Source organism: Rhizobium sp. CB2179 (assembly GCF_057653455.1).
This window is the reverse complement of the sequence record NZ_CM172781.1, coordinates 4580001-4637671: the sequence shown is the minus strand read 5'-3', so window position 1 is coordinate 4637671 and position 57671 is coordinate 4580001. Positions and strand designations below refer to the sequence as shown.

General features: G+C 60.3%; 41 protein-coding genes, 1 tRNA gene and 2 rRNA genes (2 of these 44 cut by a window edge). 21 read left to right on the top strand and 23 right to left on the bottom strand.

Going from position 1 to position 57671, the window contains the following annotated elements; genetic code table 11:
• From aroA to rpsA, 3 genes are all read left to right on the top strand, one after another.
• Positions 1-839 carry the 3' portion of a 3-phosphoshikimate 1-carboxyvinyltransferase gene (gene aroA, locus AC244Q_RS22665; protein WP_128405682.1) on the top strand. It extends 520 nt beyond the left edge of the window, so only the last 839 of its 1359 coding nucleotides appear in the window; its start codon lies off the left edge, out of view; its stop codon occupies positions 837-839.
• 69 nt (positions 840-908) lie between these two features.
• The gene (gene cmk / locus AC244Q_RS22660) at positions 909-1556 is read left to right on the top strand and encodes a (d)CMP kinase (protein ID WP_113546623.1); all 648 of its coding nucleotides are present in this window, start codon (positions 909-911) and stop codon (positions 1554-1556) included.
• 176 nt (positions 1557-1732) lie between these two features.
• The gene (gene rpsA / locus AC244Q_RS22655; RefSeq protein WP_003544285.1) at positions 1733-3436 is read left to right on the top strand and encodes a 30S ribosomal protein S1; all 1704 of its coding nucleotides are present in this window, start codon (positions 1733-1735) and stop codon (positions 3434-3436) included.
• Between the two features lie 76 nt (positions 3437-3512).
• On the opposite strand, the gene AC244Q_RS22650 is transcribed toward rpsA, so the two are convergent.
• The 3 genes from AC244Q_RS22650 to AC244Q_RS22640 form a co-directional block, all read right to left on the bottom strand.
• Positions 3513-5072, bottom strand: a complete 1560-nt coding sequence (locus AC244Q_RS22650) for a hypothetical protein (protein WP_113546624.1) — start codon at positions 5070-5072, stop codon at positions 3513-3515.
• Positions 5073-5303: 231 nt separating this feature from the next.
• Positions 5304-5930, bottom strand: a complete 627-nt coding sequence (locus AC244Q_RS22645) for a ribonuclease D (protein ID WP_017995638.1) — start codon at positions 5928-5930, stop codon at positions 5304-5306.
• 254 nt (positions 5931-6184) lie between these two features.
• Positions 6185-6994 (bottom strand): MerR family transcriptional regulator, encoded by an 810-nt coding sequence (locus AC244Q_RS22640; RefSeq protein ID WP_113546625.1) that lies wholly within the window; start codon positions 6992-6994, stop codon positions 6185-6187.
• 169 nt (positions 6995-7163) lie between these two features.
• Here AC244Q_RS22640 and AC244Q_RS22635 point away from each other — a divergent pair, with 169 nt between their 5' ends.
• Both AC244Q_RS22635 and AC244Q_RS22630 read left to right on the top strand, forming a co-directional pair.
• Complete coding sequence (locus tag AC244Q_RS22635) at positions 7164-8444, top strand: 4-aminobutyrate--2-oxoglutarate transaminase (protein WP_128405681.1); 1281 nt, start codon at positions 7164-7166, stop codon at positions 8442-8444.
• 66 nt (positions 8445-8510) lie between these two features.
• The gene (locus AC244Q_RS22630; RefSeq protein WP_113546626.1) at positions 8511-9992 is read left to right on the top strand and encodes an NAD-dependent succinate-semialdehyde dehydrogenase; all 1482 of its coding nucleotides are present in this window, start codon (positions 8511-8513) and stop codon (positions 9990-9992) included.
• Positions 9993-10038: 46 nt separating this feature from the next.
• On the opposite strand, the gene AC244Q_RS22625 is transcribed toward AC244Q_RS22630, so the two are convergent.
• Positions 10039-10248, bottom strand: a complete 210-nt coding sequence (locus AC244Q_RS22625) for a SlyX family protein (protein ID WP_012759624.1) — start codon at positions 10246-10248, stop codon at positions 10039-10041.
• Positions 10249-10427: 179 nt separating this feature from the next.
• Between AC244Q_RS22625 and uxaC the strand changes: the two genes are divergently transcribed.
• Together uxaC and AC244Q_RS22615 are read left to right on the top strand one after the other, a co-directional pair.
• On the top strand, positions 10428-11843 hold the full coding sequence (uxaC, locus tag AC244Q_RS22620) for a glucuronate isomerase (protein ID WP_113546627.1): 1416 nt from the start codon (positions 10428-10430) through the stop codon (positions 11841-11843).
• Positions 11840-13294 (top strand): mannitol dehydrogenase family protein, encoded by a 1455-nt coding sequence (locus AC244Q_RS22615; RefSeq protein ID WP_113546628.1) that lies wholly within the window; start codon positions 11840-11842, stop codon positions 13292-13294. Before uxaC ends, AC244Q_RS22615 begins: the two co-directional genes overlap by 4 nt.
• A gap of 368 nt (positions 13295-13662) precedes the next feature.
• Here the strand turns inward: AC244Q_RS22615 and AC244Q_RS22610 are convergent, their stop codons facing one another.
• The 7 genes from AC244Q_RS22610 to AC244Q_RS22580 form a co-directional block, all read right to left on the bottom strand.
• A complete protein-coding gene (locus AC244Q_RS22610; RefSeq protein WP_113546629.1) occupies positions 13663-16113 on the bottom strand; it encodes a GcvT family protein in 2451 nt (816 codons plus the stop codon).
• Positions 16114-16989 (bottom strand): phosphotransferase, encoded by an 876-nt coding sequence (locus tag AC244Q_RS22605; RefSeq protein ID WP_113546630.1) that lies wholly within the window; start codon positions 16987-16989, stop codon positions 16114-16116.
• Between the two features lie 174 nt (positions 16990-17163).
• Entirely contained in the window at positions 17164-18240 is a 1077-nt protein-coding gene (locus AC244Q_RS22600) for an ABC transporter ATP-binding protein (protein ID WP_017995630.1), read from the bottom strand.
• A 31-nt stretch (positions 18241-18271) separates the two neighbouring features.
• Positions 18272-19369: a Gfo/Idh/MocA family protein gene (locus AC244Q_RS22595; RefSeq protein ID WP_197727425.1), complete on the bottom strand. Its 1098-nt coding sequence runs from the start codon at positions 19367-19369 to the stop codon at positions 18272-18274.
• Positions 19369-20256 carry a carbohydrate ABC transporter permease gene (locus tag AC244Q_RS22590; RefSeq protein ID WP_026157525.1) on the bottom strand — a complete coding sequence of 296 codons (888 nt, stop codon included), beginning with the start codon at positions 20254-20256 and terminating at the stop codon, positions 19369-19371. The genes AC244Q_RS22595 and AC244Q_RS22590 overlap by 1 nt, the downstream gene beginning before the upstream one ends.
• On the bottom strand, positions 20249-21208 hold the full coding sequence (locus AC244Q_RS22585; RefSeq protein WP_003555743.1) for a carbohydrate ABC transporter permease: 960 nt from the start codon (positions 21206-21208) through the stop codon (positions 20249-20251). Before AC244Q_RS22585 ends, AC244Q_RS22590 begins: the two co-directional genes overlap by 8 nt.
• Positions 21209-21214: 6 nt before the next feature.
• Positions 21215-22501, bottom strand: a complete 1287-nt coding sequence (locus AC244Q_RS22580; RefSeq protein WP_012759617.1) for an ABC transporter substrate-binding protein — start codon at positions 22499-22501, stop codon at positions 21215-21217.
• A 199-nt stretch (positions 22502-22700) separates the two neighbouring features.
• On the opposite strand from AC244Q_RS22580, the gene AC244Q_RS22575 reads away from it, so the two are divergent.
• The 5 genes from AC244Q_RS22575 (at position 22701) to AC244Q_RS22555 (ending at position 28325) form a co-directional block, all read left to right on the top strand.
• Positions 22701-23378 (top strand): TetR/AcrR family transcriptional regulator, encoded by a 678-nt coding sequence (locus AC244Q_RS22575; RefSeq protein WP_012759616.1) that lies wholly within the window; start codon positions 22701-22703, stop codon positions 23376-23378.
• Positions 23379-23722: 344 nt separating this feature from the next.
• Positions 23723-24871: a Gfo/Idh/MocA family protein gene (locus tag AC244Q_RS22570; RefSeq protein ID WP_113547949.1), complete on the top strand. Its 1149-nt coding sequence runs from the start codon at positions 23723-23725 to the stop codon at positions 24869-24871.
• Positions 24872-24874: 3 nt separating this feature from the next.
• Positions 24875-26038: a dihydrodipicolinate synthase family protein gene (locus AC244Q_RS22565; protein ID WP_012759614.1), complete on the top strand. Its 1164-nt coding sequence runs from the start codon at positions 24875-24877 to the stop codon at positions 26036-26038.
• Between the two features lie 137 nt (positions 26039-26175).
• Positions 26176-27006, top strand: a complete 831-nt coding sequence (locus AC244Q_RS22560) for a sugar phosphate isomerase/epimerase family protein (RefSeq protein ID WP_012759613.1) — start codon at positions 26176-26178, stop codon at positions 27004-27006.
• 41 nt (positions 27007-27047) lie between these two features.
• Positions 27048-28325, top strand: a complete 1278-nt coding sequence (locus AC244Q_RS22555) for a Gfo/Idh/MocA family protein (protein ID WP_017995628.1) — start codon at positions 27048-27050, stop codon at positions 28323-28325.
• 21 nt (positions 28326-28346) lie between these two features.
• Here AC244Q_RS22555 and AC244Q_RS22550 read toward each other — a convergent pair whose 3' ends face one another.
• The 3 genes from AC244Q_RS22550 to AC244Q_RS22540 all read right to left on the bottom strand — a co-directional run bounded on the left by AC244Q_RS22550 (position 28347) and on the right by AC244Q_RS22540 (position 32358).
• On the bottom strand, positions 28347-29357 hold the full coding sequence (locus tag AC244Q_RS22550) for a hydroxyacid dehydrogenase (protein ID WP_012759611.1): 1011 nt from the start codon (positions 29355-29357) through the stop codon (positions 28347-28349).
• On the bottom strand, positions 29354-31210 hold the full coding sequence (locus tag AC244Q_RS22545) for a DUF2264 domain-containing protein (RefSeq protein ID WP_128405680.1): 1857 nt from the start codon (positions 31208-31210) through the stop codon (positions 29354-29356). The genes AC244Q_RS22550 and AC244Q_RS22545 overlap by 4 nt, the downstream gene beginning before the upstream one ends.
• A gap of 128 nt (positions 31211-31338) precedes the next feature.
• Positions 31339-32358, bottom strand: coding sequence for a LacI family DNA-binding transcriptional regulator (locus AC244Q_RS22540; protein WP_128405679.1), 1020 nt, complete (start codon positions 32356-32358; stop codon positions 31339-31341).
• 145 nt (positions 32359-32503) lie between these two features.
• On the opposite strand from AC244Q_RS22540, the gene AC244Q_RS22535 reads away from it, so the two are divergent.
• On the top strand, positions 32504-33790 hold the full coding sequence (locus tag AC244Q_RS22535; RefSeq protein ID WP_128405678.1) for an ABC transporter substrate-binding protein: 1287 nt from the start codon (positions 32504-32506) through the stop codon (positions 33788-33790).
• 78 nt (positions 33791-33868) lie between these two features.
• Here AC244Q_RS22535 and AC244Q_RS22530 read toward each other — a convergent pair whose 3' ends face one another.
• Genes AC244Q_RS22530 through AC244Q_RS22510 form a run of 5 tightly spaced genes read right to left on the bottom strand, consistent with a single transcriptional unit; the run spans position 33869 to position 39273 of the window.
• Positions 33869-34837: a glycoside hydrolase family 26 protein gene (locus AC244Q_RS22530; RefSeq protein WP_012759607.1), complete on the bottom strand. Its 969-nt coding sequence runs from the start codon at positions 34835-34837 to the stop codon at positions 33869-33871.
• A 3-nt stretch (positions 34838-34840) separates the two neighbouring features.
• On the bottom strand, positions 34841-35362 hold the full coding sequence (locus tag AC244Q_RS22525) for a DUF995 domain-containing protein (protein WP_113547945.1): 522 nt from the start codon (positions 35360-35362) through the stop codon (positions 34841-34843).
• 38 nt (positions 35363-35400) lie between these two features.
• Positions 35401-37269 (bottom strand): glycosyltransferase family 2 protein, encoded by a 1869-nt coding sequence (locus AC244Q_RS22520; protein WP_017995626.1) that lies wholly within the window; start codon positions 37267-37269, stop codon positions 35401-35403.
• Positions 37266-38249, bottom strand: coding sequence for a UDP-glucose 4-epimerase GalE (galE, locus tag AC244Q_RS22515; protein ID WP_128405677.1), 984 nt, complete (start codon positions 38247-38249; stop codon positions 37266-37268). The genes AC244Q_RS22520 and galE overlap by 4 nt, the downstream gene beginning before the upstream one ends.
• Position 38250: 1 nt before the next feature.
• Positions 38251-39273 carry a UDP-glucuronic acid decarboxylase family protein gene (locus AC244Q_RS22510; RefSeq protein ID WP_017995624.1) on the bottom strand — a complete coding sequence of 341 codons (1023 nt, stop codon included), beginning with the start codon at positions 39271-39273 and terminating at the stop codon, positions 38251-38253.
• Positions 39274-39664: 391 nt separating this feature from the next.
• Between AC244Q_RS22510 and AC244Q_RS22505 the strand changes: the two genes are divergently transcribed.
• Entirely contained in the window at positions 39665-39985 is a 321-nt protein-coding gene (locus AC244Q_RS22505) for a hypothetical protein (protein ID WP_012759602.1), read from the top strand.
• A gap of 19 nt (positions 39986-40004) precedes the next feature.
• On the opposite strand, the gene AC244Q_RS22500 is transcribed toward AC244Q_RS22505, so the two are convergent.
• Positions 40005-40787, bottom strand: a complete 783-nt coding sequence (locus tag AC244Q_RS22500; RefSeq protein ID WP_012759601.1) for a helix-turn-helix transcriptional regulator — start codon at positions 40785-40787, stop codon at positions 40005-40007.
• A gap of 842 nt (positions 40788-41629) precedes the next feature.
• On the opposite strand from AC244Q_RS22500, the gene AC244Q_RS22495 reads away from it, so the two are divergent.
• The 7 genes from AC244Q_RS22495 to AC244Q_RS22465 all read left to right on the top strand — a co-directional run bounded on the left by AC244Q_RS22495 (position 41630) and on the right by AC244Q_RS22465 (position 54481).
• Positions 41630-42586, top strand: a complete 957-nt coding sequence (locus AC244Q_RS22495; protein WP_128405676.1) for a fibrinogen-binding protein — start codon at positions 41630-41632, stop codon at positions 42584-42586.
• Positions 42587-42728: 142 nt separating this feature from the next.
• A complete protein-coding gene (locus AC244Q_RS22490) occupies positions 42729-44756 on the top strand; it encodes a hypothetical protein (RefSeq protein WP_128405675.1) in 2028 nt (675 codons plus the stop codon).
• 25 nt (positions 44757-44781) lie between these two features.
• A complete protein-coding gene (locus AC244Q_RS22485) occupies positions 44782-47079 on the top strand; it encodes a type I secretion system permease/ATPase (protein WP_442154793.1) in 2298 nt (765 codons plus the stop codon).
• A 5-nt stretch (positions 47080-47084) separates the two neighbouring features.
• Complete coding sequence (locus AC244Q_RS22480) at positions 47085-48434, top strand: HlyD family type I secretion periplasmic adaptor subunit (RefSeq protein WP_113547941.1); 1350 nt, start codon at positions 47085-47087, stop codon at positions 48432-48434.
• Between the two features lie 119 nt (positions 48435-48553).
• Positions 48554-49045: a hypothetical protein gene (locus AC244Q_RS22475; RefSeq protein ID WP_012759596.1), complete on the top strand. Its 492-nt coding sequence runs from the start codon at positions 48554-48556 to the stop codon at positions 49043-49045.
• A gap of 269 nt (positions 49046-49314) precedes the next feature.
• Positions 49315-50967: a GNAT family N-acetyltransferase gene (locus AC244Q_RS22470; RefSeq protein WP_017995620.1), complete on the top strand. Its 1653-nt coding sequence runs from the start codon at positions 49315-49317 to the stop codon at positions 50965-50967.
• Between the two features lie 133 nt (positions 50968-51100).
• Complete coding sequence (locus AC244Q_RS22465) at positions 51101-54481, top strand: DEAD/DEAH box helicase (protein WP_128405673.1); 3381 nt, start codon at positions 51101-51103, stop codon at positions 54479-54481.
• Between the two features lie 437 nt (positions 54482-54918).
• Here AC244Q_RS22465 and AC244Q_RS22460 read toward each other — a convergent pair.
• The 3 genes from AC244Q_RS22460 to AC244Q_RS22450 form a co-directional block, all read right to left on the bottom strand.
• Positions 54919-54995 (bottom strand) — tRNA-Met (locus AC244Q_RS22460).
• A gap of 131 nt (positions 54996-55126) precedes the next feature.
• A 5S ribosomal RNA gene (rrf, locus tag AC244Q_RS22455) occupies positions 55127-55241 on the bottom strand.
• 229 nt (positions 55242-55470) lie between these two features.
• A 23S ribosomal RNA gene (locus AC244Q_RS22450) occupies positions 55471-57671 on the bottom strand; it runs 703 nt beyond the window's last position.

The following is a 57671-nucleotide window of genomic DNA, read 5'->3' as shown; positions in this document are numbered from 1 at the left end:
CCCAGGTGAAATCGGCCGTGCTGCTTGCCGGCCTCAATACGCCGGGTATCACCACGGTCATCGAGCCGGTGATGACGCGCGACCATACCGAAAAGATGCTGCAGGGTTTTGGTGCTGCCCTTTCCGTCGAGACCGATAGCGAGGGTGTGCGCACAATCCGGCTCGAAGGGCGCGGCAAGCTGGCGGGCCAGGTGATCGACGTTCCGGGCGACCCCTCCTCCACCGCCTTCCCGCTGGTTGCGGCGCTGCTTGTTCCCGGCTCCGACATCACCATCGTCAACGTGCTGATGAACCCGACCCGCACCGGGCTGATCCTGACGCTGCAGGAGATGGGGGCCGATATCGAGGTGGCGAATGCGCGTCTTGCCGGCGGCGAGGACGTGGCGGATCTGCGCGTGCGCCACTCCGAACTCAAGGGCGTCACCGTTCCCGAAGAACGTGCGCCGTCGATGATCGATGAATATCCTATCCTCGCCGTCGCTGCCTGTTTCGCCGAGGGCGCGACTATCATGAAGGGGCTGGAGGAACTGCGCGTCAAGGAGTCCGACCGTCTTTCCGCCGTCGCCGATGGCCTCAAACTCAATGGCGTCGACTGCGACGAAGGCGAGGATTTTCTCATCGTGCGCGGCCGGCCAGACGGCAAGGGCCTCGGCAATGCTGCCGACGGCAGGGTCAGCACACATCTCGACCATCGCATCGCCATGAGTTTCCTTGTCATGGGGCTTGCCTCGGAGCATCCTGTCACGATCGACGACGCGGCGATGATCGCGACCAGTTTTCCGGAATTCATGCAGCTGATGACCGGCCTTGGAGCGAAGATCGCGGAGGTGCCGGAATGATCTACCGGCCGCGGCAATCCGCGAAGACAAACTCATTCGCCGTTTCGGCGCTGCCGCAGGATTGATCGTATGACGAACGAGACCTTCACCATCGCCATCGATGGCCCGGCGGCGGCGGGCAAGGGCACTCTCTCGCGCCTCATCGCAGAGCGCTACGGATATCACCATCTTGATACCGGCCTGACCTATCGCGCCACAGCCAAGGCGCTGCTCGATGCCGGCCTGCCTCTCGACGACGAGGCGGTGGCGGAAAAGATCGCAAGAGAGGTTGAACTCGCCGGATTGGATCGCGATATACTTTCCAAACATGAGATCGGCGAAGCCGCCTCGAAGATTGCCGTCATGCCGGCGGTGCGCCGGGCGCTGGTCGAGGCGCAGCGACGGTTTTCGACGAAAGCGCCGGGAACGGTGCTCGATGGGCGCGATATCGGCACGGTCGTCTGCCCGAATGCGGCGGTGAAATTCTATGTGACGGCGTCGCCGGAAGTCCGCGCAAGACGCCGTTATGACGAGATCCTCGGCAAAGGCCTGACTGTGGATTTCGATGCGATCTTCGAGGACGTCAAGCGGCGCGACGAACGCGACATGGGACGGGCCGACAGCCCTTTGAAACCAGCTGATGATGTGCACTTGCTTGATACGTCGGAAATGAGTATAGAGGCCGCGTTTCAAGCTGCTCAATCGATCATCGATGCGGTCTTGAGCCGAAATGCCTAAATTCAAGCGATTTTGCGTGCTCTGAGCATGGATCGCTTCTAATACAGCAAGCCTGAAATTCCGTCCAAGCGCCGGATTGCCTTCGTCAGAGAGGGCGGACTGGGTTCAGGCCCGTTCAACGCAAACCAACCGGCGCATACGTGTCCGCTTCCGTTTCAGGACACGCAGGAGATTTTATGTCAGTAGCTACCCCCTCCCGCGAGGATTTCGCGGCTCTTCTCGAAGAGTCCTTTGCCAAGAACGACCTGGCCGAAGGCTATGTCACCAAGGGCATCGTCACGGGCATCGAGAAGGACGTCGCCGTTGTCGACGTCGGCCTGAAGGTTGAAGGCCGCATCGCGCTCAAGGAATTCGGCGCGCGCGCCAAGGACGGCCTGTTGAAGGTCGGCGACGAAGTCGAAGTTTATGTCGAGCGCATCGAAAACGCGCTTGGCGAAGCCGTTCTGTCGCGCGAGAAGGCTCGCCGCGAAGAAAGCTGGGTCAAGCTCGAAGCCAAGTTCGAAGCTGGCGAGCGCGTCGAAGGCGTGATCTTCAACCAGGTCAAGGGCGGCTTCACGGTCGACCTCGACGGTGCGATCGCCTTCCTGCCGCGTTCTCAGGTCGATATTCGCCCGATCCGCGACGTGACCCCGCTGATGCACAACCCGCAGCCCTTCGAAATCCTCAAGATGGACAAGCGCCGCGGCAACATCGTGGTTTCGCGCCGTACGGTTCTGGAAGAATCCCGTGCCGAGCAGCGTTCTGAAATCGTTCAGAACCTCGAAGAAGGCCAGGTTGTTGACGGCGTCGTCAAGAACATCACCGATTACGGTGCGTTCGTTGACCTCGGCGGCATCGACGGCCTGCTGCACGTCACCGACATGGCATGGCGCCGTGTGAACCATCCGTCGGAAATCCTGAACATCGGCCAGCAGGTCAAGGTTCAGATCATCCGCATCAACCAGGAAACCCACCGTATCTCGCTCGGCATGAAGCAGCTCGAGAGCGATCCGTGGGATGGCATCCAGGCCAAGTATCCGGAAGGCAAGAAGATTTCCGGTACCGTCACGAACATCACCGATTACGGTGCATTCGTCGAGCTGGAGCCGGGCATCGAAGGCCTGATCCACATCTCGGAAATGTCCTGGACCAAGAAGAACGTTCACCCCGGCAAGATCCTGTCCACGAGCCAGGAAGTCGAAGTCGTCGTTCTCGAAGTCGATCCGTCCAAGCGCCGTATCTCGCTCGGCCTCAAGCAGACGCTGGAAAACCCGTGGGCAGCATTCGCCCGCAGCCATCCGGCCGGCACTGAAGTCGAAGGCGAAGTCAAGAACAAGACCGAATTTGGCCTGTTCATCGGCCTCGACGGCGATGTCGACGGCATGGTGCACCTCTCCGACCTCGACTGGAACCGTCCAGGCGAACAGGTCATCGAGGAGTTCAACAAGGGTGACGTCGTCAAGGCCGTCGTTCTCGACGTCGATGTCGAGAAGGAACGCATCTCGCTCGGCATCAAGCAGCTCGGCAAGGATGCAGTCGGCGACGCCGCTGCTTCTGGCGACCTGCGCAAGAATGCAGTCGTTTCCTGCGAAGTGATCGCGGTCAACGACGGCGGCGTCGAAGTGAAGCTCGTCAACCACGAGGACATCACTTCCTTCATCCGTCGCGCCGACCTCGCCCGCGACCGCGACGAGCAGCGTCCTGAGCGCTTCTCGGTCGGCCAGGTGTTCGACGCCCGCGTCACCAACTTCTCCAAGAAGGACCGCAAGATCATGCTGTCCATCAAGGCTCTGGAGATTGCGGAAGAGAAGGAAGCCGTTGCCCAATTCGGTTCGTCCGACAGTGGCGCTTCGCTCGGCGACATCCTGGGCGCAGCCCTGAAGAACCGCGGCGGCGAATAAGCCTCGCATCCGCCTTTGAATTGAAGAACCCGCCGGAGCGATCCGGCGGGTTCTTCATTTTTAGGCGATGAGAATGTTATTCCCAGCCGACCATGCGCTGATAGAGCGCGTAGACCGGGTCATCGTCCGGGCGGCCTGGCTGATAAGCCGACGGTTCGGCATCAATCATCCTCGGCGTCCTGCGCTCGGGTGCCGCATCGGTCGTTTCGGCATCGGGCTCGGCATCCTCGCCACCGGACTGTGCCTGTTGCTGATCCTCGGACCCATCGTCGCGCTGGTGCTGATGCTGGTGGTGCGTTTCGCCTGCCTTCTCGTTCGACGGTGTATCCTTGGCGAATTGGTAGGGCAGCTGGCTGTAGGCAAATCCCTCCGGCATCCTTGCCGCCAGCGGCAGATAGGAAGCCTCGGCCGTCTCGGGTATCGGCATCATCTGCGGTTGCGCGGAGATTTCTTTCGGCTGACGGGCTGCCGCCGCCGCGGCCTCATCCATCTGCGGTGGGCGGAGTGCTGCTGATTGGCGGGGATCGGGTGCGGTGAATTCGACCGGCTGCCTGGTCAAGGTCTCGGTCGCATCGCTGATGACGGCGTCGTCGAGGATAGTGTCGATCTCCACTGCCGCCTCGACGGGAACATCCTCCAGCACGGTTTCGATGTCCTGCTCGCGGATGATGGTGGCGATCATCTCGGAGACTTCTTCGGTCATGGAGGCGACAATTCCTGCCCAGTTCCTGGGAATGACAGGATCAACCTTTTCCGACATCGCGCTGGTTTGGATGGCAGCCGGCTCCGGCGTTGCCTGCGTATCGTCGGCCGCTGCGGCTTCCATCGGCAGCGGTTGCCCGGCTTCGATCTCCTGCGGCGCAGATTTTTCCGGGGCGATCTCTCTTGCCGTCGCCGGGGCGGATTGAGCCCGGTTCTCAGCCTTCGGCGCTTCGGGATCGGCAGCTTCCGCGGCTTCGGCGATGACCGCTTCCTCGGTCGTCGCCAAAGCTGCGGCCTCGATCAGCGAATCGGCTGACGCGGGCGTCGTGTCAGCCGACTGACGCATGGCGGCAGGCAGCCTGTCCTCATGCAGTCTTATCTCGGGCAGCCGGATCTCGGGGCGAGCTTCGGCGCGCATCGGCGATGCATCGTTCTGGCCATAGGAGCGGACGACGGCGCGGGCGGCGAGATCGCGATCCTTGTAGCGGACGATCTCCAGATAGGCGACTATGCGGGCGGCTTCAGGGCCTGTCGGGTTCTTCAGAGCCTCGGCGATCGTCCGGAGCGGCACGCTATGCCCCTGCTCGGTGAGCTGGCGCTCAACCTCGTCGATCCTGGCGGCCGGCAGCTGCCGGATGGCATCGGCGAGCCGAGAGGCGAAGGCAAGATTGCTCTCGTCCTCGCCACGATCCAGCGAGAGCGAGTGGCCTGCCGCGTCGATGACATCGAAAAGGGCTTCGACCATGCGTTCGCGCGCCGCAAGAAGCAGAATATTGAGCTTGCCGGCAATGGCGGAATTGAGGTCGGCGGCTTCGACGGCGTTGACAGGCGCGGGGGCAATCACCGATTGGCCGAGACCACTGGCGACGATCGCCGCTGTCTGACCCTGGGACGAAAAGCTTGCATTGGACGCTGCACGAACGGGAGTCAACATGGCATGCTCCTTTCGTAAAGTGACGATGAAAGCAGGCTCTAGAAAAGGACCGCGCTCATCCGGTCCCCTTGCATCCCAGCAGATCCTCCTGTCCGCATGACGCAGTTCCGGCGTCATCGAAATGCATAAAAATTAACAGGAATATTAATAAACAGGCGTTAACGAATCGCTAACGGCCGCGGGCAAGCCTGCCGCACGGCTATTAACAAGCGCAGAATGAAGGCAATTCGCTCAGCTATGAGCGAATATATCGGCCTCTTCCCAGCCGAGCAGGTCGAGCTTGGCGCGGGTCGGCAGGAATTCAAAGCAGGCCGTCGCATGATCGTAGCGGCCGTCGCGGATCAGCCGTTCCGTCAGCTTATCGCGCAACGCATGCAGATAAAGCACGTCGGAGGCGGCATATTCGAGCTGGGCCGGGGACAGCGTCTCGGCCGCCCAATCGGAAGATTGCTGCGCCTTGGAGACGTCGACGTCGAGCATCTCCTTGAGATTATCCTTGAGGCCGTGGCGATCCGTATACGTCCGGATCAGGCGGGAGGCGATCTTGGTGCAGAAAACCCGGGTCGTCGTGACACCGAAGGTATGGAAGAGCACGGCAATATCGAAGCGGCCGTAATGAAAGATCTTCTGATGGGTGGGGTCTTCGAGCAGGGCGACGAGATTGGGCGCCTCTTTCTGACCGGCGGCGATCCGGATGATATCGGCGGTGCCGTCACCCGGCGAAAGCTGGACGACGCAGAGCCGATCGCGGCGCGGCACAAGGCCGAGCGTTTCGGTGTCGATTGCAATCGCGCCGGTGTAGCGGGCGGCATCGGCCGCGGAAATATCGCCTTCGTGATAACGTATGGTCGCTGCCATGAGACTGTCTTTCGTTCGAATGCATTCCCTACAGCGCTGCGCGTCTTTTCGAGAGCCGCAAAGGACGCTGCAGGACTTTGAATGGCTGCATAATTTTATCCTTAAATCGATTCCGATTTCAGGAATTATGCAGCAGCGCTATAGCGCAAAGGCGCAGAGTGCGAAACCGCTTTCCTGCCGCTGGAGCGCCGTGCGTACTCTTGGACGCACAAAGGACGCTCTACCTAATTTAGTCTCCGCATCGTGTTAGCCGTTCAGAATGTCGGCGGCGTGTTGATCCAGAGAAGCACGGTTTCGCCATCATGGCGATTGCGCCAGGAATGGTCGCGGCGGCTTTCGAAATAGAGTGAATCGCCGGGGCCGAGATCGAAGAACTGATCGCCGTCGAGCACCAGTTCGAGCCGGCCGGACATAACATGCATGAATTCCTCGCCCTCGTGGCGATAGGCGCCCTCGCTGGCAGCACCCGGCGCCAACACGAAACGATGGCAATCCATCATCCGGCGACCTTCGGCGAGGAGCTGCACCGCGACACCCGGCGTCGTTTCCGGCCAGGCGCGCCATTCGCCGGCGCGCACATGCGCCGATACCTCCCCGCTTTCCTCACCGGAGAGGCGGGAGACGGTGGTGCCGTAATATTCGGCGAGATCATGCAGCGTCTTGAAGCTGACGCCCTGCGAGGTGCGCTCCAGCGTCGAGAGCGTCGACGAGGTGACGCCGATGTCGCCGGCCACCTGATCGAGCGTCTTGCCGCTCGCATGCCGCAGGCTGCGCAGCTTGCGGCCGAGGCCGGTATCCTGGCTTGCCTCGGCGCCATCGGCGGAAGGTTCCTCGCTCTCCAACGCCTCGCGGATTGCCGCGGGATTGAGCCCGCGCTCGACACGATACCAGGAGATGCGCTTCAACCGCGCCACATCGTCGGCGCTGTATTGCCGATGGCCGGTTTCGGAACGGCCGGGAACCACCAGACCCTGGCTTTCCCAGAGGCGCAGCGTCGAGGCCGACACGCCCGCCAGCCGCGCGGCTTCCGCCACCTTGTAGCGCACAGGCCCGTTATCGTTCATCCGCCAATATCCCTGATTCCAATCGCTCCAAAGCTTTCATCAAAAAACGTGATGTTTGAAGCAAAAAATGCCGCTTGTTTTCTTGCAGGAAAAATGTAGGTGTTTTGTATACATCTTGCAGCAAATATGCAAGATAGTTTTCAACCCCTTTTAAGCGGAGGAGCCATCGATGAACGCGACAAGCCTTACGGACCGGAAGAACGCCGCTATTTCACGTGGCGTCGGCATGACGACACAGATTTATGCGGATCGTGCAGAGAATGCGGAGATCTGGGACAAGGAGGGCCGCCGCTACATCGATTTCGCCGCCGGCATCGCCGTTCTCAACACCGGCCACCGCCATCCCCGGGTCATCGCAGCGGTCAAGGACCAGCTCGACCGCTTCACCCATACCTGCCATCAGGTAGTTCCCTATGAGAGCTACGTACACCTTGCCGAACGGCTGAACGCGCTGCTGCCTGGTGATTTCGAGAAGAAGACGATCTTCGTCACGACGGGCGCCGAAGCGGTTGAGAACGCCGTCAAGATTGCGCGCGCCGCAACCGGCCGCTCGGCCGTCATCGCCCTTGGCGGCGGCTTCCATGGCCGCACCTTCATGGGCATGGCGCTGACCGGCAAGGTCGTGCCCTACAAGGTCGGCTTCGGCGCGATGCCTGGCGACGTGTTCCATATTCCTTTCCCGGTCGAGCTGCACGGCGTCACCGCCGATCAGTCGCTGGCGGCATTGAAGAAACTCTTCGCCGCCGATGTCGATCCGCAGCGCGTCGCCGCCATCATCATCGAGCCGGTACAGGGGGAAGGTGGCTTCTACTCCGCACCCGTCGCCTTCATGAAGGCGCTGCGCGAGCTCTGCGACCAGCACGGCATCCTGCTGATTGCCGACGAGGTGCAGACCGGTTTTGCCCGCACCGGCAGGATGTTCGCGATGGATCATCACGAGGTGGCGCCCGACCTGACGACGATGGCAAAGAGCCTGGCCGGCGGCTTTCCGCTCGCCGCCGTCACCGGCCGCGCCGAAATCATGGATGCGCCGGGACCGGGCGGGCTCGGCGGCACCTATGGCGGCAATCCGCTCGGGATCGCCGCCGCCCATGCCGTGCTCGACGTCATTGTCGATGAGAATCTCTGCAATCGCGCCAACCAGCTTGGCGGACGGCTGAAGCAGCGGCTGGAATCGTTGCGCGAGACGGTGCCCGAGATCGTCGATATTCGCGGACCGGGCTTCATGAATGCGGTTGAATTCAACGACCGGACGACGGGACTGCCGAGCGCGGAATTCGCCAACCAGGTGCGGCTGATCGCGCTCGATAAGGGCCTGATCCTGCTCACCTGCGGCGTCCACGGAAATGTCATCCGCTTCCTCGCGCCGATCACCATCCAGGACGAGATCTTCGGCGAAGCGCTCGATATTCTCGAGGCCTCCATGCTGCAAGCAAGCGCGGCCAAGTGATCGCACCCGAACTGGATTTCAATGGCTGCCGGCAACCGGCAACCGCACTCCCAAGGTGGATATGACATGGCTTTCACCAGCGCACTGACCAAGCACGTTCCCTTCTCCTCGCCCCTGCTGCGCGATGCCGGCTATATCGACGGCGTCTGGACATCAGGCGATGCCACTCGGACTTTCGACGTGCTGAACCCGGCAACCGGCGAGTTGCTCGCCTCACTGCCCGATATGGGCGCGGCCGAGACGCGGACGGCAATCGATGCGGCCCATGCCGCCCAGCCGGGCTGGGCGGCCCGTCCGGCCAAGGAGCGCAGCACGATCCTGCGCAAATGGTTCGACCTGATGGTCGCCAATGCCGACGAACTCGCGGCGATCCTGACCGCCGAAATGGGCAAGCCGTTCCCGGAAGCGCGCGGCGAGATCCTTTATGCCGCGGCCTATATCGAATGGTATGCGGAAGAGGCCAAACGCATCTATGGCGAGACGATCCCCGCGCCTTCCGACGATAAACGGATGATCGTCATCCGGCAGCCAGTCGGCGTCGTCGGTACGATCACGCCGTGGAACTTCCCGGCGGCGATGATCACCCGCAAGATCGCCCCGGCGCTTGCCGTCGGCTGCACCGTGGTCTCGAAGCCGGCCGAACAGACGCCGCTGACGGCGATCGCGCTTGCCGTGCTCGCCGAGCAGGCCGGCATTCCGGCCGGCGTCTTCAACGTCATCGTCGGCGTGGATGGCCCGGCGATCGGCCGCGAACTCTGCGGCAATGAAAAGGTGCGCAAGATCAGCTTCACCGGCTCGACCGAGGTCGGCCGTATCCTGATGCGGCAGTGCGCCGACCAGATCAAGAAGGTGAGCCTGGAGCTCGGCGGCAACGCGCCCTTCATCGTCTTCGACGATGCCGATCTCGACGCTGCCGTCGAAGGCGCGATCGCCTCCAAATACCGCAATGCCGGCCAGACCTGCGTCTGCGCCAACCGCCTCTACGTCCAGTCGAACGTCTATGACGCCTTCGCCGCCAAGCTTGCCGCCAAGGTCGCCGAGATGTCGGTCGGCGACGGCTTCAAGCCGGGTGTCGTGATCGGGCCGCTGATCGACGAGCAAGGCCTTGCCAAGGTGGAGGACCATGTCAGCGACGCGCTTGCCAAGGGCGCCAAGGTACTGACCGGCGGCAGGCGCATCGACGGCGCCGGCACCTTCTTCACGCCGACGGTCCTGACAGGCGTTGCGCGCGGCATGAAGGTAGCGCGCGAGGAGACCTTCGGGCCGGTGGCGCCGCTCTTTCGCTTCGAGACGGTCGAGGATGTCATCGCCCAAGCCAATGATACGGAATTCGGCCTCGCCGCCTATTTCTACGCCGGCGACCTGAAGAAGGTCTGGCGGGTGGCGGAAGCGCTGGAATACGGCATGATCGGCATCAATACCGGCCTGATGTCATCCGAGACGGCGCCCTTCGGCGGTATCAAGCAATCCGGCCTTGGCCGCGAAGGCTCGCGGCACGGCGCCGACGACTATCTGGAAATGAAATATCTCTGCATCGGCGGCGTCTAATTGATCATCCTAACGAGACGGGCACGCGGCATTGCGCCGCGTGCCGTCAATAATGCGGCGGGCGGGTGATGCCAGGCGCTTCCAATGACTGTTCTTCCAGCGACAGGAAGCGTTCGGTGAGCCGGTCGAGCTTGGTGCGCATCTGCTCGACCGTCTTCCATTGCTCGGCGAGCTGATCGGAAAGCTCTTCGATGGTCTTTGCCTGGTGGGCCAGCATTTCTTCCAGCTGGGTGATGCGGTTCGTCTCGTCGGACATCGATCCTCCTTTGCCGAAACCGGCAGAACAGATGGTTCTGCAAAGCGGAAATAGGCCGCCGCGTCAATGCTTTCCATGCCCGGCGCGGCCATGCGCAAAACTGTACCGTTTGGTTACTAATAGACCTTGCCGCGCCTGATGTTGTGGGGTAGGCCGTTATCCATCAGGGAGGAATACTGATGGATGCAGGAAACGGCTTTCTTCATCCGGACCGGCTTTTTCCGGCTGATCCGGCAACACGGACCATCGCGCGAGACCTCTACGAGACGGTGCGCAATCTGCCGATCGTCAGCCCGCACGGGCATACCGAACCGTCCTGGTTCGCCGACGACAAGCCCTTTGAAGATGCGGCCTCGCTGCTGGTCATTCCCGATCACTATCTCTTCCGCATGCTGCACAGCGTCGGCGTCACCTTGGACGAGCTCGGCGTGCCGCGGCTCGACGGCAAGCCGGTGGCTGAGGGACGGGCGATCTGGCGGACCTTTGCCGCGCATTATCACCTTTTCCGCGGGACGCCTTCGAGCCTTTGGGTCGACCACGCCATGTCGGCCGTACTCGGCTGCACCGAGCCGCTGACATCTGACAATGCCGATGCGCTCTACGACCATATCAATGCCCAGCTTGCCCTTCCCGAATTCCGCCCGCGGGCGCTGCATCAGCGATTCGGCATCGAAACGATCGCGACGACGGATGGGGCGCTCGATCCTCTGGCGCATCACCAGAAGATGGCGGCCGACGGCTGGATCGGCAAGGTGCGCACCACCTACAGGCCAGACGGCGTCACCGATCCCGACGCCGTCGGCTTCCGCGACAATCTCGTCAAGCTCGGAGAGATCACCGGCACTGAGGTAACGCGCTGGGACGGCCTGATCGAGGCGCATCGGCGCCGGCGCGCCTATTTCCGCCAGTTCGGCGCCACCGCGACCGATCACGGCGTGCCCACAGCCTTCACCGCCGACTTGCCGCTCGCCGAAAAACAGGCGCTGCTCGAGAAGGCGCTGAAGGGCCCGCTTTCGGCCGGGGAGGCCGAGCTCTTCCGCGGCCAGATGATGACCGAGATGGCCGGGCTTTCGGCCGAGGATGGCATGGTGATGCAGATCCATGCCGGCTCCAGACGCAATACCGACCGCGGACTTTTCTCGACCCGGGGTCCCAATATGGGCGCCGATATCCCGACAAGCAGCGACTGGGTCGGCGGCCTGAATGCGCTGCTTTCCAGATACGGCCATGCGCCGGGGCTGCGCGTGCTGCTCTTCACGCTCGACGAGACGACCTATGCGCGCGAGATGGCGCCAATGGTCGGCCATTGGCCCTGCCTGATGATCGGACCGCCCTGGTGGTTCCACGACAGCCCGAACGGCATCCGCCGCTACCTCGACCAAGTCGTCGAGACGGCGGGCTTTGCCAATATGGCGGGTTTCAACGACGATACGCGGGCGCTGCTTTCGATCCCCGCGCGGCATGACGTCTGGCGCCGCGAAGTCTGCCGCTTCCTTGCCCAGCTTGCCGCCGAGCACCGGATTTCCAAGCGGGAAGCCGAGATCGTCGCGGGCGAGCTCTCCTATGGCAATGCAAAGAAGGCCTACAAGCTGTGACCGAACGACTGCAGACCCTTTCCGGCCTCGCCTCGACGGCGAAGCTTCCCGCCTATGACCGCGACCAGCTGAAAAGCGGCATCCTGCATCTTGGGCCAGGCGCCTTTTTCCGCGCGCATTTCGCGCCGTTTACCGATGCCGCACTTGCCGCAGTGGGCGGAGACTGGGGCATCGAGGTGGCAAGTCTGCGCACTGCTGATGTCGCCGATCACCTGAACGAACAGAACGGCCTCTATACGATGCTGATCCGCGATACGTCGGGCACGGTGGCGCAGGTGATCGGCCCCATTTTGCGGGCACATGTGGCGACACGCGATCCGTCAGGACTGCTGGATCGTCTGGAAGATCCGACCATCCGCATCGTCAGCCTGACGGTGACGGAAAAAGCCTATGGCATGGATACCGCGACGGGAGGGCTCGATCTCAACCATGCCGATGTGGCGGCCGACCTTGCCAACCGCCATGCGCCGCGCGGCGTCATCGGCTATCTGGTCGAGGGACTGTCCCGGCGCCGGGCGAAGGGCATCGCCCCCTTCACACCGCTCAGCTGTGACAATCTTCCGAGCAACGGCGCCGTCCTGAAGCGGCTGGTTCTCGATTTTGCCGAACGCGTCGACCCCTCGCTTCGTCAATGGATCGAGGCAAATGTGCCCTTCCCCTCGACCATGGTCGATCGCATCACGCCGGCCAGCACCGAGGCGACTTACCAGGATGCCGAACGGCTGACCGGACGGCAGGATCTGGCGGCGATCGAGACCGAACCCTTCACGCAATGGGTGATCGAGGATGATTTCGCCAATGGCCGGCCGGCCTGGGACAAGGCCGGCGCGCTGATGGTCACCGATGTTTCGGCTTACGAGAAGATGAAGCTCCGGATGCTGAACGGCGCGCATTCACTGCTCGCCTATCTCGGTTATATCGGCGGCTATGAATTCATCCGCGACGTGATGGATGATGCCGGCCTGGCGGCCCTTGCCTACCGCCACATGCATGCGGCGGCGAGAACGCTCGATGCGGTTCCCGGCATCGACCTCGATGACTATGCCAGCGAATTGATAGCGCGCTTTGCAAACAAGGCCATCGCGCATCGCACCTATCAGATCGCCATGGACGGCACGCAGAAACTGCCGCAGCGGCTGCTGGAACCGGCAAGCGAGGCACTGGCGCATGGCGACAAGGCGGAGACCTATGCGATCGCCGTCGCGGCATGGATGCGTTATGCGATCGGCGAGCATGGCAATGGCGAGCGCTATGAACTGCGCGATCCCCGTGCGGCGGAAATTGCCGCTCTGATCGCCGATGTCCCGCGCACCGGCCTTGCGATTTCGGCAGCTCTTTTCACCCTTCCTGGACTTTTCCCGGCAGCTTTGACAGGAAATCGGGCGTGGACGCAGGATGTCTCCGACAAGCTGGAGATCCTGATTCAAGACGACCGGCTGCCGCTGTTCTGAGGCTTGGAGCCTCTGGCTCAGGCTCTTCTTTAGCCCAGGAGAGTCGTTTTCCGCAAATATAGTAGGTCACGCCAACGCGGGGTGGCTGGGTTCTTGTAATGAGAGGGCGTGCCGTGGTCGCCCCCCTCTGCCCTGCCGGGCATCTCCCCCACAGGTGGGGAGATTGGCTGGGCGCGACGGCTTCCCCAAACAACTGGTGTCACAGCAGGGCGAAACGGTAGATGGGCACGAAGGTTTAGCCACTTGTGATCTCCCCACCTGTGGGGGAGATGCCTGGCAGGGCAGAGGGGGCTCACACGGCGTGCCCTCTCCTCGTCATCTCTGTTCAAAGCTTCGCTCGAAAGCAAAGAATGAGAGAGTTCCGATCGTCAGGCCTTCACCCGCGCCATATCGGGATCGTAGAGCGGCGATAGCGACACCTTGCAGGGGATGCGCTCCCGCGCGACGTCAAGCTCATAGGTGCCGGAGAGGACGAAATCCTCGGTCAGGCCGTCGGGATTGCGGACGTAGCCGTAGCCGATTGGCTTGCCCAGCGTATAACCGAAGCCGCCGCTCGACAGCCAGCCGACGCGCTTGCCGTCGCGATAGATCGTTTCACGGCCGAGCAGCACGGCATCGGCATCCTCGGGAATGAAGCAGGCTAGGCGCTTCTTGACGCCTTCCGAAAGCTGCTGCTCGATCGCCTCACGGCCGCGGAACGGAATATTCTTCCGCATCTTCACTGCCCAGCCGAGACCGGCTTCAACAGGCGTATGGTCGGGACCGATATCCGAACCCCAGGCGCGATAGCCCTTTTCCAGGCGGCAGCTCTCGATGGCGCGGTAGCCGGCATTGACGAGGCCGAGCTCGCCGCCTGATGCCATCAGCACGTCATAGACCGTGGTCGCATATTCAATGGGAATATGCAGTTCGTAGCCGAGCTCGCCGACATAGGTGATGCGCAGGGCCCGCACGGGGCAGCCTGCAATGCCGACGGTCCTGACCTTGCCGAAGGGGAAGGCTGCATTCGAGACGTCGCTGCCCGTCACCTTTTCCAGCACGGCGCGGGAATTCGGTCCCATCAGCGACAGCACGGAATAGGCAGATGTGACGTCGACCAGCTCGGCCTGCATCGCCGCCGGGATATTGCGTGCGATCCAGTCGAAGTCATGGGTGGCGAAACCGGTACCGGTGACGATGTAATATTCGTTCTCGGCGATGCGGGCGACCGTCACGTCGCATTCGATGCCGCCCTTGTCGTTCAGCATCTGCGTGTAGATGAGCGAGCCGACCGGCCTTGCGACATCGTTGGAGGCGATCCAGGACAGCGCTGCCTCAGCATCCCTGCCCTTCAGCACGAATTTGGCAAAGGACGTCTGGTCGAAGATGACGGCCGCTTCACGCACCGCCTTGTGCTCGCGGCCGACCGCGTCGAACCAATTCTGCCGGGTGTAGCTGTAGACATCCTTCGGCTCCTCGTTGGCGAAGAGGTCGGCAAACCAGTTCGGCCGCTCCCAGCCGAGCTTTTCGCCAAAACAGGCGCCCTGCGCCTTCAGCCGGTCATAGAGCGGCGATTTGCGGCAGGGGCGGCCGCTCGAATGTTCCTCGAACGGCCAGGCCATGGTGTAATGTTTGCCGTAGGCTTCGAGCGTGCGTGTCCGCACCCAGTCGGTATCGAAATGCGGACGTCCGAAACGGCGGATATCGACCGGCCAGAGATCATAGGGCGGTTCGCCCTTCGTCACCCATTCGGCAAGCGCCATGCCGGCGCCGCCGGCCGAAGCGATGCCGAAGGCGTTGAAACCGGCGCCGACAAAGAAATTCTTCAGCTCCGGCGCTTCGCCGAGAATGAAGTTGCCATCCGGCGTGAAGCTTTCCGGGCCGTTTAACAGCTGCTTGACGCCGACATTTTCCAACGCCGGAACGCGGCCGAGCGCCTGTTCCATGATCTGCTCGAAATGATCGAAATTACTGTCCAGAAGGCTGTAGTGGAAACCGTCCGGGATACCGTTTTTCGCCCAGGGAATGGGGTTCGGCTCGTAGCCACCCATGACGATGCCGCCGACCTCTTCCTTATAGTAGGTCAGGCGATCAGGATCGCGCAGCGTCGGCAGGTTGGAGGGCACGCCGAAGGATTCGGTGATGATGTATTGATGCTCGACGGAGACCAGCGGCACGTTGACGCCGAAGCGGGCGGCGAAGGCACGCGTCCATTGACCGGCACAGACGACGACGCGCTCGCATTCGATGCGCCCTTGCGCCGTGATCACGGCGCGGATCTTTCCCTTGTCGATTTCAAGGTCGAGGACTTCGGTATCCTCGAAGATCGAAACGCCCGACATGCGGGCGCCTTTTGCCAGCGCCTGGGTGATGTCGGAGGGATTGGCCTGACCGTCGGTCGGGAGGAAGGCGGCACCGACGAGATCGTCGACCGTCATCAGCGGCCAGAGATCGAAGGCTTCCTGCGGCGTCAGCAATTGCATTTCGAGGCCGAAGGACTGCGCGGTGGTCGCTTGGCGCCTGACCTCGGTCCAGCGTTCCTCGTTGCAGGCAAGGCGCAGGCCGCCATTCATCTTCCAGCCGGTGCCGAGGCCCGTTTCCTCTTCCAGCCGCTTGTAGAGATCGACGGAATAGCCGAGAAGCTGGGTGATGTTGGCGCTCGTGCGCAACTGGCCGACGAGGCCGGCGGCGTGGAAGGTGGTGCCCGAGGTAAGCTTCTTGCACTCCAGCAGCACGGTATCGGTCCAGCCGAGCTTGCCGAGATGGTAGGCCGTCGAGCAGCCGATGATGCCGCCGCCGATGACCACGGCTTTCGCCGTCTTCGGTAATTCCTTCGTCATTTATTGTTCCTGTTCAAAGGCTTGATAGGCGCGCTCGAAGCGCGCGAGATTTTCGGCCGTATAGCCGGCGTAATCGAAATCGATGCTGGAATGGATTTCCGAAATCATGCTCCAGAGCGTCTCGCGCAGCAGCGAGGCGCATTTCATCGCGGCGTAGCGCCTGTTGAGATCATCGGTCAGCGGCCGGTCGAAATAGGTCTCCAGCATCGTGCGCTCAGCCGCTTGCGAGAACTCGTTGTTGGAGGCCAATCCGCCGAGATCGAAGAGCGGCGTGTTGAAACCGGCATAGTCCCAGTCGATCAGCCAGAGCCGCTTGCCGTCATCGAGAAAGTTGGCGGCCAGCAGGTCGTTGTGGCCGAAGGCGATCTCGAAAGGCCCTGCCGCTTCTTCCAGGGCCTCAGCCCTGCCGACGAGCCCCGGCAGCAGAGGAAGATAGCTGCTCGCCGACGCCTTCAGATTGGCGGCGTAATCTCGGATGACGTGGAAGACCCAGAAGATCATCGCCTGGCCGCGGAAATGCCGGGCGATGTCGCGATGGCAGGCGCGCACCAGCGGCAAGACCCGGGCGAGCATTTGCGGCGTCCTGATATCCTCCGGCGAAAGCGCCCGCGCCTCGATATATTCGAGCACCAGGACGCCCGGCGAATGGTGGATGACCGCCGGTGAAATGCCGGCTGCATGGGCGGCACGACTTGCGGCAAGCTCATTCTGCCTGTTGATGTGATGGATGGGAATATCGGTGCCGAGCCTGACCACGCAGCGCGCGACGGCATCGCTGACCAGATAGTTTCTGTTGGTGATGCCGCCTGCTATCGGCGAGATTGCGATCGGCCCCTGCCAGATGCCAAGCGCATGAATCCTATCTTCAGGCGTCATGCTCAACCCCCTTGCGGCCCCTTGTGAAATGATGGGCCAGAGGAGGATCGGCTGTCAAGCAGCCGCTACAGCGCCGCGCGTCTTTTCAGACGCGCAATGGACGCTGTAACAGCTTTAAATTACTGCATAATTTATCCTTAAATCGATTCCGATTTAAGGAATTATGCCGTGGGGTCAGATCGTCTTGCCGGCCGCGTCGAAGACGTGACAGCGGGCCGGATCGAAGGAAGCCTTCACATTGGCGCCGCGCTCCACCTTCTGCTGGCCGTCAAGCGCGACGGTCAGGAGCTGGTTATCCGGCGTGGTGGTGTAGAGCATGGTGGCACCGCCAAGATTTTCGACGAGATCGACATTGACGGTCGAGAGCGTGATGGCGCCTTCGGCCAGCGAAAGATGCTCGGGGCGAATGCCGAAGGTGACCTCCTCTCCTGCCCCGCCTTTCAGCCGGCGCGGCAGGCGGACGGAATTGCCGCAGACATGGATGCTGGTTTCGGTCTCGCCGACCTGCTCGATGCGGGCCTTCAAAAAATTCATCTTCGGGCTGCCGATGAAACCGGCAACGAAGCGGTTGGCCGGGTTGTTATAGAGATCGAGCGGCGCGCCGACCTGCTCGATACGGCCGGAATTCAACACTACGATCTTGTCTGCCATCGTCATGGCTTCGACCTGGTCATGGGTGACATAGATCATCGTATTACCGAGGCTGCGATGCAGGCGGGAGATCTCGACGCGCATCTGCACACGCAGTTCGGCATCGAGGTTCGACAGCGGCTCGTCGAACAGGAAGATCCGCGGCTCGCGCACGATGGCGCGGCCGATGGCGACACGCTGGCGCTGGCCGCCGGAGAGCGCCTTCGGCTTGCGCTCCAGCAGCTTCTCGATCTGCAGGATCTCGGCGGCGCGCTTCACCTTCGGCTGAATATCGGCCTTCTTGTAACCCGCCGTCTCCAGGCCGAAGGCGAGGTTCTTGTAGACCGACATATGGGGATAGAGCGCATAGGACTGGAAGACCATGGCGATGCCGCGCTTTGCGGGCGCGACCTCGTTCATGCGTTCGTTGTCGAGCAGCAGCCCGCCGCCGGTGATCTCCTCGAGACCGGCGATCATGCGCAGAAGGGTCGATTTTCCGCAGCCCGAGGGGCCGACAAAAACGACGAATTCGCCGGGATCGATCGTCAGATCGATGCCATGGATCACATCCAGCGAGCCGTAGCGCTTCTCGACCTTCTGAAGAACGACACTGGTTGCCATCTTCTCAAACCCTCTCTTCTTATTTTACCGGTTACTTCGTTCTTGCGCGCCAATCGGCGTATTTCGGACTGTCGGGACCGACCGGCAGCGGCACGTCAGCGCCGCTGTCGGAAGACTGGTAGATGGCGGTGACGAGTTCCAGCGCGCGGCGAGCGTCCTTTGTCGTCACCGGCAGCGGCGCATGGCCGCTCAGGAAAGCGTGGAACTGGCCCATCTGCGTGGTGAAACGCGGCGCGACCGGCTGCCAGTCGCCAACCACTCGTTCGATCTGCTCCCGCACATCGTCATTCGCGGCGATGATCTTCCAGGGGTCCTTGCCGGGGGTATAGGGCTCGTGGCTGCTTTCGAAAGTGACATTCTCGAAGTGCAGCCTGAGCCGGCTAATCTGTTCCTGCGAACCAAGCGTACAGGACAGCGAGACAAAGGCGCCGTTTTCCATCAGCAGGCTGGCGGAGGCACAATCCTCGACCTCGATATCGTTGACGCGGGTGGCGACGCGGCCGAAGACCCTGGCCGCCGGACCCATCAGATGCATCAGCATGTCGTGCAGATGCAGGGCATGGGTGACGAGCACGCCGCCAAGCTCCGTCGCCCATTTGCCACGCCAAGGCACGGCGTAATATTCCGGCTTGCGCAGCCAGAAGGTTTCGACCGAAGCGGTATAGGGCTTGCCGGCAATACCGGCGTCGATGATCCGCTTGGCCTTCTGAATGCCGTCGCCGTAACGGTACTGGAAGATCGGCATGAGCACGCCCTTGGCGGTCTTTTCCGCTTCCATGATGGTATCGACGGCGGCAAGCGAGCCCGTCAGCGGCTTTTCGCAGACGACATGTTTACCGGCAGCCAGGGCCGCGACAACCTGTTCCAGATGGATGCCGGGAGGGGTGCAGATATCGATGATGTCGATCGTGTCGTCGGCCAGCAGTTCCGCAAAAGAGGTGGTGCGCCGTTCGATGCCGAACTCGTCGCCGACCGCCGCCATGCGCTGCTCGTTCAGGTCGCAGATCGCCACGACCCTGAACTTATCGGAATGCGGCAGGTAACCTTCGACGATGTGGGAGCGGCCGATACCGCAACCAACGATCGCCACCGTCCTGATGCTCATGTCGCTCTTTCCCGTTATCGCCATCAACGCTTCATACCCGTCGTGGCGATGCCCTCGATCAGCAGGCGCTGGAAGAACAGGAAGAAGAAGAACACCGGCACGAGCGTCAGCGTCGACATGGCGAACAAACCGCCCCAATCCGATGCACTGGTGGAATCGACGAAAGTGCGCAGGCCGAGCTGGATCGTATAAGTGTTCATATCGTTCAGGTAGATCAGCGGACCGAAGAAATCGTCCCAGGTCCAGATGAAGGAGAAGATCGCAGCCGTTGCCATCACCGGCAGCGACAGTGGCAGCATGATCTTCCAGTAGATGCGCCAAGCGCTGCAGCCATCCATCATCGCCGCCTCATCGAGTTCGCGCGGGATGCCGCGGAAGAACTGCACCATCAGGAAGATGAAGAAGGCATCGCTTGCCAGGAACTTCGGCACGACAAGCGGCAGGATGGTGTTGACCCAGCCGAGATCGAGAAAGAGCACATATTGCGGGATCAGCGTCACGTGATAGGGGATCATCAACGTGCCGAGCATGATCGCGAACCAGAAGTTCCGGCCGACAAAACGCAGCCGCGCAAAGGCGAAGGCTGTCAGCGAACAAGCGATGACATTGCCTGTCACCACCAGCAGCGAGATGACCAGCGAATTCCAGAAGAACCGGCCGAAGCTGACATCGAGGCCGACCCAACCGCGCGCATAGGAGGAGAAATCGATCGACGACGGGATGAGCGAGGTCGACGAGAAGATCTCGTTTTCCGGCCTGACCGATGCCGAAACCATCCACAACAGCGGATAAAGCATCAACAGTGAAGCAGCGATCAGCAGGGCGTGGATGATCAGCGACGCCGGCAGGCTGCGTTTGGTGATGTCGGATGGCGGCCTGGCCGCAGTGACGGAAGCGGTCATCTCAGTCATCGTAGTGCACCCAATAACGCGAGGTCAGGAAGGAGAAGGCGGTGAAGATCGCGATGATCACCACCAGGATCCAGGCGAGCGCCGAGGCGTAGCCCATGCGGAAATTGCCGAAGGCTTCCTGATAGAGGTAGAGCGTGTAGAACAGCGTCGAGTTGATCGGACCGCCGGTGCCGCCTGATATGATGAAGGCCGGCGTGAAGGCCTTGAAAGCATCAATCGTCTGAACGACGGCATTGAAAAAGATCACCGGCGTCAGAAGCGGCAGCGTGATCTTGTAGAATTGCCGGAACTTGGAGGCGCCATCGAGGCTCGCGGCCTCATACATATCCTGCGGGATCTGGCGCAGGCCGGCCAGGAAAATAATCATCGGCGAGCCGAACTGCCAGACGGAAAGAGCCACCAGCGTGTAGATCGAATAGTTCGGATGCGAGATCCAGCTTGGACCTTCGATACCGAAATATGAAAGCGCGGCATTGACGAGGCCATCGCTGGCGAAAAGCTGACGCCAGAGCACGGCGATCGCCACGCTACCGCCCAGCAGTGACGGCAGATAGAAGATGGCACGATAGACCGACAGCCCACGCAAGCCGCGGTTCAGCGCCATGGCGACCAGCAATGCGAAGGTCAGCTTGAACGGCACCGAGAAGACGACATAGGTCAGGGTGACATGCATGGCGGCCGAGAATTTCGGGTCCGCCGTGGCGATGCGCACGTAATTCGCCATTCCCACCCACCGCGGCGACTGAAGCATGTCGAAGTCGGTGAAGGAAAGGTAGAGCGAAATCAGGGCCGGCCCGAGCGTCAGCCCGAAAAAGCCGATGAGCCATGGAAGAAGGAAGAGATAGCCGGGAGCATTGGCATTCCAGAGACGCCTGAAGCGTCCTTCGGCCACGGCCCCCTGATATCTTTCCACATTGATGGCCCCTGCGGGCGTGCGCATCGCATTGCTCATACGGGATCAGCCTCGTGCGAGAATCTGCGTGATTTCAGCGACAAGCTGTTTGCCGCCGTCGGAGGGAGACAGCTGTCCGAAGCCGACCTGTTCGGCGATGTTGCGTAACATCAACTCACCTTCACCGGCGCCGGCAGGCGGCGGCGGCGGCAATTTGCCGGCGAGATCGCCCAGGCCGCTGACATAGGCCAGCGCAACCTTGCCGTTCTCATCAAGCTTCGCCGCGACGACCTCACGCATGGCGCTCGATTCCGGAATGCCGCGTTCGACATCCAGAAGCAGCGCTGCCTCGGGGTTCTTGACGAAGAAATTGACGTAGTCCACGGCCAGGTCCACGGCTTTCGACTGGGCGGAGACCGAGAAGAACATCGAAGGCTTGCGATAGTGGCCGCCCTTCGATTCCGGCTTAATGCGCATGTAGTTGGTCAGCGCCAGCTTGTCCTTGTTCATTGCCTGATAGGCGACGAACTGGTTGGAATGGGCAAAACCGGCGGCCGACTTGCCGAGCGAAACCGTGTTGGTGTCGATATCGTTCTTGTCGAGAGCCTGGACATCGGCAGGAACGCAGGCGCCGGCCGCACGGAACTTGGCCCACATGTCGTACCATTCGGAGGCATCGTCCACGTCGAAGGCGATCTTGCCGTCGGCGGTATAAAGCGCCTTGCCGCGCTGACGCAGCCAGTTTTCGAACAGCGGTTCGCCGCCGCTGCCGTCGGCCAAGCCGAACATGCCCTTGCGTTTGCCTGCCTTGGTGATCTCCGCACCCATGCGGGCGAACTCTTCCCAGGTGGTCGCCTGGGTCGGCAGATCGACGCCGGCCTCCTTGAAGGCGGTGGTGTTCAGGACCGTGGCGGCCGAATTCGCCCCGAGGCTGACGCCGTAGAGATGGCCGTCGACGCTGCCGCCTTCGATCTGCGCCTTGTCGAAATCGTCGAGGTTGAGTTTGGCCGGCATATAGGATTCGAGCGGGGCGAGCGCGCCGCGCCGCGCATACTGGACGATATAGCGATAATCCATCTGGATGACGTCGGGCGCGTTGCGGCCGGCGACCTGGGTCGCAAGGCGCGGCCAGTAGTCGCCCCAGCCGAGGAATTCGCCGGTCACCGAGGTGCCTGGCTTCTTCGACTGATAGAGCTGCGACACCTTGTTGGTGCGATCCGCACGCGGCTGCGAGCCCCACCACAGGAGACGCAAGCGCGTTTCCTGTGCCAAAGCGCTGGTTCCCAGCGCCGAGAGCGAAAGAAGCGTCGCTCCTCCCGCAACGAAATTACGTCTGCTTACACGGAATGTCATTTCTTTTCCTCCTCCAAAGGGAAGCGCCTCCACACGCTTCCGGACCTAGTTACCCTTGCATAAATAACTAATTGGTTACAAGCTACGGGCAAAGCGGCGAGCGTGTCAAGCGGTGTCGCTCGCGGGCTTTTCAAATTCGGTTTTTACAATTTCGCACCGAAGGCTTATGAGCGCAACATGGGAAGGCGGAGGTGGAGAAATGAACGACAGCGGCGAGAACGGGGAAAAGAAAAGGTCTCGGCGCCCACCTGCCGAACGAACGGCCCAACGCGATCCGGAGCGGACGCGCGCCGCGATCCTTGACGCGGCAACCCGGGAATTTGCCGAAAACGGCATGGGCGGGGCTCGCGTCGACGCCATCGCCGAGCGCGCCGGCACCAACAAGCGCATGCTCTATCATTATTTCGGCGACAAGGAGCAGCTCTACCTCAGAGTGCTCGAAGAGGCCTATGTCGGCATCCGGACCGCCGAACGCGCGCTGCATATCGGCGACCGCAGCCCCGAGGAAGGCATCGGCGAACTGGCGCTCTTCACCTGGCGTTACTTCCTCCAGCATCCGGAATTCCTCAGCCTGCTCGGCACGGAAAATCTGCATCGGGCCCGCTGGCTGCGCCAGTCCGTCCGGCTCAAGGAATTGCATTCGCATTTGATCGGCGAGCTTTCGGACGTGCTCGAGCGGGGAAAGAAGCAGGGCGTCTTCATCGAGACCGCCGATCCCTTGCATGTCTACCTGACGATCGCGTCGCTCGGTTATTTCTACCTGTCCAACCAGTACACGCTTTCGACGATCTTCGGCCGCGATCTGATCGAGCCGACCCATCTCAATGCCTGGGAAAGGCATATCGTCCACGTGACGCTGACCTCGATCAAGCGCTAGACCCTTTCCGGGTTAGATTGCAGCATTCTGTTGGCTCAAACGGAGTCGGATGGTCGACCGGCCCGTTTCAGCCAACCCGAAGGGCCGGGCATCTTTCCGCCAGGGCAAAGGCGATCGCCTCGGACGTACCAAGGTATGCCCTTCGCCAATCGCCTTTGCCCTGACGAAAACCTGCTCCGGCAGAATGCCGCAATCTGACCCGGAAAGGCTCTGATCTCGAAATTCCGATTTGACTATTGACAGCCGCGCTGCTCTTCTGCCATCAAGTAACTGTTTAGTTACCGGCTCGGGAGGACCGGACGAGGATGCCCGCTCCCGCCGCAAAAATCTGCTGGGAGGAAAAAATGGCACGCTTGGGGATCATCTTGCACGGCGTCACCGGCCGCATGGGTTACAATCAACACCTGGTGCGTTCGATTCTCGCCTTCCGCGACGAGGGCGGCATTACGCTGAAATCGGGTGAGAAACTCGAGATCGACCCGATCATCGTCGGCCGCAACGGCGCCAAGATGGAAGAGCTGGCGAAGAAGCATAACATTAAGCGCTGGTCGACGGATCTCGATGCCGCGCTCGCCAATCCCGGCGACACGATCTTCTTCGACGCCGGCACAACGCTGATGCGGGCCGAGCTGCTGTCCAAGGCGCTCGATGCCGGCAAACATATCTATTGCGAAAAGCCGATTTCCGACGATCTGCAGGTGGCACTCGACCTTGCCCGCAAGGCGCGCGGCTCCGGCCTCAAGCATGGCGTCGTGCAGGACAAACTCTTCCTGCCCGGCCTGCGCAAGCTGGCGCTGCTCAGGGATTCCGGCTTCTTCGGCAAGATCCTCTCGGTGCGCGGCGAATTCGGCTACTGGGTTTTTGAAGGCGATTGGGGCGTACCGGCCCAGCGCCCGTCCTGGAACTACCGCAAGGGCGACGGCGGCGGCATCATCCTCGACATGCTCTGCCACTGGCGCTACGTGCTCGACAACCTGTTCGGGGAGGTCAAAGCCGTATCCTGCCTCGGTGCTACGCATATTCCGCGCCGCATCGACGAGCAGGGCAAGCCCTATGACTGCGACACCGACGATGCGGCCTATGCGACCTTCGAGCTCGAAGGCGGCGCGATCGCGCAGGTCAATTCCTCCTGGGCCGTCCGCGTCCGCCGCGATGACCTCGTCACCTTCCAGGTCGACGGCACGCATGGTTCGGCCGTCGCCGGTCTGACGAAATGCTGGAGTCAGCACCGCGTCAACACGCCGAAGCCGGTTTGGAATCCGGACCAGCCGCAGACGATCGACTTCTACAAGACCTGGGATGAGGTTCCAGACACGCAGGCCTTCGAAAACGGTTTCAAGGCGCAGTGGGAAATGTTCATCCGCCATGTCGTCGAAGACGCGCCGTGGCCCTATGGCCTGGAAGCCGGCGCCAAGGGCGTGCAGCTTGCCGAACTCGGCCTGAAATCCTGGGCCGAGCGTCGCTGGCTCGACGTTCCCGCACTGGAGTTCTGAGCCGTGACGACGATCAATCTCCCTCTCGACGGCAAGATCGTTCCCTACACGCTGACCGGCACGCCGATCGTGCTCGCCAAGCGCGACGCCAAGGCCTTTCCGCGCATCGCCTTTGCCGCCGCCCATGTCGTCGCCGATCCGCTCGCCGACAACGATCCCTGGCTGACGCCGGCGATCGATTGGGAGCGCACGCTCGCCTTCCGCCATCGGCTCTGGGATCTCGGCCTCGGCGTTGCCGAAGCGATGGATACGGCGCAGCGCGGCATGGGCCTCGGCTGGCCGGAAGCGCGCGACCTCATCCGCCGGGCGCTCAGTGAGGCGGCCGGCCGCAAGGATGCGCTGATCGCCTGCGGCGCCGGCACCGACCATCTGACGCCGGGACCCGACGTCACTATCGACACGATCCTCAGGGCCTACGAAGAGCAGATCGAAACCGTGGAGGCGGCCGGCGGCCGCATCATTCTGATGGCAAGCCGGGCGCTTGCCGCTGCCGCCAAAGGGCCGGACGACTACATCCGCGTCTATGACCGGATCCTCCGCCAGGTCAAGGAACCTGTCATCATCCATTGGCTCGGTGAAATGTTCGATCCGGCGCTCGAAGGTTACTGGGGCAATGGTGATCATATCAAGGCAATGTCCACCTGCCTCGAGGTAATCGAAGCCCATGCCGAAAAAGTCGACGGCATCAAGATCTCGCTGCTCTCCAAGGAGAAGGAAGTGGCGATGCGCCGCCGGCTGCCGAAAGGCGTGCGCATGTATACCGGCGACGATTTCAACTATGCCGAACTGATCGCCGGCGACGAAGAGGGCCATTCCGACGCACTGCTCGGCATTTTCGATGCCATCGCTCCGGCAGCCTCGGCGGCCCTCGAGGCGCTCGGCCGCAAGAGCAACCATGAATTCTTCGACCTGCTGGAGCCGACCGTGCCGCTGTCGCGCCACATCTTCAAGGCGCCGACCCGCTTCTACAAGACCGGCGTCGTCTTCCTCGCCTATCTCAACGGCCTGCAGGATCATTTCGTCATGGTCGGCGGCCAGCAGAGCACCCGCTCGCTGACGCATCTGGCCGAACTTTTCCGCCTGGCCGACAAGGCCCGGGTTCTCGCCGATCCGGAACTCGCAACGGCGCGCATGAAACAGGTGCTTGCCGTCCACGGCGTCAACTGAAGCACGGGCTGCTGCATAATTTTGTCCTTAAGTCGGAACCGATTTGAGGACAAAATTATGCAGCAATTCAAAGTGCTACAGCGTCCTTTGCGCGTCTGAAAAGACGCGCGGCGCTGTAGTGATGGGAGGAGAATGACATGCAGGTCGAAGGACTTTCGATCAACCTGGCGACGATTCGCGAGCAATGCGGTTTTGCCGAAGCCGTCGATATCTGCCTGAAACACGGCATCACTTCGATTGCACCGTGGCGCGACCAGGTCGCCAAGGTCGGTCTCGACGAGGCGGTGCGGATCGTCAAATCGAACGGCATCAAGCTGACCGGCCTTTGCCGCGGCGGCTTCTTCCCGGCGGCGAACGATGCCGACTGGCAGAAAAACCTCGACGACAACAGGCGGGCCATCGATGAGGCGGCAGCGTTTTCCGCCGATTGCCTCGTGCTCGTCGTCGGCGGTCTGCCGGATAGTTCGAAGGACATCGTCGCCGCGCGCCGAATGGTGTTCGACGGCATCGCCGCCGTTTTGCCGCATGCGCAGGCTGCCGGCGTGAAGCTCGCCATCGAACCGCTGCATCCAATGTATGCCGCCGACCGTGCTTGCGTAAATACGCTCGGCCACGCGCTCGATATGTGCGAGCAGCTCGGCGAGGATGTCGGCGTTGCGGTCGATGTCTACCATGTCTGGTGGGATCCCGATCTTGCCAATCAGATCGCTCGCGCCGGGCGCATGAAACGTATTTTTGCCCACCACATCTGCGACTGGCTGGTGCCGACAAAGGACATGCTGCTCGACCGCGGCATGATGGGCGATGGTGTGATCGACCTCAAAGGCATAAGACGGATGGTGGAGGCCGCCGGTTTCTTCGGCGCTCAGGAGGTGGAGATCTTTTCGGCCGAAAACTGGTGGAAACGCCCGGCCGACGAAGTGATCGCCACCTGCGTCGAGCGCTTCAGGAGCTGCTGCCAGGCCTGATTTCAGTATCTGTTTCATCACGTATGCAGGAGGATCATTCGATGGAGAAACGCCGTTTTGCCTTGATCGGTACGGGAAACCGCGGCACCACCATGTGGGGCAAGGATCTGCTTGCCGGCTGGCGCGAGCATGTCGACCTGACCGCCATTGTCGAGAAGAATTCGCTGCGCGGCGAGCGCGCCCGCAACATGATCGGCAGTAATGCGCCGCTCTACGAAAACATCGATTCGATGCTTGCTGAGCAGAAGCCGGATCTCGTCATCGTCTGTACGCCCGACCATACGCATGACGATATCGTCGTGCGGGCGCTGGAGTCCGGCATCGACGTCATCACCGAAAAGCCAATGACGACCTCGGTCGAGAAGATTCGCCGGATTCTGGATGCCGAAAAGCGCACTGGTCGCCGGGTCGACGTGTCCTTCAACTATCGCTATGCGCCGACGGCCGCGAAGATCAAGGAATTGCTGAATGCCGGCGAGATCGGCCGAGTCACCTCAGTCGATTTTCATTGGTATCTGAACACCAAGCACGGCGCGGATTATTTCCGCCGCTGGCATGCCTATACGGAAAATTCCGGTAGTCTGTTCGTCCACAAGGCGACGCATCATTTTGACCTGTTGAACTGGTATCTCGACAGCGATCCCGATGCCGTCACCTCTTTCGCCGACCTGCAGAATTACGGCCGCAAGGGCCCGTTCCGCGGCCCGCGCTGCAAGCTCTGTCCGCACGCGCATGAATGCGACTATTATCTCGATCTCGAGGCCGATCCCTTCCTTGATTCACTCTACGAGGATCCCTCGAAGATCGACGGCTACTTCCGTGACGGCTGCGTCTTCCGCGAGGACATCGACATTCCCGATACGATGGTGGTGTCGCTCCGTTACCGCAACAACGTCCATGTCTCCTATTCACTGAACACATTCCAGCCGATCGAGGGCCATCACCTTGCCTTCAACGGCACCAAAGGGCGGATCGAGCTTCGCCAGTATGAAGCCCAGCCCTGGGAAGAGCCGAAGCAGGACACGATCCTGCTCATCCGCAATTTCCCTGATGGTAAGGAGGCAGTGGAGCGCATCGTTGTTCCGCATTTCACCGGCGGCCATTACGGCGGCGACGACCGGATGCGTAACATGATCTTCAAGCCCGATATGGAAGACAAGCTTGCGCAACGCGCCGGCACGCGGGCGGGCGCCATGTCGGTGCTTTGCGGCATTGCGGCGCTGGAGAGCTCGCGCACCGGCAAGGTGGTCAACATTGCCGATCTCATGCCCGAACTTGCCAATGACGGTTCGCCAAATTCGCTGAGGACGTCGCGCTGATACCCTTCGCCTGAGCCCGCCTCAGGCGATGTTTTCGAGATTTGCCTGGTGGATCTGGTAAAGCAGCGGCTGGCCGGTCACGAAGCGTTCTATTTCATCCACCGCCATCTCGCCGAGGCGCGCCCGTTCCAGCCCGATGGCGCCGGCAATATGCGGCGTCAGAAAGACATTCGGCAGATCGTAGAAAGCGGAGCCCGCCTCCGGGATCTCCGGGTCGGTGACGTCGAGGACCGCGTCGATACGGCGGGTCTTGAGCACCGAAAGCAGGGCGGCCTCATCGATGAGAATGCCGCGTGCCGTGTTGATGAGCGTCGCGCCGTCCTTCATCAGCGACAGCCTTCGCGCATCGATCATATGCTGTGTCGACGGCAGCGACGGCGCATGCAGGGAAACGATATCCGCCTGCCGCATCAATTCGTCGAGATCGACCTTTTCCGTTCCGAGGGCCGCTGCCTCGGCGGCATCAAGCGTCGGGTCGGCGAGCAGCAATCTATAGTCAAAGGGTTTCAGGAGCTCGATCACGCGCCGGCCAATGCGCGAAGCGCCGACGATGCCGACAGTGCGGCGGTAGTTTCCGATCGCTTCGCGCTGCATCAAATGTGTCCGGTTGCGATTTCGGTCGGCGACGTAGAGGTCGCGGAAACGGAAAACACGCTTGCCGGCGAAGATGATCGCCGCCAGCGTGAATTCGGCCACCGGCACGGCGTTGGCCTCGGCCGAATGGCTGACCGGGATACCGGCTTCGAAGATGGCGTCGTCGATGACGCCCTTTACCGTGCCCGCGGCATGGACGATGAGCTTCAGATGCGGTGCTGCGGCGAGGATTTCAGGCCCGACATAGGGCCCGCCCCAGCCGGTGATCAGGATTTCGGCTTGGGCCAGCAGACGCCTCGCACGCTCGTCGTCGAAGCGCTGTAGCGGCTCAGAATCCAGCAGGCGACCGATGCCGCCCAGGCGGCGCAGGACCTCATCCGGCAGGACATGCTGCGTGCGCGACGGTTGCATGGCAAGGATAATGGCCGGCTGGCTCATGGCATTTGTCCGGGCGCTTCGATGGCACTGACTGTCACGCCCTTTTCCCTCACCAGGGCCTCCAGCGCTGCAATCTCAGGCGCTTTCGGCGGTCTCGTCCAGGCAGACAAGAGGGCGGCGGGATCGTCAAGCGCCAGCACTGCCGTCATCAGGATGGTTTCACCGGTCGGAATCTGCCCGCGCAGCTGCGGCACGAGGGTTTTCGCGACGATCACATTGGTGTTGGGCATTGCCTTCTGGACAACACCCGAACGTTTGACCGAAGAGCCGAGATCGAGAATGCCGGTGAAGTCGGCTTCGCCGACCGCATAGGCAAACCCACCCGAAGCGGACAGGGTATCCAGCTCAAAGTCCCGGCGGCCGATGGCAAATCCGCCTTCGGCAATCCGTAGCGGCCGGCTTGTCCTGATCCTATGGAGGCGGATATGCCAAGGTGCAGCGGGCACGAGCCAGGTTTCAACGTCGACATCGGCAAAAGGCGACCATTTCGCATAAAGCACCTCGCCTGCGAGCTTGGCTTCCTCGTTCGTTTCGCGGACGCGGTAGTGCAGGCCGTCATCGCTGAAGGCAAGCGCTGAATCGAAGGCGGCAAGCGCAAAGGCACGCTCATCGGCCTCGACGCTGAAGCCGTAGCGGGCCGAATAGGCGAACTTCGCATATTTTTCCGTGCCGCTCCGCATCTGCAGGTTTTCCTGGCCGGACGACAGCGCAATGACATCGCCGCCCGCCCGCATGATCACCATGCCGGGATGACGCTGGGGGATGATGTCAGGTGCTTGCTCCGGCACTTTTTCCTTCGCCGTCCAGAATGGGTGATCCTCAGCGATCGCCAGCGGCAGGAAGGCCTTGAAGGCCCAGTAGGGGGAGCCGGCGGAATTGTAACTCTCCGACATCAGCAGGTTCGGATAGCCGAAACCGATCGACAGCACGCCGTCGCGATCGGCAATCGGCTTGTCCTTCCACCAGCGCAGATGCTGCAGGCAGAGATGCTTGACTTCGCCCCAGGGCAGAGCCTCGAGATCGGCAAAGGCGAGCGCCGACCAGAAACCGGCGCAGGCAAAGCGATAGGTCAGGCTGCGGCCGAAGGGGATCGTCGCCCCGTCGGCGGCAAACCAGTGCCGGAAATCCCGGGCGAAGAGGACAGCGCGCTCGCGGTAGCGCTTTGCATAATCGTCGTCGACGAGCTTCGAATAGATCAGGCCATAGAAATGCATGGCGAAAGGAATGTAGTGGTCGATACGGCGGACGTTTCCGTCGCGATACCAGCCGTCACCGATATAGAAGCCTTCGAGCTCCTCAAGATATTGCCGCGTCAGGCTGCGGTCGAAATCGGCGCCGAGACGATCGAGCGCGATATCGACGAAGATCCGGAAGAATTTCCAATTGTTGTCGGCATAGTCGAACTGCCTGACATGTTTGAGATAGGCGACGACATTGCCGCGGGCGCGCGCATCGAGCGGCTCCCAGATCTTTTCCGGCACCAGCGCCAGGGCAAAACCCAGAGCGGCAAGCTCGACCATCCGCTGATCGCGGCCATTGACCGTTCCCCAATATTCGGGATGGGCGGGATCGGTGCCGTTTGCGAGACCTTCGGCAAAACGATGCCAGTGGGCGAAGTCGCCGTTGCCGGCGCCAAGCGGCGCCAATCCCCAGAGCGGGCGGGCGAACCCTTCCAGATCGGCCGCCGCCCGGTCGAAATGGGCGCCGCCGCCATTGAGCGTGACGCGGGCATAACCGTTCGAGAAACAGGCAAGCAGCGGATCGAAGAGCGCAAGCAGGGCGCGGCTCATATCGGCGCGGGTTTCCAGCGGATTGCCTGCGAGCGGGTTGGCGCCGGCGGGATCATAGGGCATCGGTATCACTCACAGGTTCTAGAGCATGACGCCGAAAAAGTGTGAGCGGTTTTCGGACGCCATCATGCTCTAACTCTTTAATTTAGAACAGGATTCAGATTTTAGGCCTCGGCCTCAATCATCCTGTTCTAGGCGTTCGGAACGGTCCCTCCCGGAATGGGAACGACCGCCTGGCAGATGTGGCGCGCAGAGGCCGTCCTGTTGCGGAAACGAGACAGCATCAGCGAAACGGCCTCGCGCCCGAGGGCAGCGCGGTCGACACGCATGGTGGAAAGTTGCGGATTGGTCATTTGCGCGCAGGGCAGATCGTCGAAGCCGACAATCGCGAAATCCTCCGGCACACGCAGGCCGGCCTCGGTGACGGCTTCGAGCACGCCGACGGCGATGAAATCATTCATGCAGAAGGCGGCGGTAAAACCGGCATCCTCGGCAAGTGCTGCTACCGTGCGTTCATGCGCCTCTCGGCTGGCGCTGCCTTGAAGGGCCAGGGACAGGAGACGGCCCTCAGCGCCGGGGACGGCGGCGATCGCCGCCTCGAAACCGCGCACGCGCTCCCGGATCGTATGGCGGTGAGAACCGCTCAGATGCAGGATGCGGCGATGGCCGGCTTTTGTCAGCCGGCTGGTCGCCTCATAGGCGCCAAAGAAATTAGCCGGCGAAACGCCATCGAACTGCATCCTCGGATCGGTGCCGTTGACAAGAACCGTGGGTGTCATGCTGGTTTGCAGCCAGCCGCGCAACGTCTCGTTCGGATCGATGCCGACGAGAAAGAGGCCTTCGGCGCCTGCCGTCTGCATATAGTCACGCACGGCATCCGGGGTGGTTCGGTCCTCGCGGACCAACCGGACTTCGAAAGGCATGCCCGCTTCGGCAGCGCCGGCACGCAGGCCGTCGACGATCGCTTCATAAAAGACGCTGAGAGTGCCGGTGACGCCGTCACTGGCAATCAGTGCCAGTCCCCCCGCAACGGCTTCGGAAGCAGGCTTGACGGGATAGCCGTTCTCGGCCGCCACCTTCAATATCTGGCGGCGCACCGTTTCGCTGATACCAGGTTCGTTGGCGAGCACGCGTGACACCGTGGAGACGGAAACGCCGGCCAATGTAGCTATATCGGCCTGACGCGGCCGTCTGATCTTTTGGTCGTTCATAGGCAAACATTATGCAAGTAATGCAAATTTGCAAGAAAATGGTTGCTTCTTGCAATAATATTTTTTTTGCGTAATCTGATTGCCGAAGTGCTCGATAATGCCGTTGGAGGATGGCAGCGGGCAGTTGGGACAAGGAGGATTATCAATGCAGGTCAATCGCCGTTCATTTCTGATGGGTTCAGCCGGTGCGGCCGCCGGTCTCGCCCTTGGTGCCGGAAGCGCCATTCCGGCTTTTGCCGAAGACGCACAGCTCCGCGCCATGTGGTGGGGATCCAACGACCGCGCCAAGCGCACGCTTGAGGTTGCCAAGCTCTATCAGTCGAAGTCGCCTGGCGTCACTCTCGTCGGTGAATCGCTTTCGGGCGACGGCTACTGGACGAAGCTCGCAACGCAGATGGCCGGGCGCTCGATCGCCGACATCTTCCAGCTCGAGCCGGGAACAATTTCAGACTATTCGAAGCGCGGCGCCTGCCTACCACTCGATGAATTCGTCCCCTCCACGCTGGACGTTCAGTCCTTTGGCGCCGACATGCTGAAACTGACCACCATCGACGGCAAGCTCTATGGTGTTGGCCTCGGCCTCAATTCCTTCTCGATGTTCTTCGACACAGTCGAATTCGAAAAGGCAGGCATCCCATTGCCGACGCCCGACCTCACCTGGGATGAGTACGCCAAGCTCGCCGTCGAACTCGCCAAGTCTTCCGGCAAGGGCGGCGGCCCCTATGCGGCGCGCTACGCCTACGTGTTCGATGCCTGGCTGCGCCAGCGCGGCAAGAGCCTCTTTGCGAGGGAAAGCGTTGGGCTCGGCTTCACGGCCGACGATGCCAGGGAATGGTTCGACTACTGGGAGAAACTGCGCAAAGCGGGTGGCACCGTTGCTGCCGACGTGCAGACGCTCGATCAGAACACGATCGACACCAATTGCCTTGGTCTCGGCAAATCGGTGATTGGCATGGCCTATTCAAACCAGATGGTCGGATATCAACTGATCATCAAGAACAAGCTTGGCATCACCATGCTGCCACGGGACAAGAAGGGCGGTCCGTCCGGCCATTATTACCGTCCGGCACTGATCTGGAGTGTGGGCGCGACGAGCAAGCATGGCGAAGCTGCCGCGAAGTTTATCAGCTTCTTCGTCAACGATCCCGAAGCCGGCAAGATCCTTGGCGTGGAACGCGGCGTGCCAATGTCGCCTACCGTGCGCGAAGCCATCCTGCCGCAACTCAACCCGACAGAGCAGGAAACGGTCAAATACGTGAATCTGCTCAAGGATCAGGTCGGCGAATATCCGCCACCGGTGCCGATGGGCGCAACCCAATTCGACCAGCGCGTGCTGCGCCCGCTTTGTGACGAACTCGCCTTCGAACGGATTTCGCCCGCCGATGCGGCGACCCGGCTCATCGAAGAGGGTAAGGCAACGATCAAGGGATGATCGGTCGCCCGACATGCGGAGAGGCCCGCAACACCCCGGCGGGCCTCTCCGTTTTTCAAGCCTCTGTTTTCCGGACTATCAGTTGCCCAGGTTTTCGGCCACGCGCCAGTCCGGCCGGCCAAGATCGAACGGCCATGCATGCACATCCCGGTCGTTGAAATAGACGACCTCCTGCAGATTCGGGAAGGCGCTCTGCTTCAGTGTGGCAGTTTCGATCCACGGCCTGATATAGGCGTCGCCGCCTTCATAGCCCAGCTCCGCCACCCAGATCGGCTTTCCGTAGCCGGCGACGAGATCATATCCCTGCTTCAGCGCTTCCGAGAATGTTCGGTGCTCATTGTAGGCAAGCTCGTCGTAGCGCTGCAGGCCGAAGACCGAGAGCCCAACGAGGTCGACATAATCGTCGCCGGGATAATAGGCCTCAAGGCCAGGCTCTCCCTTTGGCGACCACATGAGCTCGGTGCTGGGCGCCTCCTGGCGGACGATGTCCATCATCCGCTTGTAGGCCGTGATATAGTCCTGCGGGCTCCAGCCGGACCATGAGAACCGCCCTGACTTGTCCTCCATCTCCTGTCCCCAGCGGACGATCACCGGGCTTTTCAGCTCAGATATCATATGCGCGATCGAACGCATGTTGACATCATAGTCACCGCGCAGAACCTTGGCGCGAAGCTCTGCGGAGGTCAGCCGCCAATCGACGTCCCAAGACCATGGCTCCACGGTGATCAGCAGGTTGCGGCCTCTGGCCTGCGCATAGGCATCGGCGACGCGCAACGTCTCGAGATCGACGTCCTCCCATGGCAGAAACAGGGCTTCGGTCGCGACATTCGCCTGCGCGCCGAAATCGCCGTGCGGATCGTAGGCCCCGAACTTAATGCCGTCGGTGTGAAGGACGGGGCGCTTATCGATGATCGTCCGCACGGCCGCCGCCGGGTTCGGGGCAATGCCGGCATATTGCACTTCGCTTCGGCCCGGCAGATCCGCGACGCACAACAGCAACAGCGCTAACGCGGCGGTCGAGAGGTTTTTTTTCATCAGCTTCTTCATGGCTCACCCTCCTTTTCGGGCTACTTCCTGGCTCAGCAGGATCTGCTTCACTTCGCTTGCCTTCGCGCTCACGGTGTCCATGGGAACGAGCTTGCCGAACTCGTCGTCCGGGAGTCCCGATGCATGGCGGAAGACGTACCACTTGCCGTCCGGCTGGCGCCGCTGATAGATCGTGTTGCCGATCTTGCGATGCCCGAAACAGGTGCTGGCGCGGGCCGCGCCCTCGGCATTCGTCCAGGTGGCGCGCATGCAGAGTTGGCCGAGATCGTCGACCACCCATCTGCCTTCGGCGAAAGACGGCCTCCCCTTATCATTGCTCCAGGCGACGAACCGTCGGCCCTCATCGAAGAAACGGCCGCCGCCGGTGTTCCAGGTCCAGGTCTTGTCGCCATAGATCCGATAGAGCTCATAGGCGCTGAGCGGCGTCGGCGCCTTCATTTTGGCAACCTCGGCGCCGTGCGCTGCCACCGGCAGGCACAGGCTGAGAGCAAGCGCTGCTCCCCATAGTCTCGATCCGATACTCATTACATCCTCCATACTCGACACCTGCCGGTTCCGCCGGCTCACGCACCCTGTTCGTCTCGGCCGGTTCTGCCGAAACCATTCCATCTCAGGTGGAATTTCACGATCCTGGTCTTGCCGCCGCCGAGGCCGGCGCCGGCCACGGCAAATTGCGTTTCGGTGAAACTGACAAACGTCTGGCCGTGCGAAAGAGCTTCGAGGCCGCGCAGGCCGTGGCTCCCCGCCTGCGTGCCGCCAGCGACGAAAATCGCCAGTCCGGTGGCTGTCGCAAGCCACAGCCCGCGCGATTGCGGCAGCAGCGGCAGATCGTTTTCGACCGCATGGCGAACGACGATCAGCACCGTCAGCGACAGGTAGACCGAGAGGTTGATCATGGCGAAAACATAAAAACCCTGGGCGGCCGCGGCATCGGTCGCAAACATCATTGCAGCGGCGGAAAGGGCAGCGAGCCCGATATAGGGCGCGATGACGCGCAGCGGCAAAGACCGCTGCTGCTGCTTTCCCTTCGGCGTGATGCGGAAATCGACGAAGGAGCCGCAGATATAGTCGCGAACAGCGGCAAGACTGCCGGCCAACGACCACGGCCAGCGCAGAAAGATGAAGGCAAGCCCTTCCCAGCCGAGCAGTTTCGCATCGTGCGGCCTGAAGGTTGCCGTTGCCCGCCAGAAAAAGGCAAACAGCGTCAGTACGATCGACATCGGCACGAAATGCAGCAGGAAATCCGGATAGGTGACATTGACGAAGACACGGCCCGTCAGCAGCGCGGCAACCGGCAGCAGGAACATCATGGCCATGAAGACGGAAAAGAGCGGGTACCAGAGCTGCGAGAACACGAACTGGAACCTCAGCCGCCAAGGCAGGTGCATGATGTGGCGGCGGGAATGTTGCAGCAGAATGGTGACCAGGCTGCGCGACCACTGGAATTCCTGGACGACGAGATCGGTGAAGCTCGCCGGTCCGTCGCCATGAGCGATCGCATCGACCGCATGCACGCCACGCCAGCCGCCGGCATTCATCATCAGCGTTGTCGAATGGTCTTCCGCAAGTTCTGGGCCGAGGCCGCCGATCTGACGAAGGGCTGATGTGCGAACCGCATAATGGGAACCAATGCAAAGAGGCGCCCAGCCATTGTTGTAACCCGTCTGCAGCGAACCGTGCAGGCTTGCCTCGGCATAGAGCCTGCCGCGCGCCGCCCAGCTTGCCCCGGCATTGGCATCGCAGATGCTGGGAGCGGAGACATAACCGATGCCGGGATCGGCAAAGGGGCGCAGGACTTCACGGAGGTAGGTCGGCGTCGGCACATGGTCGGCATCGAACTGGGCGACGAAATCGTAGCGCGCATAGCCGAAGTGGTCGTAGAAATAGGCGAGGTTGCCTTCCTTGCAACGCGTCCGGCGCGGCCAGGTGGTGCGATGATACTCCGCCACACCCTTTCGGGTGGAGATCAGCACGCCGTGCGCCGCACACCAACGCCTGGTTTCCTCCGAAGGGTCCTCGTCAGCCAACCAGACATCGAAATCGACGCCGATCTGGTCGAGCATCGCCTGCAAAGTGGTGCGGACGACGGCAAAGGGCTCGGACGGCGCCTTGGTGACGACCATAGCCACCCGCCCTTCCGGCAGCCCTGCGCGAGGGCTGACCGTCCTCGCATCGACAAAGATCAGGATGAAATAGGCCGGTACAAGCGTGATCCAGGCAAGCACGAGGGTGACGAGCACGAATGTGGCCCAAGAAATGATATGGGCGGACTGGCACCACCAGATCCAGAAAAAGCCGAGTGCCGTCAGCCAGCAGAGAATGCCGAAGCCATAGGCGACACGGTTCCAGCCGGTGAAAACAAGATCGAATGCATCAGCATTGACGGCTTTGGCGGTCCTGACGCCATGGCCGATTTGCGAAACATTGCTCATGCCCTCATCTCCAGCCCGAAGGTGGGGCCGGCAGTGCGGATGATCGTATCGATATCCGAGAAAACCGGCGCGAAGCCGAGTTCCGCTTTCGCCCTTGCGGTATTGGCAAAGAGGATCGGCGGATCGCCGGCGCGGCGGGAGCGATAACGCACGGGGACTTCGCGGCCGCTGGCGCGACGGATCGCCTCGAGAATCTCGCGCACCGAGGTGCCCCGGCCGGAGCCGAGATTGACGCTGAGCGAGCCGCCGTCCGCCATCAGATGATTGACGGCGGCGAGATGCGCCTGCGCGAGATCGCTGACATGAATATAGTCGCGAACGCAGGTTCCGTCCTCGGTTGCATAATCGGTGCCGAAGATATCAAGCCGCTCCAACCTGCCGGCGGCAGCGAGAAGGGCGCGCGGGATGAGATGGGTCTCGGGTTGATGGCGCTCGGCAAGCTCACCATCAGGGTCGGCTCCGGCCGCATTGAAATAACGCAATGCGGCAAAGCGGATGCCGTAGGCGGCGGCAAAGTCCTCCAGCGCCATCTCGAAGATCAGCTTGGTGCGCCCATAGGGATTGACCGGATGCTGCGGGCTTTCCTCCCGTATCGGCAATGAAGCGGGGACGCCATAGGTGGCGCAACTGCTCGAAAAGACGATCCGATCGATCTCCTGATCGAGGCAGGCCTCGAGCAACGTCAGACTGCCGACGACGTTATTCCGGTAATATTTCCTGGGCATGTCGACGGATTCGCCGACATAGGCATTGGCACCACAATGGATGACGCAATCGGGCGAAAACTCCGCAAGAGTCCGGCGCAACGCGGCGGCATCGGCAAGCTCAGCCCGGATGAGCGGCCCCCAGCGTACACTGTCGGCATGTCCCGTGGAGAGATTGTCGTAGGTAACCGGGATCATGCCGGCGCGCGACAGCGCTTTGCAGATATGACTGCCTATGAAACCGGCGCCGCCGGTGACGAGAATGTAGCGGGGCATCTCATAGGACCTCCGCCTTCTCTGTGCCGGCCAGCAGTCCGTCGAAATATTCGACGGTGCGAGCCAGGCCGGCTTCGAGCCCGATGCGGGGCTTCCAGCCAAGATCGGCCATGGCGCGGGAAATATCCGGCCGCCGCTGACGAGGGTCGTCGGTGACCGCAGGCAGGTGGACGATCCGGGAACGCGAGTTCGTCAGGTCCCGGATGATTTCCGCCAGGCGCCGAACGGACATTTCGGTTGGATTGCCGAGGTTGATCGGGCCGTTGCAGGCGCTGCCCGCGGCCGAAAAACGCAGGAAACCCTCGATGAGATCGTCGACATAGCAGAAAGAACGGGTCTGCTGACCATCGCCATAGATCGTCAGGTCGGCATTGCGCAGGGCCTGCACGATAAAATTGGAAACCACCCGCCCGTCGTCCAGGCGCATGCGCGGTCCGTAGGTATTGAAGATGCGGCCGACCTTGATGTCGACACCGTAAGTCCTGTGGTAATCGAAGAACAGCGTTTCGGCGCTGCGCTTGCCTTCGTCGTAACAGCCGCGCGGTCCGATCGGGTTAACATTGCCGCAATAGGATTCGTGCTGCGGGCTCTGGGTTGGGTCGCCATAGACCTCCGACGTCGACGATTGGACGACGATCGCACCGGTCTTTCGCGCGCAATCAAGGGTATTGACGGCGCCAAGCACGTTGGTGAGCAGCGTTCCCACGGGATCCCGTTGATAATCGGGCGGAGAGGCGGGGGAGGCGAAATTGAAGATGAGCGACGCGTCAATATCGAAGGGCTGCCTAACATCGTGCTCGACGATGCGGAAGCGGGTGTTCGATGCAAGATGAGCGACATTCGCACGACGGCCGGTCGAAAAATTATCGAGGCATGTGACGCTGTGGCCGCGCTGCAGGAGCCTTTCGCAGAGATGTGAACCGAGGAAGCCGCCCCCGCCATTCACAAGAACGGTGCGTCGCCCTTGGAGCACCGGTATGCCTGACACTTTAGAATAGCCTTCGTTGGGAACGAAACTACGCATTACAAACTCCTTCCCAGGTATTTAGTCTTTTGATTTATTTATGCGCCTCAAGTCTTCCTTATCCGCCTGGATGTTCGTGAACCCTCCTATCAAGACGCTAATAACTTTGTAGTTATTCTTCGGATAACTGAATTACTACTCAAATGATAAGACGATTAGCGTGGAGGTCAACTTTAAAAATTCCAAGTATCCAAAATAATTACACAAGTATTCTTCAAGATAACGAATGATTAATCACTCTAGTCATTTTCCGATCCGCAACAACGCCTCTCACTCGCCGCTTAAGCTTCACTCAATGCAGCTAATATACGAGGGAAGGCGGGAGATTGGCCGCGCTCAACGGCACGGCCGGTCTTGCATCCTGAAGCGCCATATGCGAGGGGTTTTGGCCATGTTAGAAAAACAAGATACACCGCAGCTGAAAGGCCGGCGTTTCCGCTTGGCGATGTTCGTCTGGGGAACGGCGCTCGTTGCAATCGGACCAACGGCTTGCGCGGTCGTTGATGACGATATCGCGGTCGTCGCGAAAAAGAACATCGTCGTGGTCGAGGCACCGCGCGTCTCGAAGGCCTATGCCTATCCGGCAAATCGGGCCGAGCGCCCGACTGCAGCAACGGCCCGCAGCGTAGCCTATCATGGCTCGGCGCCTTATATCTGCTCTCCAAGCGGCTTCGGACAGAAGTCGCGTTGCTTTGCGCGTCCTTCGATCTGAAGCAAAAGAAAGCGTTAGATCAGTTGCGCCACCGACCGGACATGTCGCCTTCACCGGCGGAATGCTCATTGAAGAAGCGGGATGCAGCTTCCGTGCGGTTTCGGACGTTCATCTTCTTGTAGATGTTGCGGACGTGAACCTTCACGGTATTTTCGGAAAGATGCAGCTTGTCGGCGATGATCTTGTTCTGCGTGCCCTTGCATATGAGATCCAGAATCTGAACCTCACGGGTGGTCAAAGCAGAGATGCTGTCGCGTCTCAGCTTGAGCGCATTGCTGCGCGCCGCATCGACCGATTTTGTCTGATAGAGCGAAGGCTCCAGCTGGGCGTTATTGTTGGTGAGGCGATTGAGAAGTGCTGACGGAAAATGTTCGCCGCCCTTCATTAGCAGATCCACTGCAGCCATAAAGACATCGAGCCGCAGGTTGAGTGGCAGGACGCCATCGATGATCCGCGCCTCTACCAGCCGGCTGACATAGGGCTCGAGCATATCGATCGCTTCGACGACAAGTCCAATCGAGGTTTCAGGGTGGTTTTCGCGGGCAGCCTGCAGCGCTTCATGAAGCTCCGGGCCGGGTATATGATAGAATAAAACAAGCTTAAAATCGCTGGTATCTTTTTCCAGCATCGGCTTTGTACTCGTTATGCTTGCCACTTCACAGTTCGGAAATTTCTTTGCCAGTGCTTCTACCATGCATTCCGAAAACAGATCCGCCTTGGCTACCACTAGTATAGTATCTCCGGACGTACTCAACTTTCTTCCCTGGTCAGAATTCTCCATCCCTGAGCCTGTCATGAACATATACGCCTCCCCTAGCGTTACACTTTACTCAAACGTGGAGCGATGGCGGGTATAAGATAGTAAGAAATGCCGACCCCGGATGTCACCGCTTTATTTTTTAGACATTTCTTAATTATGTTAATACGGATTGAGAAGGAAGGAAATGGCCCAAAGTGATTAGTTTTCGCGGACGAAAAACGATACGATACAATGCCTTGGTTGTATTTTCACTATGATATATACTTCAAGGCTATATTTGCTTCGACTATAGATGTTCAGTTGAATGTAATATTTCAGTACAAATTGTCATATTTTCGTCATGCAGGGTGGGTCGGATATGAGACAGGGAAACGTCGAAAGGTGCCCCTCAACCCTGCAGCGAATGCCGGGAGCCCCGGATTGTCGCTGCTCGCCGACGCCGCTGCCGAACAGATCTTAGTACTCCGACGACAGGGACTATCTGCGGGCTATCCGGACAGGGCGGATCCGCCTTAGCCCGAATTGGTGTCTATCGGATCCGCATTTTTTCCAGCATTCTGTGATCGTCGTCCAAGTGGCGACTGGAAAATCCAGGTATCGTCATGCGTTTTTGATACATGGCTTCCATTTAGGGCAACTCAACGAAAAGAAAGCCTGAATACTCCTTATCCTTTTCAGGATTCGGAGCTGGATATGTGCGGCCTTGTACTGAGTACGTACGTTCCCAATACCAACGATTTGATCAACAAATCGCGACGAAGCTGCAGATGACTAGTATCGAATACATCTGCCGATCTTAACCGTATCGGAGCGAGCGCGAGTAAAATCCCATTTGAGATGAGAGGGATTTCGAAAAGCTGCTCCGGTTTTTTCTGGAGAATGCAATGTCTGACGACACCGAAATCACAAAGGTCGGGGCGCTTGCCGACGGCTTTGCCAATAGCGCGATCAATTCGACTGAAATCGAAGACGATTCGACCGGTTATGTCGGCGTCGTCGCCAATGGCGACAATCGCGACAATACCGACAATAGCGTCGACGTGGACGTCAAGGCGGAGATCGACGTCGCCGCCAACAATGGCGACAACCGCGACAACGAATATGACTGGAGCTACAAGTCCGACGACGATACGAGCACCAAGACCACGACGATCACCGATACCGACACCAAGACCGACTACGACTGGAGCTATGACAGCAAGTCGTACAGCGACAACGACACCGACACCAAGACGATCACGGACACCGATACGAAAACCGTGACCGACACCGATATCAAGACCGTTACGGAGACGGATACGGATACGAAGACGGTCTCCGACAGCAACAACACCTCCGACAGCTTCAACAAGACGGACACAGACTTCGCCGTCATCGAGGACGTCAAGGACTCCAACCTCGGCGTTGCCGGACACGACCTCACCTTCGACCTCGGCGACGACTTCTCCTTCACTCTCGACGTCGACAGCATCCTCAACAATTCGCTGACCGGCGAAGGCAATGACAGCGGCTTCAGCGCCGTCCAGGCGAACCATCTGGCTGACCAGGATAGCGCCTGGAACGTCAAGATGGACAACGAAGGCGCTCAGAACAACCTGAATGCCAATGGCGGCACCGCCGACAGCGCAGAAGGCATGGAGATGGACGGCAAAGGCTGGGATCTCAAGGCCGGCGACGACGCCACTGGCTCGAGCGCGGCCGATGCTTCGGCAATCCTTGCCAATTCGGGCTTCCACCTCGAGTTCGTTCAGGGTGCGAACCTGCTCAGCAATACGGTCGACTCCAGCGTCATCGGCGGCAATTCTCATGTCTCCGACGTCGGCGAGGATACCGGCACCTGACACCGACCTCCAGCGACCAAGACGAACTGCACCGGCTCTAGCCGGTGCAGTTTGACTGCTTGAAAACGATTTGACGACCACACGACGGCTCCCGGCGGGTGCCTCCAAGGCCGATCGTCATCTCGAATGGGAGGGCCGAACCATGCATATCGAGAAGATTTCGGAAATCATTGCGCACTTCATCGGTCTCTTCGAGATGACGACCGACGAGATGCGGTTGCGTACGAACTATGCCGAAGGTGCAGGACCGGGCGCGGATGGACCGGCTCTGCCGGATCAGGATGCCTTTACCGCCGCCTTCTCTTCCGATCTCCAGCTCAAGGACTACGATCCGGGCATCATCTACAAAAGCGGCAGCTACGAAATCGAATTTGGCCCGGCGCGCCATTTCGGCCGCGTCTTCGAAGAGAGCCTCGAGAAGCTGGCGGCGATTGCCGGAAAGGACATCCCGTTACCGCATTTCGGCGATCCTACGGATATCGTGCTCACGGATGAGCCGGAACTGACAGTCTTTGCCGGGCCTGGTTCGGCGATCAGTCATGTCCTCCAGGTCAACGTCCTCTACGACGACGATTATCTGGATATGACGGACGGCGTCCATCCCCTTCGAGACACGAGTTTCGTCATCGAGCGGCTCGCGGATTTCAGCACCGAGGCCGAGATCTTGACGCCTTTTGCGAGCCTCCACCGGACAGATACCTATGATGGCGCGCTGAAGATCGCCGAGGATCTCGAAAGCTATATCCAGAATAGCAAGGACAGTGGGCCGGCCTCACCCAGCAGCGGCGACGCGACGCATGATTTCAGCACCACCGCCCCCAAGAACGACACGGTCTATGTCAACGGCGAGGAGACGACCGATATCCCTGTCCTCGACGACTTCCTGCCCGACCGCGGTCTCGCCAAGCTCCAGGAAGAACCAGACGACAGCAGTACATCCGTCGAGCAGACCGACCCGAGTGGCAACAGCCTTGATGTGACCGCCGGTGCAAACCTCCTTGTCAACGTCGCCTCGGTGATCAATACCGGCGTCATCGCCTCGGTCACGGCGGTGATGGGCAACTATCACCAGATCGACGCGATCTCCCAAGCCTTGGTCTACAGCGACAACGACGAGATTGCTTCGACGCTGCATTCATCCGGCCATTCCGCCGATGACGCGGGAACGGTCGCCAAGAATATCGCCCTCTTCGAACACAGCACCTTCGAAGCATCGAGCCATGCCGACAACGATGCTGTCGAGCCGACTTTCCCGAACAGCTGGCGCGTCAGCGTCATCGACGGCGACGTCTCCTTCGTACAGTGGATCGAGCAATATCACTTCGTCACCGACAACGACACGATGACGGTCACCACTTCTGGATCCGAAGCCACGGTTCTGACCGGCGGCAATACCTCCATCAACTTCTCCTCCTTTTTCGGGATGGGCATGCAGTATGATCTGGTGATCATCGGCGGCAATGTGCTCGACATCAACAGCATCACGCAGATCTCGCTGCTCTACGACAATGACTGGGTGCGGGCCGAAGACGGCGTCGATCCCGGCGCCGACATACAGACCGGCAACAACCTGCTCTGGAATTTCGCCTCGATCCACAATGTCGGGACGGACAGCCCGTTCGCGGCCATGCCGGACTACATGGTCGCGACGCAGAAGGCGATCGAGGACCGCGATCCCGACATGCCGGAAGGGCTGTCCTTCGATATGAATTTCCAGGGCTATGCCGGCCTCAATGTGCTCTATATCACCGGCAATCTCTACGACATGACGATCATAAAACAGGTCAGCATCCTCGGCGATTCCGACGATGTGACCCTGGCGGCATCAACCATCCTCGAAAACAATCCCGACGCAACGGTTACGATCGACACGGGCAGCAATGCGGTCGTCAACATCGCCGAAATCGTCGACTACGACAGTTTCGGCCAGACGACCTATCTGGCAGGCCAGCTCTATTCAGACGCCATCCTCATTCAGGGCGGGCTGGTGGAGCATGACACGACACAGCCGCAGCCGGCCGACGACAGGCTCGCCAACGAAGTCATCGCCTTTCTCGACAACGACGATCCGGCGGGCGGCAATTGCGCTGACGGCGTCATCAATGCCGGGAATGATTTTTCATGGTCGTCGACGCACCCCGCCGACGTAATGCAAGCCATGGTCGCGTGACCTTGAGTATTGCGAGGGAACCACGATGAACCAGATTTCGAAACAAATCTTTGCGGCAGGCAGCGCCCTCGATCTGAGATCGGGCACTATTCCCTCCGCTGCCCCTTCGGAAGCGACGATGACCGATTTGTGCATCTCGGCGATCGACGAGGCGGTCGAGAACCTTCGCAGGCTGAGCGGTGCCGCTGCTTCGTCTCCCGATGGCGGCAAGCAGACGTCCGAAGCTGCAGCAACCGAGGCTGCCGATACCGGACGCGCAAGCGCAACGCAGGCGCCCCTCCCGGAAAAGACGGCGGTGCCGGAAGCTAAAGTGGAAACGGCGCCTGCTGTCGCGGTGGCGCAGGGCCCGGCGACAGCAAAACCGGCGGAAGCGCCGGCCCAGCCGCAGATCGAAGCACGGGTGGCCCCCGAACTGCCGACAGAGAAGACCGAGCTTAAATCGAGCCCGACGATGCCTTTCGGCAAGACCATCGAAGGAGAAAGCGGTCCGATCAGCGAGAACGACAGGCGGCTGCGCACCGGCGGCGGCGGAAACGGCAAGAATTCCGATCCCGGGGGCGGCGGGGGCGGGGGCGGGGGAAGCGGCGGCGGTTTTCACAAGCGCAGCGAGCCTGTGAATTTCGCCGCCAGCCTCTCGCGCGGGATGGTGGCGGTACGGCGCAACATGGTGGTCGTAATGGTGTTTACGGTCGCCATCAACGTCCTTCTGCTGGCGATACCGCTTTATCTCTTCCAGATATCCGACCGGGTGCTGACAAGCCGCTCCGTCGACACGCTCGTCATGCTCTCGATCGCCGTGATCGGCGCCGTGCTGCTGCAGGCCTTCATGGATACGGTGCGGCGCTTTATCCTGATGCGCACCGCGGTGGAGCTCGAAGTTCAGCTCGGCGCGCCGATCCTCAGCGCCGCGGCGAGGGCGTCGCTGCATGGCAGCGGCAAGGATTATCAGACGCTGCAGGACCTGCAGCTTTTGCGCGGCTTCTTGACATCCGGCACGCTGATCGCGTTTCTCGATGCGCCGCTGATGCCGTTCTTCGTGGTCGTCGTCTATTTCGTGCATCCGCATCTCGGCATCATCATCATGGTCTGCTGCGCGGTGCTTTTCGTGATCGCCTATCTGAACCAGAAATTCACCGCCCGGCAATTTGCCGAATCCAACGGCTATCTCAGCCGGGCAAATTTCCATCTCGATTCCATGTCGCGCAATTCGCAGATTATCAACGCAATGGCGATGATCCCCGAGGCGGTGAAGATGTGGGGCCGGGAAACGGCGGGCTCGCTGAAATCGCAAGTCGAAGCGCAAGACCGCAACATCATCTTCTCCGGCATATCGAAGGCTTGCCGCATGATCACCCAGATCACCCTGCTGGGCTGGGGTGCGCATCTGTCGCTCTCCGGTGAGTTGACGGGCGGCATGGTGATTGCGTCCTCGATCATCTCGGGACGCGCCCTGGCGCCGATCGAAGGCGCCATCGAAGGCTGGCATCAGTTCAACCGATCGGCAGCCGCCTATGGCAGGATCAAAGGACTGCTGTTGAACTCCCCATTGAACTTCCCGCGCCTGCGTCTTCCCAATCCCGAAGGCCGGCTGGATGTCGAACGCATTCTCTTCGTGCCGCCGCCGCAGAAGAAGGTCATTCTCAACGGCATCTCGTTCTCGCTCAGGAAGGGGGAATCACTTGCGATCATCGGTAATTCCGGGTCCGGCAAGACGACGCTCGGCAAGATGCTCGTCGGCTCGATCGTCCCGACATCGGGGAATGTTCGCCTCGACCTGATGGATCTGCGCAACTGGGACCAGCGCCAGTTCGGCGAAAGCATCGGCTATCTGCCGCAGGATGTGCAGCTCTTTCCCGGTACGATCAAGGCCAATATCTGCCGCATGCGTGACGACGTCGACGATCACCAGATCTATGAGGCCGCTGTGCTCGCTGACGTGCACGAACTCATCGCAGGCTTCCCGCAGGGCTACGAAACAATTGTGGCGGGTGACGGCGCTCCGCTTTCGGGCGGCCAGAAGCAGCGCATCGCGCTGGCCCGCGCCTTCTTCGGCAATCCGAAGTTCGTGGTCCTCGACGAGCCGAACTCGAACCTCGATACACAAGGCGAGGCAGCTCTTGCCAAGGCGCTGATACACGCCAAGAAGCAGGGCATCACCACCGTCACCATCACCCAGCGCCCGGCCCTTCTCCAATGCGTCGACAAGATCCTCGTGCTCAAGGAGGGTACTGTCGCCATGTTCGGGGAAAGGATCGAGGTGCTGCAGGCGCTTTCCAAGAACAACGGCAATAACGGTCAACAAGCACCGCGCATCGAGGGATGAACGACATGGGACGGAAAAATCAGGAGACGGCCGGTCCGGTGCAGCTCGAATGGTATAGCGACGTGCCGCGCTCAATCCGGATGCACAGCATCGTCGGCCTGACGGTTCTCTTCACCTCGTTCGGAGGCTTCGGCTTCTGGGCGGCGACGGCGCCGCTCGCCTCCGCCGTTATCGCGCAGGGAAGCTTCGTCGCGACCGGCAACAACAAGATCGTCCAGCATCTGGAAGGTGGCATCATCAAGGAGATGCGCGTCAGCGAAGGCGATACGGTCAAGGAAGGCGATATCCTGCTGACCCTCGATCCTACAGCATCCCGCTCAAACGAGCGGATGCTGCAGCTTCGCCGTCTGCGCCTGGAAGCCATTGTCGCAAGGCTCCGTGCCGAAGCGCAGGGCCTGCGTGAACTCCAGCTTCCCAATATCGTGACGAAGGAGGCCAGCGATCCCGATATCAACGCGATCATCCAGAGCCAGAACGTCGTCTTCCACAGCAAGCAGATCAAGCTCGAAGAGCAGCTCAATCTGATCGGGAAGAACATCGCGTCGCTGGAATTCCGGTTCGCCGGCTATAGGGGCCAGAGAGATTCCTTCGAAAGGCAGCTGTCGCTGCTGACCGAGGAACGCGACTCCAAGGCTCGGCTGGTGAAGGTCGGCTATATGCGCAGGACGGATCTGCTGGCAATCGAGCGGGCGATCGCCGATGCGATGGGCGACATTGCTCGACTGAACGGCGAGCTCAACGAGAGCGAGGCCGAGATCGCCAAATTCCGCCAGGAAGCCGTCATCGCCGTCAACTCCAACAAGCAGGCGGCACTCGATGCACTCGAGACCGCCGAAACCGATCTGGACAGTGTGCGCGAACAGATGCGCGAGGCCGCCGGCGTGCTCGAACGTACCACTATCCGTTCGCCGGTGTCGGGCACGGTGGTGCGCTCCTATTTTCACACAGCCGGCGGTGTCATCACGACAGGAAAGCCGATCATGGAAATCCTGCCGTCGCACGTGCCGCTGATCCTGGAAGCGCAGGTATTGCGCACCTCGATCGACCAGTTGCATGAGGGAGAAACGGCCTCCATCCGCCTCACGGCGCTCAACCGGCGCACGACCCCTGTTCTGCAGGGCAAGGTCTTCTACGTCTCGGCCGATTCGATCGAGGAAAATTCGGGAGCTTCGGTCAAGGACGTCTATATCGTCCGCGTCGGCATACCCGATTCCGAGATTGCGCGGGTGCACAATTTCCATCCCGTTCCCGGCATGCCGGCCGAAGTGCTGATTCAGACATCGGAACGCACCTTCTTCGAATATCTGAGCAAACCGATCACCGACAGCATGTCCCGGGCATTCAAGGAGCGCTGATCGCTCGCGATCCGGCACGGGCGGACCTGTAGATATGACGGACTTGCGCGTTGTTCTGATGTAATGTCCACATGTCATCCCTTGAGGGATGGATTCCCTCCGGGGAGAAAGGGTCAAGCATGGCGGCGATGTCCGATGTCCTGCTGCGGGTCGGCCGCCTGAACTATGTCTGGACGAACACCGAAAGCCTGCTGATCTACATCATCGCCCATCTTCTCCGGGTGGAAAAGGATGCAGCAATCGTCGTGTTCCTGACGCTGAACACCACGCGCGCACGGATCGATCTCATCGAACGGCTGTCCAAGCTCGCTTCGACCTCCCCTTCCGACCGGAAGGCGATCCTTTCAGCCATGTCGCGGTTGAAGAAAGAATCCAAGATACGCAACAAGTACAATCACTGCATCTATTCCTTCGACGAAAAGGGAGAGATCTCGAGCACACAGCTGATGCGGCTCGTCGAGGACGACAAGCAGATCCGCTACGGCAAGATCGAACAGATGGACGCGCGCGAGCTCGACCTTCTGGAAAAGTCGATCGCCGAGATCGTCGCCATCAGCCGGACGCTCTGGGCCTTCATCCATGCGAGCCCGCGGATCTCCGGCGAGCTCTGATCTAATCCTTATGTACTCATGTTCTCAAAACCGCTGCACACTTTCGGGCGAGGTCCGTTGAAGCTCGGCATCCTTCAGGACGCGTTTGGCTCTATCGCTTTGAATCTGTATATGATTTTGACCAAACCGATTGCGATTTTGGGTATGCGCCGGGCTCAGGACTAATCCCATTTAGGCGCCTCAAATCATCCGGACGGTTTATTTGAAGATCGGTGTTTCCCTTTAGAATGAAACCTCCCAAGTGACGTATGGGGTATTGGGGGGCGGACATGCGCATAGATATCATCGATACCATTGCGGGGTTCGAGGCGGTGCGCGAGAACTGGGATCAGGTCTTCCTGGAAGATCCAGACGCGCAGCATTTCCTCTCCTGGATATGGCTGAAGAACTATCTGTCGCGCCGACGCCGCTGGTTCATCCTCGCCCTTCGCGAACGCGATCCCGAAGCACCCTATGTCGCCTTCCTTCCGCTGCGCCTCATCACGCATCTGAACGAAAAGACCGGGCTCTTCTATGACGAGATCATCATGGCCGGGAATTTTGCGGCCGATTATACCGGCTTCATCGTCAGGCCGGATTACGAGCATCACGCCATTGCGGGCTTTGCTTCGTTTATCAAACATCAAAACTGGACCGACCTGAAACTCGAATATTTCAGCGGTCCTGCCAGCCGGCGCGAGAAGATGATCGAGGCGCTGCAGGGACCGGAGGTGATGTTTCGCGACAGCTCGCCCAAGAACAGCGAGAATATCGACAATACGATCTGTCCCATCGTCCCCCTGCCGGCAAGCTTCGACGACTATCTCGAGCAGCGCATGAGCAGCCAGACGCGCCAGAAGCTCCGGCGGTTCCTGCGCAAGGTCGAAGGCGACGATATTTACAGGATCACGATGGCAACTCCCGAGACCATCGATCGGGACCTGGACACCCTCTTCAATCTCTGGCGGATCAAATGGAGTGCCCGCAAAGGCGCAGAGCGGACCGAGCGGCTGATCATCACCACGCGCGAGATGCTGATGGACAGCTTCAACTGCGGCAATCTCGAGGTGCCGGTCCTTTGGTATGGCGACCAGCCGCTCGGCGCGCTGGCGAATATCGTCGACCGGCAGAAGAAGGCCATCCTCTTCTATATCACCGGCCGCGACGAGAACTGGAAGACGCCGTCTCCCGGCCTCATCCTGCATGGCTACTGCATCCGGCGGGCGATCGAGCAGGGCTTCAAGACCTATGACTTCCTGCGCGGAAACGAACCCTATAAGTACATGTTCGGGGTGGAGGAAAGGCGGATCAGCTGCACCCTGTTCCGCACCCGCAACGGCCAGAACCTGCATGGCGCGCTCAACCCGCGCAGCATTCGTTTCGTCTATGAACAGGCGCTCGACATGTACCGCAATGGAGCCCGGAGCAAGGCGGAGATCGCCTTCAACCAGGTCCTGCAATCGGCGCCAGGCCATACCGGCGCGGAATTCGGGCTCGCCAATCTGCTGTTCGACCGAGGCAAACTGACGGAGGCATTGACTGCCTACAAGGCTCTCGTCGAGCAAGCACCCGACCCGACACCGATCCAAATGCGGCTTGGCGACACGCAACTTGCGCTGCATCAATATGAGCAGGCCGCAGAGACTTTCCGTCAGATCGGCGAGATCGGGCCGCATCTCATCCAGGCGCATTACAAGCGTGGTATCGCCCTTGCGGCGAGCAAACGGCTGGCCGAGGCGGAGGCGGTTTTCGCCGCGATCCAGGACGTGCATTCGGACGATCCGACCGCACTCGATTATGCCGCCAAGGCGGGCGTTGCCCTCGAACGCCTGCGCTCGATCACCGAGCCCGCCGCTGGCAAGACGGACGTCGTGCCGGAGACCATCGCCCGCTGGAACCGAGGACGGCAGCTCAGCGAGCGACGCCGGCCACGTCTGCATTGATGTGGTTTCGCCATGGTGCGGAAATGCGGTCCGGCAGCTCCGGGACGCACAGTCACCATGGTCTTTGATTTTGCGCTGCGATCGTTGCTAAAAGAAGCGCGAGCCTATTTTTGCAACTCCTCAGTGAGAAGTCATGCAGACGAATGCAGACGGCGCCGAAAGGGAACGGCTTCTGGCCATTCTCGATTTCTGGCACAAAATCGAGTTCTTCATTCCTTACGATCTCTCCAGTCGTATCGTCTCCGGTGAAGGCCGAAGTGTTTTCTGGTTGCATGCGAAAACGCTCGGCGATGACGGTGCCGCACTCAGTCGTCCAGCGATCCCCGAGGAGAAGCAGATCACGGGTTTTACCCTGTTCCTCGGCGTTTTCAGCAAATCCGAAATTGCCGATATTCGCAGACACTTCGATTGCGTTGCGACCGATACCGCCGAATATGACGACGCCGAACGCAGCGACCTCGATGGCGATACCTGCTTTGCCAGCTTGCAGCTCTCTCCCTTGGGACAGCCGCTGTTCGAAACATTTTCAGTTTCCACGCTGCCATGGGCTCTGGGACGGGTGCGGAAATCCGGCCTCTCCTCGCTCGGCTACCAGGCATTTGCCGACAGCAAGCGGCAACTCTCGGAATTGCTTCAAAACTTTCGGGCGCAGCGGCATCTGAGATCTTCATCCTCCGAGGACACGACCGATCAGCCGATCGATGCTGCCGAAATCCTGACGCTGCATGAATTGCTCTGCGATTGGGCCGGCTTTGCCTCGAAGCAGGAGAAACCCATTGCCGCTGTTGAAATGCGTTACCGGGACCGGGTGGAAAAATCAGAGTTCATCTCCTTGCCACCACCGCCGGAAAGCAATGCGCTCGATGCCGACGACGAGGAGGATGAGAGTACCAGTGCTGAAGACGATATCGGTATCTTGAACAGCTTCTTCATCGAGGACATCGAGCGGGCGATGATACGCGTCACGCATGGCGATATCCCCGCGCCGCTCAGGCAATATCTCACCCCGCTGGTGCATGAGAAACGGATCGACCTCTACTCGGAGGATGGACGCCGGGCGATCGTTCGGGCCTTGCATCCTGGAAAACTCAACCGCGGGCGCTGGCTCAGCGAACCTCACCACGCCATGAGCCTGATGCAACAGTTCGCGATCAATTCGGCAATCGACGAGCTGTCGGAAACGGGACTGTTCTCGGTCAACGGCCCGCCAGGGACGGGAAAGACGACGCTGCTTCGCGACATGTTCGCAGATAATATCGTTCGGCGCGCTCGCATCCTGGCCTCCTTGAAGACGGCGCGCGAAGCCTTCGATGGCGCGCCGCGCCGCATCATTTTCGCGGACCGGAGCACTGCCACGATATCGGCGCTGATCCCGGCCCTGGCAGGATTCGAAATGGTTGTCGCCTCCTCCAACAACGCCGCCGTGGAGAATATTTCGCGCGACCTTCCGAAGCGAAGCTCGGTCGCGAGAACGTCTTCCTTCCAATATCTGCAGACCATCGCGCACAAAGTCGCTTGCCAGAAGGACAATGGGGCGGTCGTCAGGCTCTCGGACGGCGACCGCCCATGGGGGCTAATCGCCTGTGCGCTCGGCAATTCCCGGAATCGCCGAGCTTTCAAGGAACGTTTCGCCTTCATGGAGATCGCCGAAAGGCCGAAGCCCGGCTGGTCCGGTGCCGACAAACCACAGACCATCTGGGAGTGGCTAAAGGGTTATAAGGGACCAAACTTCGCCGAAGCATCGGCGGCATTTCAGGCCGCCGACAAGGTGGTTCGCGACAAGATCGGCGAATATGCACGCTATGCTGATCTCCATGACGAAATCGCCCTGGTTTCGCAGGATGGTTTCTGCCGCGAGGCGCTTGAAAAGGTCAGAGCAGCTGCGGCCGAACTTCGACACGCACAGGACCGATGCGATATGGTTGCCGCCGACATGCTCCGCCTCAGGGAAGGGTTGTCTCCTCTGAAGGAGGAGGAACTGCTGCTCGACCGAGGCGCTCCTGCGTGGTGGGAGAAAGTGCTGTCGACCAACCCTGCCCGGCAGCATCGGCACAATGTCGTCGCCAATGCACGAAGACAGCTGGAACTGCGCAAGGCGCTGGCGGAATGCGAACATCACCTTACGAAAACCCTCAGACCTGCGCTGGAACAGTCTTTGCGGAGACATCGACGTGCCGAACAGGCACTGCGGTCGCAACGAGAAATCTGGTCCAGAAAAAGGGAGGAGTTTGGCCGCCTAGGGGAAATTCTCAATCACCCCACCCTACCTGGGCGCCTGACCGATCTCGAGACCGATCAGTTCCAGATTGACGGTCTGTGGCATCAGGACGAACTGGCAGGTCTGCGTTCGGCATTGTTGCAAGCAGCGTTGACGCTGCATGAAGCGTGGCTGGCGGATGTGGGCAAGAAAGGCGGAGGTTTTGGAGGGAACATCGTCGCCATCAACAAACTGCTTTCCAACAACGGTCCCGCCGACGGCGAGCACATTGCGTTGATCTGGCAGAGCCTTTTCATGATCGTTCCCATCGTCTCGACAACCTTCGCCTCCTTTGCCCGGCAGTTCCACGGTCTCGACACCGGCTCGGTCGGCTGGGTCTTCATCGATGAAGCTGGTCAGGCGGTGCCGCAGGCGGCCGTCGGCGCCCTGTTGCGGGCGCGGCGCGTCATGGTGATCGGTGATCCCCAGCAGATCGAACCGGTCTTCACGCTGCCCAGCGCGCTGATCACCGCCACCTCGGCTCTCTCGCCGCATACGGCGGCAGGACAATATTCGCCGAACAGTGCGTCGGTGCAGATGTTGGCCGATGCCAACAACCGCTATGGGACGACGGTCTCGGGCGAGGAGGCCGATGGGCTCTGGATCGGCAGCCCCCTCAGGGTACATCGGCGCTGCATCGATCCGATGTTCGGCCTTGCCAACCAGATCGCCTATCAGAACAAGATGGTCTTCGGGCTGGAAGAGCGCCGGCCGGCCGGTGACGCTCCGCCGTTTTATGGCGACAGCGCCTGGATCGACGTCAGGGGAAGGGTGTCAGGCAAACAGGCCGTTCCAGAACAAACGGACTTCATCGTCGATCTCCTCACCGCCACTTATCGCCGGGACGGCGGATTGCCGGACCTCTATATCATTTCGCCGTTCAAGGAGATCAAGAACAGTCTGAAGCAGGCTCTGGCCCATGCAACATGGGTTGATTGGAACGGAAATACGCGCTCGGCTCCGCCAAGACTGTCGAAGTGGCTGAAGGAAAGGATCGGCACGGTGCATACCTTCCAGGGCAAGGAAGAAGACGTGGTTTTCATGGTGCTCGGCGCCGATGCCGCTCATAGCGGGGCTGCAGCCTGGGCCGCATCGAAGCCGAACCTGTTGAACGTTGCCCTGACGCGCGCCAAACGCCGCTTCTATATCGTCGGCGATCGCACCCTCTGGGAAACCCTGCCTTACTTCAGGGAGACAGCGAGTGCCTTGAAGACAATACAGGCAGCCGAATTCCTGGCCCGGAATGAATTGAACTGAAGGATCCGAATCCGATTACTGATCCTGGATGCTTGCCTCGACCACATCTGGCCAAACGCAAAAGCCCGCACGAGGTGGGCTTTTGCGTATTATTGGGAATTTGGTTTCGGTTTGAGGCTTTGTCCCGTTCGGGTCTTAAAACAGTCCACTGGACTGTTTTATCGGGCGTTGCCCGATCGACCGCTCACCCTTCAGGTTATGGTGAGCTTTGCGAACGAGGAGCTCCCATCGCCAGGGAAAGCGAAGCTTTTCCGCCAGCGATAAGAAGGTAGATGCTGATCTTTAAGAGGATTTGGTTGCGGGGGCAGGATTTGACCTGCGGCCTTCAGGTTATGAGCCTGACGAGGCGAGGCGGATAAGCAATCGATCCAGTGAATCGATTGCCCGCCGAGCGGGCTGCTCCACGAGGAGCATTTTGATCTTTAGAGAGGAAGGATTGGTTGCGGGGGCAGGATTTGAACCTGCGGCCTTCAGGTTATGAGCCTGACGAGCTACCGGGCTGCTCCACCCCGCGCCAGCGCAAATCCGTGGGATTTGCTGATGTATTGTAACACAAAAGGCCGCTTTGCGAGCGGCCCTTTTTGTTCGGCATGGGCCGCAGAGTTTGTGATGAGAAGATTGTTTTACATAAGTTGCGCTTTGCAGACCTGGCAGCGACCTACTCTCCCGCGTCTTAAGACGAAGTACCATGGGCGCAGGGGCGTTTCACGGCCGTGTTCGGAAAGGGAACGGGTGCAGCCACCCCGCCATAACCACCAGGTCGGCAAAGCGCAACTATATGTTTTGAGAAGCTGGCAGGCGTTAGCCTGTTTTCTTTTTTTGAACACGTCTTTGAACCTTCTTGAGGGCGTCGGAGCAGCGCTCCGCAAGGCCAAGTGGCCGTCGCGCCTTGTGGCGCGGCCCGTCCGGAGCGAAGCGGCAAAGCCGCGACAGCGCCAGGACAAAGGTCTGGCACATCGAACGAAGTTCGATGAGCATAGTCAATGAGAACGATCAAGCCAATCGAGCTATTAGTACCGGTAAGCTTCATGCGTTGCCGCACTTCCACACCCGGCCTATCAACGTGGTCGTCTTCCACGGCTCTGATAGGGAATACTCGTTTTCAGGTGGGTTTCCCGCTTAGATGCCTTCAGCGGTTATCCCGTCCATATGTAGCTACCCTGCTATGCCCTTGGCAGGACAACAGGTCCACCAGAGATATGTCCATCCCGGTCCTCTCGTACTAGGGACAGATCCTGTCAATATTCCTACACCCACGGCAGATAGGGACCGAACTGTCTCACGACGTTCTGAACCCAGCTCACGTACCGCTTTAATTGGCGAACAGCCAAACCCTTGGGACCTGCTCCAGCCCCAGGATGCGATGAGCCGACATCGAGGTGCCAAACAACCCCGTCGATATGGACTCTTGGGGGTCATCAGCCTGTTATCCCCGGCGTACCTTTTATCCGTTGAGCGATGGCCCTTCCACGCGGGACCACCGGATCACTATGACCGACTTTCGTCTCTGCTCGACTTGTCAGTCTCGCAGTCAGGCGGGCTTATGCCATTGCACTCGACGACCGATTTCCGACCGGTCTGAGCCCACCATCGCGCGCCTCCGTTACTCTTTCGGAGGCGACCGCCCCAGTCAAACTACCCACCATACACTGTCCCGGACCCGGATGACGGGCCGCGGTTAGACATCCATGACGATAAGGGTGGTATTTCAAGGATGGCTCCACGGAAACTGGCGTCCCCGCTTCAAAGCCTACCACCTATCCTACACATGCCGACACGAATGCCAGTGTAAAGCTATAGTAAAGGTGCACGGGGTCTTTCCGTCTGACCGCAGGAACCCCGCATCTTCACGGGGAATTCAATTTCACTGAGTCTATGTTGGAGACAGCGGGGAAGTCGTTACGCCATTCGTGCAGGTCGGAACTTACCCGACAAGGAATTTCGCTACCTTAGGACCGTTATAGTTACGGCCGCCGTTTACTGGGGCTTCGATTCAAAGCTTGCACCTCTCCTCTTAACCTTCCAGCACCGGGCAGGCGTCAGACCCTATACGTCGTCTTGCGACTTCGCAGAGCCCTGTGTTTTTGATAAACAGTCGCTACCCCCTGGTCTGTGCCACCCCATAATAGTTGCCTACCATGGGGTCACGCTTCTTCCGAAGTTACGCGTGCAATTTGCCGAGTTCCTTCAACATAGTTCTCTCAAGCGCCTTGGTATACTCTACCTGACCACCTGTGTCGGTTTCGGGTACGGTCTATACGGTGGAGCTATTTCCTGGAACCGCTCCGCTGCCCATCCAATCCAATAAGAATGAACAACTTGTGCAATCCGTCACTACCACCAGGCCCACGAATATTAACGTGGTTCCCATCGACTACGCATTTCTGCCTCGCCTTAGGGGCCGGCTAACCCTGCTCAGATTAACTTTAAGCAGGAACCCTTGGTCTTTCGGCGAGAGGGTCTCTCACCCTCTTTATCGTTACTCATGTCAACATTCGCACTTCCGATACCTCCAGGAGCCCTCACGGGTCTCCCTTCATCAGCTTACGGAACGCTCCGCTACCACGTGTATTGCTACACATCCTCAGCTTCGGTGCATGGCTTCAGCCCCGTTACATTTTCGGCGCAAAGACCCTTATTTAGACCAGTGAGCTGTTACGCTTTCTTTAAATGATGGCTGCTTCTAAGCCAACATCCTGGTTGTTTTGGGATCCTCACATCCTTTCCCACTTAGCCATGACTTGGGGACCTTAGCTGGAGGTTAGGGTTGTTGCCCTTTTCACGACGGACGTTAGCACCCGCCGTGTGTCTGCCGAGTAGTACTCCCCGGTATTCGGAGTTTGGTTAGGATCAGTAAGACGGTGAGTCCCCATAGCCCATCCAGTGCTCTACCCCCGGGGGTATTCGCTCGACGCTCTACCTAAATAGATTTCGCGGAGAACCAGCTATTTCCGAGTTTGATTGGCCTTTCACCCCTAGCCACAAGTCATCCCAATCTATTGCAACAGATGCGGGTTCGGTCCTCCAGTTGGTGTTACCCAACCTTCAACCTGCTCATGGCTAGATCACTCGGTTTCGGGTCTAATGCAACAAACTAAATCGCCCTATTCAGACTCGCTTTCGCTTCGCCTACACCTACCGGCTTAAGCTTGCTTGTTACACTAAGTCGTTGACCCATTATACAAAAGGT

What these genes read in the sequence shown, in the direction of transcription:
- AC244Q_RS22495 (WP_128405676.1), top strand. Translation starts at nt 41,630, where the DNA reads ATGTCTGACGACACCGAAATCACAAAGGTCGGGGCGCTTGCCGACGGC.
- AC244Q_RS22560 (WP_012759613.1), top strand. Translation starts at nt 26,176, where the DNA reads ATGCAGGTCGAAGGACTTTCGATCAACCTGGCGACGATTCGCGAGCAA.
- AC244Q_RS22530 (WP_012759607.1), bottom strand. Translation starts at nt 34,837, where the DNA reads ATGAAGAAGCTGATGAAAAAAAACCTCTCGACCGCCGCGTTAGCGCTG.
- AC244Q_RS22600 (WP_017995630.1), bottom strand. Translation starts at nt 18,240, where the DNA reads ATGGCAACCAGTGTCGTTCTTCAGAAGGTCGAGAAGCGCTACGGCTCG.
- AC244Q_RS22605 (WP_113546630.1), bottom strand. Translation starts at nt 16,989, where the DNA reads ATGACGCCTGAAGATAGGATTCATGCGCTTGGCATCTGGCAGGGGCCG.
- AC244Q_RS22485 (WP_442154793.1), top strand. Translation starts at nt 44,782, where the DNA reads ATGAACCAGATTTCGAAACAAATCTTTGCGGCAGGCAGCGCCCTCGAT.
- AC244Q_RS22535 (WP_128405678.1), top strand. Translation starts at nt 32,504, where the DNA reads ATGCAGGTCAATCGCCGTTCATTTCTGATGGGTTCAGCCGGTGCGGCC.
- AC244Q_RS22525 (WP_113547945.1), bottom strand. Translation starts at nt 35,362, where the DNA reads ATGAGTATCGGATCGAGACTATGGGGAGCAGCGCTTGCTCTCAGCCTG.
- AC244Q_RS22470 (WP_017995620.1), top strand. Translation starts at nt 49,315, where the DNA reads ATGCGCATAGATATCATCGATACCATTGCGGGGTTCGAGGCGGTGCGC.
- AC244Q_RS22540 (WP_128405679.1), bottom strand. Translation starts at nt 32,358, where the DNA reads ATGAACGACCAAAAGATCAGACGGCCGCGTCAGGCCGATATAGCTACA.
- AC244Q_RS22625 (WP_012759624.1), bottom strand. Translation starts at nt 10,248, where the DNA reads ATGTCCGACGAGACGAACCGCATCACCCAGCTGGAAGAAATGCTGGCC.
- AC244Q_RS22575 (WP_012759616.1), top strand. Translation starts at nt 22,701, where the DNA reads ATGAACGACAGCGGCGAGAACGGGGAAAAGAAAAGGTCTCGGCGCCCA.
- AC244Q_RS22510 (WP_017995624.1), bottom strand. Translation starts at nt 39,273, where the DNA reads ATGCGTAGTTTCGTTCCCAACGAAGGCTATTCTAAAGTGTCAGGCATA.
- AC244Q_RS22480 (WP_113547941.1), top strand. Translation starts at nt 47,085, where the DNA reads ATGGGACGGAAAAATCAGGAGACGGCCGGTCCGGTGCAGCTCGAATGG.
- AC244Q_RS22580 (WP_012759617.1), bottom strand. Translation starts at nt 22,501, where the DNA reads ATGACATTCCGTGTAAGCAGACGTAATTTCGTTGCGGGAGGAGCGACG.
- AC244Q_RS22550 (WP_012759611.1), bottom strand. Translation starts at nt 29,357, where the DNA reads ATGAGCCAGCCGGCCATTATCCTTGCCATGCAACCGTCGCGCACGCAG.
- AC244Q_RS22520 (WP_017995626.1), bottom strand. Translation starts at nt 37,269, where the DNA reads ATGAGCAATGTTTCGCAAATCGGCCATGGCGTCAGGACCGCCAAAGCC.
- AC244Q_RS22570 (WP_113547949.1), top strand. Translation starts at nt 23,723, where the DNA reads ATGGCACGCTTGGGGATCATCTTGCACGGCGTCACCGGCCGCATGGGT.
- AC244Q_RS22595 (WP_197727425.1), bottom strand. Translation starts at nt 19,369, where the DNA reads ATGGCGATAACGGGAAAGAGCGACATGAGCATCAGGACGGTGGCGATC.
- AC244Q_RS22500 (WP_012759601.1), bottom strand. Translation starts at nt 40,787, where the DNA reads ATGTTCATGACAGGCTCAGGGATGGAGAATTCTGACCAGGGAAGAAAG.
- AC244Q_RS22645 (WP_017995638.1), bottom strand. Translation starts at nt 5,930, where the DNA reads ATGGCAGCGACCATACGTTATCACGAAGGCGATATTTCCGCGGCCGAT.
- rpsA (WP_003544285.1), top strand. Translation starts at nt 1,733, where the DNA reads ATGTCAGTAGCTACCCCCTCCCGCGAGGATTTCGCGGCTCTTCTCGAA.
- AC244Q_RS22545 (WP_128405680.1), bottom strand. Translation starts at nt 31,210, where the DNA reads ATGCCCTATGATCCCGCCGGCGCCAACCCGCTCGCAGGCAATCCGCTG.
- galE (WP_128405677.1), bottom strand. Translation starts at nt 38,249, where the DNA reads ATGCCCCGCTACATTCTCGTCACCGGCGGCGCCGGTTTCATAGGCAGT.
- AC244Q_RS22650 (WP_113546624.1), bottom strand. Translation starts at nt 5,072, where the DNA reads ATGTTGACTCCCGTTCGTGCAGCGTCCAATGCAAGCTTTTCGTCCCAG.
- AC244Q_RS22585 (WP_003555743.1), bottom strand. Translation starts at nt 21,208, where the DNA reads ATGAGCAATGCGATGCGCACGCCCGCAGGGGCCATCAATGTGGAAAGA.
- AC244Q_RS22610 (WP_113546629.1), bottom strand. Translation starts at nt 16,113, where the DNA reads ATGACGAAGGAATTACCGAAGACGGCGAAAGCCGTGGTCATCGGCGGC.
- uxaC (WP_113546627.1), top strand. Translation starts at nt 10,428, where the DNA reads ATGGATGCAGGAAACGGCTTTCTTCATCCGGACCGGCTTTTTCCGGCT.
- AC244Q_RS22475 (WP_012759596.1), top strand. Translation starts at nt 48,554, where the DNA reads ATGGCGGCGATGTCCGATGTCCTGCTGCGGGTCGGCCGCCTGAACTAT.
- AC244Q_RS22490 (WP_128405675.1), top strand. Translation starts at nt 42,729, where the DNA reads ATGCATATCGAGAAGATTTCGGAAATCATTGCGCACTTCATCGGTCTC.
- AC244Q_RS22590 (WP_026157525.1), bottom strand. Translation starts at nt 20,256, where the DNA reads ATGACTGAGATGACCGCTTCCGTCACTGCGGCCAGGCCGCCATCCGAC.
- AC244Q_RS22555 (WP_017995628.1), top strand. Translation starts at nt 27,048, where the DNA reads ATGGAGAAACGCCGTTTTGCCTTGATCGGTACGGGAAACCGCGGCACC.
- AC244Q_RS22640 (WP_113546625.1), bottom strand. Translation starts at nt 6,994, where the DNA reads ATGAACGATAACGGGCCTGTGCGCTACAAGGTGGCGGAAGCCGCGCGG.
- AC244Q_RS22465 (WP_128405673.1), top strand. Translation starts at nt 51,101, where the DNA reads ATGCAGACGAATGCAGACGGCGCCGAAAGGGAACGGCTTCTGGCCATT.
- AC244Q_RS22635 (WP_128405681.1), top strand. Translation starts at nt 7,164, where the DNA reads ATGAACGCGACAAGCCTTACGGACCGGAAGAACGCCGCTATTTCACGT.
- cmk (WP_113546623.1), top strand. Translation starts at nt 909, where the DNA reads ATGACGAACGAGACCTTCACCATCGCCATCGATGGCCCGGCGGCGGCG.
- AC244Q_RS22505 (WP_012759602.1), top strand. Translation starts at nt 39,665, where the DNA reads ATGTTAGAAAAACAAGATACACCGCAGCTGAAAGGCCGGCGTTTCCGC.
- AC244Q_RS22630 (WP_113546626.1), top strand. Translation starts at nt 8,511, where the DNA reads ATGGCTTTCACCAGCGCACTGACCAAGCACGTTCCCTTCTCCTCGCCC.